55 protein-coding genes and 2 pseudogenes (1 of these 57 only partly in view) are annotated in these 55,289 nt (G+C 74.5%); 34 read left to right on the top strand and 23 right to left on the bottom strand.

What is annotated here, in order from left to right; genetic code table 11:
• The first annotated feature begins 224 nt into the window (after positions 1–224).
• From FHS34_RS11610 to FHS34_RS11635, 6 genes are all read left to right on the top strand, one after another.
• Positions 225–1,253, top strand: coding sequence for a 3-oxoacyl-ACP synthase III family protein (locus FHS34_RS11610; protein ID WP_184963895.1), 1,029 nt, complete (start codon positions 225–227; stop codon positions 1,251–1,253).
• Complete coding sequence (locus FHS34_RS11615) at positions 1,250–1,990, top strand: glycosyltransferase family A protein (protein WP_184963897.1); 741 nt, start codon at positions 1,250–1,252, stop codon at positions 1,988–1,990. Before FHS34_RS11610 ends, FHS34_RS11615 begins: the two co-directional genes overlap by 4 nt.
• Entirely contained in the window at positions 1,990–3,474 is a 1,485-nt protein-coding gene (locus FHS34_RS11620; RefSeq protein ID WP_184963899.1) for a class I adenylate-forming enzyme family protein, read from the top strand. Before FHS34_RS11615 ends, FHS34_RS11620 begins: the two co-directional genes overlap by 1 nt.
• 346 nt (positions 3,475–3,820) lie before the next feature.
• Complete coding sequence (locus tag FHS34_RS11625) at positions 3,821–4,942, top strand: cytochrome P450 (RefSeq protein WP_184963901.1); 1,122 nt, start codon at positions 3,821–3,823, stop codon at positions 4,940–4,942.
• Positions 4,939–5,382: a hypothetical protein gene (locus FHS34_RS43430; RefSeq protein ID WP_184963903.1), complete on the top strand. Its 444-nt coding sequence runs from the start codon at positions 4,939–4,941 to the stop codon at positions 5,380–5,382. The genes FHS34_RS11625 and FHS34_RS43430 overlap by 4 nt, the downstream gene beginning before the upstream one ends.
• A 131-nt stretch (positions 5,383–5,513) precedes the next feature.
• Entirely contained in the window at positions 5,514–5,870 is a 357-nt protein-coding gene (locus tag FHS34_RS11635; RefSeq protein WP_184963905.1) for a hypothetical protein, read from the top strand.
• Between the two features lie 146 nt (positions 5,871–6,016).
• On the opposite strand, the gene FHS34_RS11640 is transcribed toward FHS34_RS11635, so the two are convergent.
• The gene (locus FHS34_RS11640) at positions 6,017–6,550 is read right to left on the bottom strand and encodes a MarR family winged helix-turn-helix transcriptional regulator (protein WP_184963907.1); all 534 of its coding nucleotides are present in this window, start codon (positions 6,548–6,550) and stop codon (positions 6,017–6,019) included.
• Positions 6,551–6,800: 250 nt separating this feature from the next.
• On the opposite strand from FHS34_RS11640, the gene FHS34_RS11645 reads away from it, so the two are divergent.
• Together FHS34_RS11645 and FHS34_RS11650 are read left to right on the top strand one after the other, a co-directional pair.
• Positions 6,801–7,871 carry an alkene reductase gene (locus tag FHS34_RS11645; RefSeq protein ID WP_184963909.1) on the top strand — a complete coding sequence of 357 codons (1,071 nt, stop codon included), beginning with the start codon at positions 6,801–6,803 and terminating at the stop codon, positions 7,869–7,871.
• Positions 7,872–7,943: 72 nt separating this feature from the next.
• Positions 7,944–8,849, top strand: coding sequence for an NADP-dependent oxidoreductase (locus FHS34_RS11650; RefSeq protein ID WP_184963911.1), 906 nt, complete (start codon positions 7,944–7,946; stop codon positions 8,847–8,849).
• A gap of 80 nt (positions 8,850–8,929) precedes the next feature.
• Here FHS34_RS11650 and FHS34_RS11655 read toward each other — a convergent pair whose 3' ends face one another.
• Together FHS34_RS11655 and FHS34_RS11660 are read right to left on the bottom strand one after the other, a co-directional pair.
• Positions 8,930–9,808, bottom strand: coding sequence for a dioxygenase family protein (locus tag FHS34_RS11655; RefSeq protein WP_184963913.1), 879 nt, complete (start codon positions 9,806–9,808; stop codon positions 8,930–8,932).
• A 75-nt stretch (positions 9,809–9,883) separates the two neighbouring features.
• Entirely contained in the window at positions 9,884–10,822 is a 939-nt protein-coding gene (locus FHS34_RS11660) for a helix-turn-helix domain-containing protein (protein WP_184963915.1), read from the bottom strand.
• 114 nt (positions 10,823–10,936) lie between these two features.
• On the opposite strand from FHS34_RS11660, the gene FHS34_RS11665 reads away from it, so the two are divergent.
• The 4 genes and pseudogenes from FHS34_RS11665 to FHS34_RS11680 form a co-directional block, all read left to right on the top strand.
• Positions 10,937–11,920, top strand: a complete 984-nt coding sequence (locus FHS34_RS11665; RefSeq protein ID WP_184963916.1) for a LysR family transcriptional regulator — start codon at positions 10,937–10,939, stop codon at positions 11,918–11,920.
• 128 nt (positions 11,921–12,048) lie between these two features.
• Positions 12,049–13,443, top strand: coding sequence for a trypsin-like serine protease (locus FHS34_RS11670; RefSeq protein WP_184963918.1), 1,395 nt, complete (start codon positions 12,049–12,051; stop codon positions 13,441–13,443).
• A 238-nt stretch (positions 13,444–13,681) separates the two neighbouring features.
• The gene (locus tag FHS34_RS11675; RefSeq protein ID WP_184964314.1) at positions 13,682–14,626 is read left to right on the top strand and encodes an alpha/beta fold hydrolase; all 945 of its coding nucleotides are present in this window, start codon (positions 13,682–13,684) and stop codon (positions 14,624–14,626) included.
• 73 nt (positions 14,627–14,699) lie between these two features.
• Positions 14,700–15,189: pseudogene (locus FHS34_RS11680) on the top strand (GyrI-like domain-containing protein); the annotation flags it as partial.
• Between the two features lie 40 nt (positions 15,190–15,229).
• On the opposite strand, the gene FHS34_RS11685 reads toward FHS34_RS11680, so the two are convergent.
• A complete protein-coding gene (locus tag FHS34_RS11685; protein ID WP_184963920.1) occupies positions 15,230–15,733 on the bottom strand; it encodes a MarR family winged helix-turn-helix transcriptional regulator in 504 nt (167 codons plus the stop codon).
• 125 nt (positions 15,734–15,858) lie between these two features.
• Between FHS34_RS11685 and FHS34_RS11690 the strand changes: the two genes are divergently transcribed.
• A complete protein-coding gene (locus tag FHS34_RS11690) occupies positions 15,859–16,719 on the top strand; it encodes an alpha/beta fold hydrolase (RefSeq protein ID WP_225817354.1) in 861 nt (286 codons plus the stop codon).
• 436 nt (positions 16,720–17,155) lie between these two features.
• Positions 17,156–17,431 (top strand): alpha-amylase inhibitor, encoded by a 276-nt coding sequence (locus tag FHS34_RS11695; protein ID WP_184963924.1) that lies wholly within the window; start codon positions 17,156–17,158, stop codon positions 17,429–17,431.
• A 37-nt stretch (positions 17,432–17,468) separates the two neighbouring features.
• On the opposite strand, the gene FHS34_RS11700 is transcribed toward FHS34_RS11695, so the two are convergent.
• The 3 genes from FHS34_RS11700 to FHS34_RS11710 all read right to left on the bottom strand — a co-directional run bounded on the left by FHS34_RS11700 (position 17,469) and on the right by FHS34_RS11710 (position 22,823).
• A complete protein-coding gene (locus FHS34_RS11700) occupies positions 17,469–19,703 on the bottom strand; it encodes a S9 family peptidase (protein WP_184963926.1) in 2,235 nt (744 codons plus the stop codon).
• Complete coding sequence (locus tag FHS34_RS11705) at positions 19,679–21,460, bottom strand: N-acetylglutaminylglutamine amidotransferase (RefSeq protein WP_184963928.1); 1,782 nt, start codon at positions 21,458–21,460, stop codon at positions 19,679–19,681. Before FHS34_RS11705 ends, FHS34_RS11700 begins: the two co-directional genes overlap by 25 nt.
• Before the next feature lie 169 nt (positions 21,461–21,629).
• The gene (locus tag FHS34_RS11710; RefSeq protein ID WP_184963931.1) at positions 21,630–22,823 is read right to left on the bottom strand and encodes a carboxylate-amine ligase; all 1,194 of its coding nucleotides are present in this window, start codon (positions 22,821–22,823) and stop codon (positions 21,630–21,632) included.
• A 281-nt stretch (positions 22,824–23,104) separates the two neighbouring features.
• On the opposite strand from FHS34_RS11710, the gene FHS34_RS11715 reads away from it, so the two are divergent.
• From FHS34_RS11715 to FHS34_RS11750, 8 genes are all read left to right on the top strand, one after another.
• On the top strand, positions 23,105–23,341 hold the full coding sequence (locus tag FHS34_RS11715) for a hypervirulence associated TUDOR domain-containing protein (protein ID WP_184963933.1): 237 nt from the start codon (positions 23,105–23,107) through the stop codon (positions 23,339–23,341).
• A 6-nt stretch (positions 23,342–23,347) separates the two neighbouring features.
• A complete protein-coding gene (locus FHS34_RS11720) occupies positions 23,348–23,689 on the top strand; it encodes a DUF3140 domain-containing protein (protein WP_184963935.1) in 342 nt (113 codons plus the stop codon).
• A 101-nt stretch (positions 23,690–23,790) separates the two neighbouring features.
• A complete protein-coding gene (locus FHS34_RS11725; RefSeq protein ID WP_184963937.1) occupies positions 23,791–25,014 on the top strand; it encodes a spore photoproduct lyase family protein in 1,224 nt (407 codons plus the stop codon).
• A 66-nt stretch (positions 25,015–25,080) separates the two neighbouring features.
• On the top strand, positions 25,081–25,437 hold the full coding sequence (locus FHS34_RS11730; protein ID WP_184963939.1) for a PRC-barrel domain-containing protein: 357 nt from the start codon (positions 25,081–25,083) through the stop codon (positions 25,435–25,437).
• Positions 25,438–25,471: 34 nt separating this feature from the next.
• Positions 25,472–25,645: a hypothetical protein gene (locus FHS34_RS11735; RefSeq protein WP_184963941.1), complete on the top strand. Its 174-nt coding sequence runs from the start codon at positions 25,472–25,474 to the stop codon at positions 25,643–25,645.
• Positions 25,646–25,793: 148 nt separating this feature from the next.
• Positions 25,794–25,907: an FAD-dependent oxidoreductase gene (locus FHS34_RS11740; RefSeq protein WP_308288277.1), complete on the top strand. Its 114-nt coding sequence runs from the start codon at positions 25,794–25,796 to the stop codon at positions 25,905–25,907.
• A gap of 225 nt (positions 25,908–26,132) precedes the next feature.
• Complete coding sequence (locus FHS34_RS11745; RefSeq protein WP_184963943.1) at positions 26,133–27,389, top strand: FAD-dependent oxidoreductase; 1,257 nt, start codon at positions 26,133–26,135, stop codon at positions 27,387–27,389.
• A 206-nt stretch (positions 27,390–27,595) separates the two neighbouring features.
• Complete coding sequence (locus FHS34_RS11750; protein ID WP_184963945.1) at positions 27,596–28,291, top strand: hypothetical protein; 696 nt, start codon at positions 27,596–27,598, stop codon at positions 28,289–28,291.
• 10 nt (positions 28,292–28,301) lie between these two features.
• Here FHS34_RS11750 and FHS34_RS11755 read toward each other — a convergent pair whose 3' ends face one another.
• From FHS34_RS11755 to FHS34_RS11780, 6 genes and pseudogenes are all read right to left on the bottom strand, one after another.
• A complete protein-coding gene (locus FHS34_RS11755; protein WP_184963947.1) occupies positions 28,302–28,778 on the bottom strand; it encodes an MSMEG_6728 family protein in 477 nt (158 codons plus the stop codon).
• A gap of 57 nt (positions 28,779–28,835) precedes the next feature.
• Positions 28,836–29,717 carry an SDR family oxidoreductase gene (locus FHS34_RS11760; RefSeq protein ID WP_184963949.1) on the bottom strand — a complete coding sequence of 294 codons (882 nt, stop codon included), beginning with the start codon at positions 29,715–29,717 and terminating at the stop codon, positions 28,836–28,838.
• Positions 29,718–29,791: 74 nt separating this feature from the next.
• Positions 29,792–30,082: pseudogene (locus FHS34_RS11765) on the bottom strand (hypothetical protein); the annotation flags it as partial.
• Between the two features lie 145 nt (positions 30,083–30,227).
• On the bottom strand, positions 30,228–31,847 hold the full coding sequence (locus FHS34_RS11770; RefSeq protein WP_184963951.1) for a phytoene desaturase family protein: 1,620 nt from the start codon (positions 31,845–31,847) through the stop codon (positions 30,228–30,230).
• Positions 31,840–32,331 (bottom strand): SRPBCC family protein, encoded by a 492-nt coding sequence (locus FHS34_RS11775; protein ID WP_184963952.1) that lies wholly within the window; start codon positions 32,329–32,331, stop codon positions 31,840–31,842. Before FHS34_RS11775 ends, FHS34_RS11770 begins: the two co-directional genes overlap by 8 nt.
• A 119-nt stretch (positions 32,332–32,450) precedes the next feature.
• Positions 32,451–32,936 carry a MarR family winged helix-turn-helix transcriptional regulator gene (locus tag FHS34_RS11780; RefSeq protein WP_184963954.1) on the bottom strand — a complete coding sequence of 162 codons (486 nt, stop codon included), beginning with the start codon at positions 32,934–32,936 and terminating at the stop codon, positions 32,451–32,453.
• 112 nt (positions 32,937–33,048) lie between these two features.
• Between FHS34_RS11780 and FHS34_RS11785 the strand changes: the two genes are divergently transcribed.
• Positions 33,049–33,798 (top strand): dienelactone hydrolase family protein, encoded by a 750-nt coding sequence (locus tag FHS34_RS11785; RefSeq protein ID WP_184964316.1) that lies wholly within the window; start codon positions 33,049–33,051, stop codon positions 33,796–33,798.
• A gap of 230 nt (positions 33,799–34,028) precedes the next feature.
• On the opposite strand, the gene FHS34_RS11790 is transcribed toward FHS34_RS11785, so the two are convergent.
• From FHS34_RS11790 to FHS34_RS11800, 3 genes are read right to left on the bottom strand one after another with little or no spacing between them, the layout of a single operon-like run.
• Positions 34,029–35,621 (bottom strand): FAD-dependent oxidoreductase, encoded by a 1,593-nt coding sequence (locus FHS34_RS11790; RefSeq protein ID WP_184963957.1) that lies wholly within the window; start codon positions 35,619–35,621, stop codon positions 34,029–34,031.
• Positions 35,618–36,337 carry a class I SAM-dependent methyltransferase gene (locus FHS34_RS11795; RefSeq protein ID WP_184963959.1) on the bottom strand — a complete coding sequence of 240 codons (720 nt, stop codon included), beginning with the start codon at positions 36,335–36,337 and terminating at the stop codon, positions 35,618–35,620. Before FHS34_RS11795 ends, FHS34_RS11790 begins: the two co-directional genes overlap by 4 nt.
• Before the next feature lie 33 nt (positions 36,338–36,370).
• Positions 36,371–37,558, bottom strand: a complete 1,188-nt coding sequence (locus FHS34_RS11800) for a lycopene cyclase family protein (protein ID WP_225817356.1) — start codon at positions 37,556–37,558, stop codon at positions 36,371–36,373.
• Between the two features lie 379 nt (positions 37,559–37,937).
• Here FHS34_RS11800 and FHS34_RS11805 point away from each other — a divergent pair, with 379 nt between their 5' ends.
• From FHS34_RS11805 to FHS34_RS11825, 5 genes are all read left to right on the top strand, one after another.
• A complete protein-coding gene (locus tag FHS34_RS11805) occupies positions 37,938–39,116 on the top strand; it encodes a polyprenyl synthetase family protein (protein WP_308288278.1) in 1,179 nt (392 codons plus the stop codon).
• A complete protein-coding gene (gene crtI / locus FHS34_RS11810) occupies positions 39,113–40,648 on the top strand; it encodes a phytoene desaturase family protein (protein WP_184963965.1) in 1,536 nt (511 codons plus the stop codon). Before FHS34_RS11805 ends, crtI begins: the two co-directional genes overlap by 4 nt.
• A complete protein-coding gene (locus FHS34_RS11815; RefSeq protein WP_184963967.1) occupies positions 40,645–41,667 on the top strand; it encodes a phytoene/squalene synthase family protein in 1,023 nt (340 codons plus the stop codon). The genes crtI and FHS34_RS11815 overlap by 4 nt, the downstream gene beginning before the upstream one ends.
• Positions 41,664–42,680, top strand: a complete 1,017-nt coding sequence (locus FHS34_RS11820; protein ID WP_184963969.1) for a Rieske (2Fe-2S) protein — start codon at positions 41,664–41,666, stop codon at positions 42,678–42,680. Before FHS34_RS11815 ends, FHS34_RS11820 begins: the two co-directional genes overlap by 4 nt.
• Before the next feature lie 154 nt (positions 42,681–42,834).
• Positions 42,835–44,238: a hypothetical protein gene (locus tag FHS34_RS11825; protein WP_184963971.1), complete on the top strand. Its 1,404-nt coding sequence runs from the start codon at positions 42,835–42,837 to the stop codon at positions 44,236–44,238.
• On the opposite strand, the gene ykgO is transcribed toward FHS34_RS11825, so the two are convergent.
• The 3 genes from ykgO to rpmG are packed head-to-tail and all read right to left on the bottom strand — an operon-like array spanning position 44,219 to position 44,847.
• Entirely contained in the window at positions 44,219–44,341 is a 123-nt protein-coding gene (gene ykgO / locus FHS34_RS11830) for a type B 50S ribosomal protein L36 (protein ID WP_184963973.1), read from the bottom strand. The two genes, FHS34_RS11825 and ykgO, sit on opposite strands and share 20 nt — an antisense overlap.
• Positions 44,342–44,377: 36 nt before the next feature.
• Positions 44,378–44,638, bottom strand: coding sequence for a type B 50S ribosomal protein L31 (locus FHS34_RS11835; RefSeq protein ID WP_184963975.1), 261 nt, complete (start codon positions 44,636–44,638; stop codon positions 44,378–44,380).
• A gap of 44 nt (positions 44,639–44,682) precedes the next feature.
• Positions 44,683–44,847 carry a 50S ribosomal protein L33 gene (gene rpmG / locus FHS34_RS11840; protein ID WP_184963977.1) on the bottom strand — a complete coding sequence of 55 codons (165 nt, stop codon included), beginning with the start codon at positions 44,845–44,847 and terminating at the stop codon, positions 44,683–44,685.
• A gap of 329 nt (positions 44,848–45,176) precedes the next feature.
• Here rpmG and FHS34_RS11845 point away from each other — a divergent pair, with 329 nt between their 5' ends.
• The 4 genes from FHS34_RS11845 (at position 45,177) to FHS34_RS11860 (ending at position 48,752) form a co-directional block, all read left to right on the top strand.
• Positions 45,177–46,766, top strand: coding sequence for a PP2C family protein-serine/threonine phosphatase (locus tag FHS34_RS11845; protein ID WP_372478552.1), 1,590 nt, complete (start codon positions 45,177–45,179; stop codon positions 46,764–46,766).
• Complete coding sequence (locus tag FHS34_RS11850) at positions 46,763–47,857, top strand: cobalamin B12-binding domain-containing protein (RefSeq protein WP_184963981.1); 1,095 nt, start codon at positions 46,763–46,765, stop codon at positions 47,855–47,857. Before FHS34_RS11845 ends, FHS34_RS11850 begins: the two co-directional genes overlap by 4 nt.
• Positions 47,854–48,225 (top strand): STAS domain-containing protein, encoded by a 372-nt coding sequence (locus FHS34_RS11855; protein ID WP_184963983.1) that lies wholly within the window; start codon positions 47,854–47,856, stop codon positions 48,223–48,225. Before FHS34_RS11850 ends, FHS34_RS11855 begins: the two co-directional genes overlap by 4 nt.
• Before the next feature lie 134 nt (positions 48,226–48,359).
• Entirely contained in the window at positions 48,360–48,752 is a 393-nt protein-coding gene (locus FHS34_RS11860; RefSeq protein WP_225817357.1) for an STAS domain-containing protein, read from the top strand.
• A 165-nt stretch (positions 48,753–48,917) separates the two neighbouring features.
• Here FHS34_RS11860 and FHS34_RS11865 read toward each other — a convergent pair whose 3' ends face one another.
• Both FHS34_RS11865 and FHS34_RS11870 read right to left on the bottom strand, forming a co-directional pair.
• On the bottom strand, positions 48,918–49,412 hold the full coding sequence (locus tag FHS34_RS11865) for an ATP-binding protein (RefSeq protein WP_184964320.1): 495 nt from the start codon (positions 49,410–49,412) through the stop codon (positions 48,918–48,920).
• 411 nt (positions 49,413–49,823) lie between these two features.
• Positions 49,824–50,309 carry a MarR family transcriptional regulator gene (locus FHS34_RS11870; RefSeq protein WP_184963985.1) on the bottom strand — a complete coding sequence of 162 codons (486 nt, stop codon included), beginning with the start codon at positions 50,307–50,309 and terminating at the stop codon, positions 49,824–49,826.
• 136 nt (positions 50,310–50,445) lie between these two features.
• Here FHS34_RS11870 and FHS34_RS11875 point away from each other — a divergent pair, with 136 nt between their 5' ends.
• Positions 50,446–51,606 (top strand): PP2C family protein-serine/threonine phosphatase, encoded by a 1,161-nt coding sequence (locus tag FHS34_RS11875; RefSeq protein ID WP_184963987.1) that lies wholly within the window; start codon positions 50,446–50,448, stop codon positions 51,604–51,606.
• Positions 51,607–51,624: 18 nt separating this feature from the next.
• On the opposite strand, the gene FHS34_RS11880 is transcribed toward FHS34_RS11875, so the two are convergent.
• Positions 51,625–52,194 carry a MarR family winged helix-turn-helix transcriptional regulator gene (locus tag FHS34_RS11880; RefSeq protein WP_184963989.1) on the bottom strand — a complete coding sequence of 190 codons (570 nt, stop codon included), beginning with the start codon at positions 52,192–52,194 and terminating at the stop codon, positions 51,625–51,627.
• Positions 52,195–52,359: 165 nt separating this feature from the next.
• Here FHS34_RS11880 and FHS34_RS11885 point away from each other — a divergent pair, with 165 nt between their 5' ends.
• Positions 52,360–53,604 (top strand): LmeA family phospholipid-binding protein, encoded by a 1,245-nt coding sequence (locus tag FHS34_RS11885; protein ID WP_184963991.1) that lies wholly within the window; start codon positions 52,360–52,362, stop codon positions 53,602–53,604.
• 137 nt (positions 53,605–53,741) lie between these two features.
• Here FHS34_RS11885 and FHS34_RS11890 read toward each other — a convergent pair whose 3' ends face one another.
• Positions 53,742–55,289 carry the 3' portion of a CASTOR/POLLUX-related putative ion channel gene (locus FHS34_RS11890; RefSeq protein ID WP_225817358.1) on the bottom strand. Its footprint extends 444 nt past the window's final position, so only the last 1,548 of its 1,992 coding nucleotides appear in the window; its start codon lies beyond the right edge, outside the window; the stop codon is at positions 53,742–53,744.

Here is a 55,289-nt window from a genome sequence, read left to right on the forward strand (position 1 = left end):
GCCCCCCCCCCGCCCCCCCACCCGGGGGTGCGCCCGGCGGGGGGGGGGGGCCGGGCGGGGGGGGGGGGGGGGGGGGGGGGGTGGGGGCCGCCGCCCCCCCCCCCGCGACGCGAATCCGGCAGGGGAACCGGACAGCACCGTGATGTGACGGAGCACGACTACCGATGCCGACTAGGTACGCGTGCTCAGGCCGGTGGCCCGGTACCGGTCATAGCGTGCGGCCCATGCACATAGACCATGCTGCTCGCGCCTCGGTACCGCGGGCGGGGATCACGGCGGTGGCGTCCTGCCTGCCCGGGACCGAGCTGACCTCCCGGCACCTCCAGGAGCGGATCACCGAGGCATCCGGGCTGCGGCTGCCGGTACGGATGCTCGAGCGGGCCACCGGTATCTCCTCGCGCCGGGTCGTGGCGGACGGCGAGTACGCCTCCACGCTCGCCACGCGGGCGGCGCGCACCGCACTGGCCCGGGCCGGGCTGTCCCCGTACGACATCGACCTGCTGGTGTTCGCCTCCGCCACGCGGGACGTCGTGGAACCGGCGACCGCGCACATCGTTCAGGCCGAGCTGGGCTCCCGGGCCCACGCCTTGGACGTGACGAACGCGTGCAACAGCTTCGTCAACGGCATCGACACGGCACGGGCGATGATCCTGGCCGGCCGGGTCCGCCGGGCCCTCGTGGTCACCGGGGAGACCCCGAGCCGGGCGGTGCGCCACGCCCCGTCCGGCCCCGAGCAGCTCCGGGACGGCTTCGCGGGCTACACCTTCGGCGACGCGGGGGCCGCGGTCGTGCTGGAGACGGTGGACCGGGGCGGCATCGTCGACGTGGACACCGAGACGCACTCCGAGCACTGGCGGGTCGGCGGGATCTTCGGCGGGGGGTCGCGCCATCCCCGCGGGGACGAGCACACGTACTTCCGCGGCGACGGGGCCGAACTGCGGGAGGTCTTCGAGAAGGTCGGCACCTCGGTCCTCGACCGGATGCGGCGGCGCACCGGGCTCGGCTGGGACGACTTCCGGCACATCCTCGTGCACCAGGTCACCGTGCCGTACCTGGAGCGGTTCGTGGAGCTGACCGGCGTACCCCGGGACCGGCTCGTCGTCACCGTGCCGGAGCTGGGCAACATGGCCAGCGCCACGCTGGGGGTGCAGCTCGACCGCGTGCACGACGGACTGCGGCCCGGCGACCGGGTGCTGTTCGTGGGCCTGGGCGGCGGCGTGAGCATCATGACGATGGTCTGGGAGAAGGCATGAGCGCCCTGTGGGTGGTGGTGCCCGCCCACCAGGAGGCCGCGCGGCTCGGCGCGACACTGGACGCGCTGGCGGCCCAGCGGGACAAGGACTTCACACTCGTCGTCGTGGACAACGCCTCCACCGACACCACCGCCGAACAGGCGCGCCGCTTCGCCCGCCGGGCTCCCTTCCCGGTGCATGTGCTGCGCGAGGAGGAGAAGGGCGTGGGCTGCGCGGTGGACACCGGATTCCGTTACGCCATCGGAAACGGCGCGACGCTGCTGGCCCGGACCGACGCCGACTGTCTGCCGCACCCCGGCTGGACGGCCGCGGCACGCGACGCGCTGGCGCGGGGCGCCGGGCTGGTGTGCGGGCGGATCGAGGCACGGCGCGACGAGCACGGGTCCTGGGGCCGGGCGGTGTTCCGCGGGCTGGTGCGTCTCGCGGCCCTCTTCGGGCGCGTACGTCCGGCGCACCGGCGCCGGCACGGCTACCTCGCCCCGTACCGGATGCACGCCGGGAACAACATGGCCGTCACCGCCGCGCTGTACGAGGCCGTGGGCGGGATGCCCCGCCGCCCCTCCCCCACCGACCGGCTGTTCCTGAACCGGGTGCGCCGCCGGACCAGCGCCGTCGTGCACGCCCGCGACATGATCGTGGAGAACTCCACCCGACGGCTGCGCGCCTACGGCCTGCTCGGAACCGCCCGCTGGTACCTCGACAAGGGGCCGGGCCGGCACGGGGAGGACCCCCGCTGATGCTCGACATCCTCGCCCATGCCCTGCGCGCCCACGCCGGCCGGCCCGCCGTCCTCGGCGCCACCCGGACGGGTACCGCGCGCGTCCAGGCCACGTACGGCGACCTGGCCGACCTCGCCGACCGCTACGCCGCCGCCCTGCACGCGCGCGGCCTCGGTCCGGGCGGGACCGTCGGGGTCGCCGTGCGGCCCGGGCCCCGGGCGCTGGCCGTACTGCTCGCCGTGCACCGGCTCGGCGCGCGGGCGGCGGTGCTCGACCCCGGCGCCGGACCGGACGTGCTGCGTGCCCGGCTGGCCCTCGCCCGGCCCGGGCTCGTCCTCGCCGACGCGGCCGCGCAGGCGGTCGCCGGCTGGGCCCGGCCGCTCGCCCGAAGGGCCCAGCTCGCGCTGCCGGACCTGACGGAGCTGGGACCGGTGGTCACGGTCGGGCGGCGGCTGCCCGGCTGCGCGCCCGCCCTGGACGACGGCAGGCGGGCCATGGTCCCGCCGCGACCGGTGGACGAGGACGCGGACGCGGTCATCGTCTTCACCTCAGGCACCACGTCCCGGCCGCGCGCGGTGGTGCACACCCGCTCCTCGCTCGCAGCGGGCATGGCCACGGTGGCCGGCCTCGTCCAGCCGAGGGCGGGCCGGCCGGTGCTGGGCGGCACCTTCTTCGTCCTCGTGCCGTCCCTCGCGAGCGGCGCGCCGGTCGCGCTGCCCGCCCACTCACCGCGCGTCCTGGCCCGGCAGTTGCGCGAACTCGCCCCTCAGGCCACCTATCTGACACCGCCGCAGCTGCGGTCGGCGCTGGCGCACGGGGCCCGCTTCACGGGCCGGGTGTGGACGGGCTCGGCCCCGGCGAGCGCCGGGCTGCTCACCCGCGTCAAGGAGGCGGGCGCCGAGGAGGCGTGGGGCGTGTACGCGCTGACGGAGCTGTTTCCCGCCGCGGCGGTGGAGCAGCGTGCCAAGGCCGCCTACACGGGTGGCGGCGACCTGGTCGGCGCTCCGCTGCCGGGGGTGGCGGCGAAGGTGGACGCGGCCGGTGAGCTGCTGCTGTCCGGCCCGGCGGCCCGCGACCGCTGCCTGGGCGAGGAGCCGGACCCATGGGTCGCCACCGGTGACCGGGCCCGGCTGGAGGAAGGACGGATCGTGCTGGAGGGCCGCGCCAAGGACATGGTGCTCAGGCATGCGGAGAACATCTATCCGGGGTTGTACGAGCCCGCGCTGCACGTGCCGGGCGTGGAACTGGCGCTGCTGGTGGGCGTACCGGCCGGGGACGGGGACGAGCGGCTGGTCGCCGTCGTGCAGCCGGCGCGGGGAGCCGACCGTACGGCGCTGCGGGCGGCGTTGGCCGGACCGCTGCGGCGGATGGGGTCCGCCCGGCCGGACGCGGTGCTGCTCGCCGAGATCCCGCTGTCCGGTCGGTCCCGCAAGCCCGACCGCCCCGCCACCGCCCGGCTCGCCGCCCGCCGCCTCGCCCGGACGGAAGGGAACCGACGATGACCGCCCCGGACAGCGGGACGCCGCAGTTGGTCCTGCACAGCGGCCTGCGCCGACCGCGGGCGTGGACCGCCCGCGGGACACTGCCGTGGAGCCGGAACCGCCGCTGCCGGCCCGCCGACCCGCGGGAGACACACCATGCCCGCAGGTCCCCGCAGTGCCACCGGAACCGCCGCTGCCGGCCCGCCGGGTCGCGGAAGGCAGACCGTGCCGACAGGTCCCCGCAGTGCAACCAGGACCGCCGCTGGGGACCCGCCGGGTCGCGGGAGGCAGACCGTGCCCGCAGGTCCCCGCAGTGCCACCAGGACCGCCGCTGCCGGGCCGTCGGTGGGCGGGAGGTGGGGGTGCGATGACCACCGCATCCGGGCTCCGGGCGGCGCGCCGGCGTGACCGGCGCGTGTACACCCGCTCCCACCCGGCGCTGTTCGCGCTGCTCGCCGTCACGCGGCGGCGGGCGGTGGCCCGCCTGGGGGGTGTGGTGCTGGTGCATGACGGCGACGCGTACCGGAACGCTCTCACCCGGGTTCCGCTGGACCGCGCCGCGCCCGGCACCACCGGCGGCGCCGTCCGCGAACTGTCCGTCGGCGGGGCGCTGTTCGACCAGGAGGGAACGGGTCACCGCTCGGCCCGGCGCGCCGTCGCCGATGGCCTCGGCCCGGCCGGGCTGGAGCGGCTGCGCCCTGTGTGGCGGGAGGTCCTCGCCCGGCGCCTGGCCCCGCTCGGCGCGGGCCGCACCGTCGACCTCGTACCGGTGGCCCGCGAACTGGCCGGGGCCACGGTCCGCGCACTCCTGGACGCTCCCGGAACCCCGGAGCGCATCGCCGAGGCCGCCGCCCGCGCCGCGGCGGCCGCCGTGCGCGACCATCTGCCCGGACCCCGCCGGCCCGGCACCGCCCGGGCGGCCGCGGTGGCGACGGCCCGGCTGGAGGCCCTGCTCTCGTCGGCTGCGCCGGACGAGGGGCCGGCGCTGCGGGCGATGCTCGCGGTCGCGGCGGTCAACACCACCGTGGCGGCCCTCCCGCGCGCCGCCGCCTGGTGTGCGGACGCGGCGCTGTGGGACCAGGCCGCCGACGACCGGCTGCGGCCGTCGCTGGTGGGTGAACTGCTGCGCGTGACCGCGCCGTCCCCGCTGCTGCCGCGCGTGGCGGCGGCCGACGCGGAGCTCGACGGGTGTCCGGTGCGGGCCGGTGACCGGCTGATCCTGGTGGCCCGGCATGCCGCGCGGGCCCACGTCGATCCCCCGGACGCCCGCCGGCCCGCGCCGCCGGCCGTGTCCCGGCTCGTCTTCGGCGCCGGGCCCCACGCCTGCCCCGGCGCCCGGCTGGCCCGCGCCCAACTGGACGACGTCCTGGCCGCTCTGGCGCCGTACCGTCCCGTCGTCGTCCGGGCACGCGTGGACCGGCACGGCGCGCTGCCCGGCTGGCGGTCGCTGTCCGTCCGTGCCACGCGCGCCCCACAGGAGGGTCGATGAGCACGATCGCCGTCACCGGTGCGAGCGGCTTCTGCGGGTCCCATGTCGCCGTGGCCGCCGCGGCCAGTATCCGGCTCAGCCTGACGGCCGTGGAGAACCTCTCCGACGCCTGCCTGGACGCCGCCGGCTGGCCCCCGGGCGCCTACAACATCGCCGACCCGGCGCCGTACGACCGGGACCGGGCCGTGCGGGCGGTCCTGCGGGCCCACGGGGTACGGGCCCGGATCCGGCACGTTCCGCCGGCGGTCGCCCGTACCGCGGCACGGGCCGCCCAGGTGCTGGGCCGACTGCGCCCGGCAACGGAGCCGCCGCTCACCCTCTACGCGGTCGACCAGCTCGCCGGCCCGGTCGTCCTGGACGTGTCCAAGGCGGAGTCCCGAGGCTGGACAGCGCGCCGCGTCCTGGCCGACTACACGGCGGCCGTGCCGTCCGTGACGTAGGCCTCGCCGGGCCGCGCATCGCGGTGGCGGCGGGGGCCGACTGAGCCGACTGCCGACGGAGCACACCCCGGACGGCTGACTCGGCGTCCGGGGTGCGTCGCGTTGTCAGTGCCCCCTGCGACCGTGAGCACATGACGCCCACCACCGTGGAAGCCACACCCGACGCGCTGGTCGCGGCGCTGCGCATGCCGGTCTGGAACACCCTCGCCGCACGGGCCGAAGGCATCCGCCGCGCCCTGCCCCCGCGTCCCGGGACGGCCCGGGAACGCCTTGCCTGGCTGCGGTCCCTGGATCCCGAACAGGCGCGCCACGCCGCGCTGCTGGACCACTTGGACGCCCTCTGCGGGCACATCAGCGGACGACGTCCCGCGCTCGGATACGCCGCCGACGACTCGCTGCCGGACGCGGCCCTGCAGGAAGCCGAGGGATTCAACCGGCAGCTCACCGCACTCATCGCCGCCTACCGTGCCGTCCGGCAGAGCGCATGACTCACCCGCGCCGCCAACTCCCCTGAGCTACGCCCGGCCCGACCGGGACGGGACAACGCCGCGGCCCTGCCCTGCCGCGGGCACGCGATACGCGAGAAAAGCACCGAGCCGCCCGGCAACCGGCGCACGCTGCGGCGCGTCGGCCGTCACTGCTCCGCGGTCGTGTCCGGGGAACTCACGGCGGCCTGTACGAGGTTCTGTTCCAGGCGTTCCAGGGTGAGCAGGGCCTCCGTGCGCTCGTCGTCCGAGAGGCCCGCCGTCGAAATGTCCTCCAGGCGGCTCCAGACCCGCTCGACCTCGCGGCGCAGGGCGTGGCTCGCCGCCGTGGGTTCGATGAGCGAGGCGCGCTTGTCGGTGGGGTCGGGGCGGCGGCGGACGAACCCGGCCTGTTCCAGGCGCCGGACGGTACGGGTCATGGTGGCGGCGTCGGAGTCCATCAGGCGCACCAGTTCGGCCTGGCGCCGGGCACCGAGTTCCCACAGGTGCATCATGACCAGCTCCTGGCCCGGATGCAGGCCGATGCGGCGCAGCAGCTGTCCCGCGAGCATGCGGTGCAGCCGGGCCAGGCGGAAGATCGTATGGCTGATCGGGCCGCTGCCGGCGGCGGCCGGTACCGGGACGGTGGCCTCCTGCCCCGCTTCCCCTGCACCGCCTGCGGTCTCCGATGCGGACTGCACCATCTCATCCCTCGCTTTCCTGCCTGGGCAACTTAATACTACCTCGCGGTAGCCGGAGCGACAGCGATCCCCTCATAGCCGTGATAACGGGGCCAGTTATGCCCATGTGACGTGCTCCACATATCCCCCGAGGAATGCAAGCAGGGCTATTACCTGTTCGGACAGGTGATTTACTTACTCGGACAGGTAAACGTCCCGGTGGCGGTCCCGGCAGGACCGGGCCCCACAGCAGCACTCATCCCGAGGGAGAGACATGACCTCCGCATTCGATCCGATCGACCTGAGCGGCAAGCGCCTGACGAACCGCGTCGTCATGGCGCCGATGACCCGCAGTCGCGCCTACGGGCCCGGCGCGGAGCCGACCGAGATGATGGCGACGTACTACGCGCAGCGCGCGGGCGCCGGGCTGATCGTCACCGAGGGCATCCAGCCTTCCGCGGTCGGACAGGGCTACCCCGACACCCCCGGTCTGCACACGACCGGGCAGGTCCGGGCATGGCGGACGGTGACCGACGCCGTGCACCGCGAGGGTGGCGTGATCTTCGCTCAGCTGATGCACACCGGCCGGGTCGGCCACCCGAGCCTGCTCCCCGACGGCCTGGTGCCGGTGGCGCCGTCCGCGGTGGCCGCCAAGGGCCAGGTCTTCACCCACGAGGGGCCGAAGGACTTCGTGACCCCGAAGGAGCTGAGCGAGGCGGACATCCGCCGGACGATCGACGACTTCGCCGCTGCGGCCCGCAACGCGGTCGAGGCCGGGTTCGACGGTGTGGAGCTGCACGGCGCCAACGGCTATCTGATCCACCAGTTCCTCGCCCCCGACACCAATCGGCGCACCGACGCCTGGGGTGGCGGCACCGAGGGCCGGATCCGCTTCGCCGTCGAGGTCGTCACGGCCGTGGCCCAGGCGATCGGCGGCCACCGGGTCGGTCTGCGCATCTCGCCCGGAAACCCGTACAACGACATGGCCGAGGACAACCCGGGCGAGGTCTACTCCGCGCTGCTGGACCGGCTCGCCGGCCAGGAACTCGCCTATCTGCACCTGCTGGAAGGGCCGGACCGTGATCTGACCGCGTCGCTGCGCAAGGTGTGGCCCGGCACGTTCGTCCTCAACCCGTTCACCCACCCCGACGTCACCGGCCCCGACGCGCTGAAGCTGATCGAGGACGGCAGCGCGGACATGGTCGCCTACGGGGCGCTGTTCCTGGCCAACCCCGACCTGCCCCGGCGGCTCGCCGCCGGCGGTCCGTTCAACACCCCGGACCCGTCCACCTTCTACGGCGGCGACCACCGCGGCTACACCGACTACCCCGTCCTCACCGCCTGAGCGGCCAGGCCGCCGGCGGGGCCGCACCGTGGGTCAGAGCATGTGCGGCTCCCCTCCACCTGAGAGTTGACGATGTCCAAAGCAATCACTTTCTCCGAGTACGGCCCGCCCGAGGTGCTGCGTCTGTCGGAGGTCACCGCACCCGAGCCCGGTCCGGGCCAGGTCCGGATCCGGGTGCGGGCCGCCTCCGTGAACCCCCTCGACTTGAAGATCCGTTCCGGTCTGATGGCCGGCACCGTCCCGGTCCGCTTCCCGGTGATCCCGGGCCTGGACGCGGCTGGCGTCGTCGATGCGGTCGGCGAGGGGGCGGACGTGACCGTGGGGGCCGAGGTCCTCGGCTCCGCCGTCGGCGGCAGCTACGGCGAGTACGCCCTGCTCGACCGGCCCGTGGCCAAGCCCGAGGCGCTGTCCTGGGAGGTCGCCGCCTCCCTGGTCACGGTCGGCCGGACGGCGTTCCGGGTCCTGGAGCAGCTGGGTGTGCAGGCCGGCCGGACCCTGCTCGTCCACGGCGCCGCCGGCAGCGTCGGCTTCATCGCCGCCCAGCTGGCCGTCGCCCGCGGTATCACCGTCGTCGGAACGGTCGGCGAGCACGACATCGAGCGCGTCACCGCACTCGGCGCCACCGCGGTCCGCTACGGCGACGGCTGGGCGGAACGGGTGACGGCCGCCGCTCCGCGGGGAGTCGACTTCGTCTTCGACGCCTCCGGGGCGGGCGTGCTCGCCGACTCCGTCACCCTCGCCGGTGACAGCGCACGCGTCATCACCATCGCCGACATGTCCGCCGCGCGGCACGGCGTCCGCTTCAGCGCGGGGGACTCCGGCCAGGCGGGGGAATCCCTGCCGGAGCTGGTGGGGCCGGCCGCCGCCGGCCGGCTCACCGTGCCGGTCTGGCGCACGTATCCCCTGGCGGAAGCGGCACAGGCGCACACCGACCTGGAAGCCCGCCGCAACCACGGCAAGGCCGTCCTGACGCCCTGACCCGCGGCTGCCGCCACCGCGGCAGGCGCGCCCCAGGCGTCGGAGTCCCGGCACGGTCGCCCGGCCGCCCGACGACACCGTCAGGCCGGCTGCCACAGGGCCGGCACCGCCGGGGGCTCCCAGCCCGGCTGGGCCGTGTGCGGCTGGAGGCAGACGTAGGCGTGGTCCGCGTACGTGACCCAGTCTCCCGCCCGGTACCTGCCGCCCACGGTCCACGTGGTTCCGGGCGGGTGGGGACCGGGCCCGGGGCCCGGGTCCTGCGGGACGTCGAGGACGAAGTCGAACGCCGCCTCCCGGCCGCCGCCCGCGTCGCGCACGGTCATCAGCAGCCGTGGGTCGAAGATCGTGTCGGTGTTGTTGCGGGGCTCGTTCGGGAAGTACAGCTGCGTGGTCAGAATGGGGCGGCCGGGCGCCTGCACCTTGACGTGGAGGTGCCGCGTGCGGCCCGGGTAGAGGCCCGGCACGATCGCGGTGAGCGCGTAGGAGCCGCGGGAGTCGGTGTACTGGTGGCCCCGCAGCCGGAAACCGGTGTTGTCGTACGCGCCGTTGTCGTCGGCCTGCCAGAAGTCCAGCAGGACGCCCGTCAGGGGACGGCAGGCCCGGCCGAAGACGTAACCGGTGACCGTGAGCGGGGTGCCGGGCAGGCCGGGCTCCAGCAGGCTGGTGCGCTCCGGCGAGTGGGGCTTGAAGTACGGGCCTTCGATCTGCTCCGGGGTGGGATCGTCGCCGTCGTCGCACGGCGGGGTGAGCCGGGGCGCCGTACCGCTCGCGGCAAGGTCGCGGGCAAGGGCCGGACCGGCGGTCAGGGCGACGGGAACCGCGACGGTGGCCGCGAGCGCCGCGCGCAGTACCGTCTTGCGGCGCACGAGCCGGGAAGGACTCGCCTCGCCCGCCGCCCCCTCGCCGTCCGGGCCGGTGCCGTTCCGGCCCGCGCCGTGCGTACCTGCTCCGTCGTCCATGTCTCCTCCTAGGGGGGAAGGCCGGGGCGGATCCGGTCGGGGACGGATCCGTTCCGGGGCCGATCGGCACCGAACCTAGGCGGGCGCGGACGGCGCTTCGAGGGACTGGTGAGGGCGGCTGTGGTGTTTTCGGAAGTCCCCGGGGCTGCTGCCGGTCTCCCGCCGGAAGAACCGGCTGAAGTAGGCGGGGTCGGCGAATCCGGTGCGGGCGGCGACCTGCCGTACCGACAGCTGGGTGTGGGCGAGCAGCCGCTGTGCCTGGTAGGCGCGCGCCTCGATCAGCAGCCGTCCCGGTGGCCGGCCGGTGGCGGCCCGTACCGCCTGCGTGAGGTAGTGGGGCGTGACCCCCAGCCGGTCGGCGCACTCCCGTACGGACCGCCCCGCCGCCTCGGGACGGGCGATGAGCAGCGCGAAGGCCTCGGCCACGGCGGCGGGGCGCCCCTGGGCCCGCGAGTCACCGCCGGTGCCGCCGCGGTCCGGCAGCCGCGAGGCGCGCACGACGAGGACATGGAGCAGGGCGCGCAGGACACTCTCGTGCCCCGGGGCCCGCTGCCGGTGCTCGGCGACGAGTTCGGCCATCAGGTGCCGTACGGACCGGTCGTGGTCGGTGTCCAGCCCGAACCAGCACTGTTCGCCGAGCTTGCGCAGTGTCTCGCGGTCGCCGGGGTGGTCCACCAGGAAGTCGTCGGTGAACAGCACGAGCGTGCCCTCCGGTCCCCGGCCGCCCTCCCAGTGGTGCACCTGGCCGGGCAGGATCACGGCCAGGTGCGGGGGCCGCAACGGCCAGCGCGCGAGGTCGACGACGTGGGCGCCGGAACCGGCGCTGACGTGGACGATCTCGTAGAACGTGTGCCGGTGCGGGCGGTCCCAGCGGGACAGCGGCCCCACCGCCTCGAAGGAGCCGGCGGCGAACGGGACGGCACCGGGTCCGGCAACCTCCAGCCGGTGGAGGGGCACGTCCCCGGGCGGGGGTGGCAGGCTGGGGGTTCCCGGTAGGACGGTGGTGCTGCGCATCGGCCGCGCTCCCCTCTCGACGGTTCGTCGGGTCACTCATCGGTACCCCACCGGCACGGATCAGGTACAGACCAACCTCTTGCCCCGCGTCCGTAAGGACCGCAAGCTCCCCTCATGGAGCTGGAGTTGCGGCATCTCAAGACCATTCGGACCATCGCGGAGGCAGGCAGCCTGACCAAGGCGGCGACGGCGCTCGGACTCGCGCAGCCCGCGCTCAGCGCACAGCTCAGGCGTATCGAACGCGCCCTGGGCGGCCCGCTGTTCGAGCGGGGGCGGCACGGCGTGCGGGCCACCGCCCTCGGCGAGCTGGTCCTGGAACGCACCCGGATCGTGCTGCCCGCGGTGAGCGAACTCCAGCGGGAGGCGGCCCGGTTCGCGCGCACACGGCGGGCCGGGGAGCGGCTGCGGCTCGGCGGCACGCACGGGCCGCTGCTGGGCGCGCTGGTCGACCGGCTGGCGGACGCCGCCCCCTGCACCGCCGTGACCACCCGCGCCTCCTGGTCGGAGCGGGAGCTGGCCGGGCTGCTGGGCGAGGGACGCCTGGACTTCGCGCTCGCCGGCGTCTGCGGCTCCGCTCCCCTGCCCGACACCCCGCACCTCGTCTGGGAGGAGATCGCCGTCGACCCCGTCTTCGTCATGCTCGCCGACGGTCATCCGCTCACCCGCGGGCGGGAGATCGACCTGGCCGCGCTCGCGGACGAGGAGTGGGCGTGCGTCCCGGGCGACGGCTGTTTCGCGGACTGTTTCACCGCGGCCTGCGCCCGGGCCGCATTCACGCCCCGCCGCATGTACGAGACGGACACCTCCTCGTGCGTGCATCTGGTGCAGGTGGGCCGGGCGGTGGGGCTGTGCCGGGCCACGTTCCCGCCGACGCCCGGGCTCACCACCCGCCCGCTCGCCGGGACGCCGCTGGTGTGGCGGCATCTGCTGGGCTGGCATCCGGCCGGCCAGCAGCCGGACACCGCGGCCACGGTGCTGGCTCAGGCCCGCGCGGCGCACGCGGGGGCGGCGGCGCGCAGCGACAGCTACGCGCGCTGGCTCTCCCGGCGCGGGGAACCGGATGCCGCGACACACCGGCGCACCGGCCGAGCGTCCTGAGGAACCGGCCACCGTCCCGGGGAGGCGGGTGCATAACACGGGGGCAGGGGGTCGGCTGACGTCTTATCGGCCGCGGGGTGACCTCCCTACGGTTTCGGCACTCCCACCGAATCCGAGGAGATCTCCCCATGCTCCAACGACACCTCAGAGCCGCGTGCGCCGCCGCCGCGGCGGCGGGTGCCCTGCTCGTGGCCGGGCTCAGCGGCTCCGCGAGCGCCCAGCCGTCCGCCTCCCCCACCCTGCCCACCGCGGCCGAGACCCTCCGCGCCGCCGACGCACCCCCCGCCCTCCTCGGCGCGCTCCAGCGGGACCTCGGCCTGAACCGGCAGCAGGCGCTGCGCCGGCTGGCCAACGAAGCCGAGGCGGGCGCCACCGCGGGCCGGCTGCGGGCCGCGCTGGGCACGGACTTCGCGGGCGCCTGGGTGCGCGGCACGGAGTCGAGCACGCTGAACGTGGCCACCACGGACCCGGCCGACGTGCCGGCGATCCGGGCGCGGGGTGCCGACGCGGTCGTCGTGGACCACTCCCTGGCGGCGCTCGACGCGGCCAAGGCACGGGTGGACCGCGCCGCCGCGCACCGCGGCACCACCGGTTCCCCGGTCTGGTACGTCGACGTGCGCGCCAACACGCTGGTGGTGCGGGCGATACGGGCGGACGCCGCGCGCTCCCTGCTGACGGCCGCGCACGTCGACGCCTCCTTGGCCCGGATCGTGAAGTCGGCCGAACATCCCCGTCCGCTGTACGACCTGCGCGGCGGTGACGCGTACTACATCGACAACAGCAGCCGCTGCTCGATCGGGTTCCCGGTGACGCGGGGCAGCCAGCAGGGCTTCGCCACGGCCGGTCACTGCGGGCGCGCGGGCAGCTCCACCACCGGCTCCAACCGGGTCGCGCAGGGCACCTTCCAGGCGTCGGTCTTCCCCGGCAACGACATGGCGTGGGTGGCGGCCAACGCGAGCTGGACCGCGACGCCGGACGTCAACGGCTCCGCCGTCCAGGTCGCGGGGTCCGCCCAGGCGCCGGTGGGTTCCTCCGTGTGCCGCTCCGGCTCCACGACGGGCTGGCACTGCGGCACCGTGCAGCAGCTCAACGCCAGCGTGACGTACCAGGAGGGCACCGTCACCGGCGTCACCCGCACCTCGGTGTGCGCCGAACCGGGCGACTCGGGCGGCTCGTTCATCTCCGGGAGCCAGGCGCAGGGAGTCACCTCGGGCGGCTCGGGCAACTGTACGAGCGGCGGTACGACGTACTTCCAGCCGGTCAACCCGATCCTGCAGTCCTACGGTCTCACCCTGAAGACGGCCGGGACCGGCCCCGGCGACCCGGGCGACCCCGGTGACCCGGGTGACCCGGGCGATCCGGGCGATCCGGGCGATCCGGGCGGCACCTGGTCGGCCGGCACCGTCTACCGGGCGGGCGACACGGTGACGTACGGCGGTGCCGCCTACCGCTGCCTGCAGGGCCATCAGGCCCAGCCGGGCTGGGAACCGCCGAACACGCCGGCACTGTGGCAGCGGGTGTGAGTGGCTGATCTGCCGGCCGACCACGGGCCCGGGCGCTGACGACGGAGCGCCCGGGCCCCTTCCCGCCGCGTCCGGCCGGGGCGGAACACGCCGCGACGAGGCCACCGCCTACGTCAGGCGCCTGACGGCGGACAAGCGGTACTCCGCGACGTCTACTGAGAGCGGCCACCGCCCAGCCCGTGTCGCCACCGGGGCGATGATCAAGGCCACTACGCTCGTGCCCATGGTTGAGCATCGCATGGTTGACGTGAACGGCGTTCGACTGCACATCGCCGAGCAGGGTGACGGCCCTCTGGTGGTGCTCCTGCACGGCTTCCCCGAGTCGTGGCACTCCTGGCACCGCCAGTTCGGCCCGCTGGCCGAGGCGGGCTTCCGGGTCGTCGCGCCCGACCAGCGTGGATACGGGCGCAGCGACCGTCCCGACGCGGTCGAGGCGTACACGATCCTCCACCTGGTGGGCGATGTCGTCGGGCTGATCCGGGCCCTGGGCGAGGAGAAGGCGTACGTCGTCGGGCACGACTGGGGCGCGCCGGTGGCCTGGCACACCGCGCTGCTGCGTCCGGACCTGGTGCGCGGGGTGGCCGGGTTGAGCGTGCCGCCCCCGTTCCGGGGGACGCAGCCTCCGCTGGCCGCCATGGAGAAGATGTTCGACGGCCGCTTCTACTGGAACTACTTCAACCGGCCCGGTGTCGCCGATGCCGAGTTCGCCGAGAACCCCCGAACCACCTTGCGGAAGTTCTTCTACTGGGCTTCCGGGGACTCCCCCGACGCCGGCACGGGCAAGCAGCCGCTCGTCGACCCCGAGCGCGGCTGGCTGGCCACCATGCCGGACCCGCAGGCGCTGCCCGAGTGGTTCGGCGAGGAGGATCTCGACGCCCTCACCGAGAGCTTCGCCAAGGGCTTCACCGGGGCCCTCAACTGGTACCGCAACCTCGACCGCAACTGGGAACTGACCGCTCCCTGGCACGGTGCCGTCGTCTCCACGCCCGCCCTGTACATCTACGGCGACCGGGACGTCGTTCCCGCCTTTCCCGGCACACCCGAACTGATCGAGCGTCTCCCGGCCCTGATGCCCGATCTGCGGCGCGAACCCCTCAAGCTCGCGGGCTGCGGTCACTGGACCCAGCAGGAGCGGCCGGACGAGGTGAACGCGGCGCTGATCGACTTCCTCAGGGGCTGCTGATCCGGTTGCCTGAGTGCCGCGCCCACCCCGACCCGATCGGGCACGGCTTGCCGGGCCGGACGGGGTGCCCGCCGCCTGGCGTGGTGATCACGCGAGAGGAAGGGGGACCGGGAGTGCTGGAGCGTCTCAACCGGACCCTGGAACGCAGGGGAACAGCAGCATGCGGTATCGCATCGCGGACCGGCCCGACTTCAGCGTCGTCGGCCTGAAGGCCCGGGTGCCGTTGGTGCACGCGGGGCCGAACCAGGCGATCACCGACTTCGTGCGGGATCGACCCGGGGATACTGGGGCGTCTGGAGAAGCTGTCGGACCAGGAGCCGCGGGGCGTCGTCGCCGCCTGCGACGACCTGGACCCGAGCCGCGCCGCGGGCACCGAACTCGACTGCTACCAGGGCGTGATCCCGTCCGCGGCGGCCCCCGAGGGCACGGCCGTCCTGGCCGTGCCGGCCGGCGGCTGGGCGGTCTTCACGGTCTCCGGTCCGGCTCCGCGGGCCATCCAGGAGCTGTGGCGGGACGTGTTCACGCAGTGGTTCCCGTCCAACCCCTACCGCGGCCGCCCCGGCACCGGTCCATCCGGCTCGGCGCCGCCCGGCAGCCGGTCGGCTACGGCGTCGTCCCGGTGCGGGACGGGCGCCCGGTGTCGACGTCGCGGGCGCGGGCGGCGATCGACGGGGTCAGCCGTCGGGCCAGCAGACCGAGGGCCTGCGTGACCTCGTGGACGACGGCCGCGTCCGGGGCAGTGCCGTCCGGGCCGGCCAGGGCCGCCGTGAGGGCGTCGTCGACGGTCGCGGCGCGGACCTCGGCGACCCGGGCGGAGGGCTGCGCGGCGGGTCGGATCAGCCGGCGTCGCCGGTCGGCGGGATCGGGCTCCGTGTCGACCGAGCCCGCCTGTTCCAGCCGGGCGACGGCGGTGGAGACCTGACTCTGCGGCAGGCCCGTCCGCGTGGCGATCTCGCCGACCGTCGTCCCCGGGTGGGACACGAGATCGCCGAGGACGACCAGCAGCGAGCGGGTCGGCCCCGGCGTACCGGCTTCCACCTGTGGCATCGCCTGTTCGCCGATCTTCATCAAGGTGCGGCCCAGCAGGAACAGTTCGACTCCGTTCATCCCCCGATGATACATCGAAAGAGATGCATCTGCCTTTATGCATCTCTATTGATGCATCGAAAGCGATGCTTTACTGTCGTGTCGTCAGCTCCCGTCACCGACGCCGACCCGCAGGGGGAACCTCCGTGCTCACGACCGCCGCCACCAGCCACACGCTCTCCGTCCCGGGCGCCACCCTCCACTACCGGACGCAGGGCAGCGGCCCCGTCCTGCTGCTCTCCCAGAGCGGCGAGGGCGACGCGGACCGCACGGTCGACCTCGTCCCGCACCTGGCCGACGCCTTCACGGTCGTCACCTACGACCGTCGCGGCCTGTCGCGCAGCACGCTCGACACGCCCGCCCGTCCCGTCACCATGGCCGACCACGCCGACGACATCGCCCGGCTGCTCGCCGCGGTCACCGACGAGCCCGCGCTGATGGCCGGCTTCAGCATGGGAGCCGCCATCGGCCTCCAGACCGTGGCCCGCCACCCGGGCGTACTGAGCACGCTGATCGCCCACGAGCCCGTCATGCCGAACCTGCTGCCCGAGGCGGACCGGGCGGAGCACGTCGCGGAACTGAGGGCCATCCAGGAGGCGCACGCGACCGGGGGCCTGACGGCCGCGTTCCCGGCGATCGCCCGGCATCTCGGCATCGATCCGGCGCACGACGAGACCGAGGCCGGCCTCACCCCGCAGCCGCTGACGGCCCGCCGCGAGGCCAACTTCGCGTTCTTCATCGGAACGGAGTTCACCGCCGTCACCACGGACGGCCTGCGTCCGGCGGAGGTGGTGCGAGCCGCGACGCGTACGGACACGCGGATCGTCCCGGCGACCGGCCGGACCACCCGGCCGACGGTCCACACCTACCGCTGCGCGCTGGCGCTGGCCGCACGGCTCGGCACGGAGCCGGTCCGGTTCCCGGGCGGCCACAACGGCAACACCGCGTTCCCGCGGGCCACCGCCCGGCTCCTGAAGGACCTCCTCACGGACCCGCTCAAGGGGTGACCACCCGGGACGCTCCCGGTGGTCGCGTCCGCCCGGCGCACCGGCCTGTTCCGGCCGAGTCGGGGCCGTCGCGGGGCCGCGTCGCTTGCGGACGTCATGGAGCCCGGCTCGACGCCGGGCCCCGCCGCCTCGGCGAACGGGGCGAGTGCGCCGGACCGCGCTGAAACGGTTGAAGCGTCATATGAACCCAAGGTGCGGCCGGTGCCGCGTCTTCGCAGGGCAACGGCCGCCCTTCCCCGCAACCACCGGTCTGTCCGAAGTCCGGCCCAGAGGTGTTGCGTTCGCCCCGTCGCACTGATTCCTTCGGCTCTTGAACACACGAGGGGCCGGCGCCTGCCGGTTCTTCGGCCGACCCGAACGTCATCTGTCCAAGAGTCAGGAAGTCAAGTCAGTGCAGAACTGGATGAAATGGCCCGCGAAGACAGCAGGCTTCGTCATGTCTTTGATGCTTCCACTCGCCCTCGCGCAGCCGGCCCTCGCGGGTCCCCAGACCTCCGGGGCGGCCCCCTCCTGCGTCGCCCTGTACGAGAGCTGGCGCTACACCGATGCCGCCAACGACTGCGCCGACACGGTCACGGTGATGGTCGTCTACCAGGACGGCGCGACCGGCCTGTGCCAGACGCTCCCGCCGGGCGCCTCCCGCACCGTCGGCGAGGGGTACCTGGGTCAGCACGGTCACGCCGACCACCTCGCCGTCTGTGGGACCCCCTGACGGGACGGCGGCGCGGCGACGGCCGGAGCGTGCCGGGTCAGCCGGTCAGGTGCCGTTGCAGCCAGTCGGCGGCGGTGCGGCGGAAGAGCCGTCGGTTGTCGGCGCGGAGGAAGTCATGTCCCTCGTCGCGCAGCGTGAACAGTTCGGCGCTCAGGCCGCGTTCGCGGGCGGCCCGGACGAACTGCTCCGACTCCCCGGGCGGCACATTGGTGTCGTGCTCCCCGTGGACGGCGAGCACCGGCGCGCGCAGCGCGTCGATGCGGCTCATCGGCGACAGCGAGTGCAGCAGCTCGCGGTCCCGCTCGGGGTGGCCGTACTTGTGCGCGGCCGACTGCGCGATCCAGGGCTCGGTGCCCTCGAAGAACGTCGCGAAGTCCGACATGCCGCACACCGCCACGCCGGTACGGAAGAGTTCCGGGTGCCAGACCAGGGAGGCGAACGTGAGATAGCCGCCGTACGAGCGGCCCATGACCGCCAGCCGGGACGGATCGGCCGGGCCGGCCAGTACCGCGTGGGCGGCGCAGTCGGCCACGTCCTCGATCGCGGCGAACCGGCCGTCGGCCAGGTCCGCGTCGACGAACGAGCGGCCGTGCCCGCCGGACCCCCGTACGTCGGGCGCGAAGATGTCCAGCCCGCGCCCCAGGATCTCGTGGTAGAGCGGGTTGAGGACGGGGCGTTCCTGTTCCTCCGGGCCGCCGTGCAGATGGATCACGCAGGGCGCCGGTTCGGCGGGGCCGCGCCCCGGCGCACGGTAGTACCACCCGTTCAGCGGCAGCCCGTCCCGTGCCGTCAGCCCCAGCTGGACCGGTCGCACGGGCGGGCGGCCCGGGGGGACGGCGTCCTCGTCCCGGGACGACCACGGGGTGCGCAGCGGGGCCATGCTCTCGGGGATCCACCACACGCCGGGCCTGCGCTGGGACCCGGACAGGGCCAGCAGCAGCCGCGGGCCGGCGTCCACGATGCGGGTGGCGACCTCGTGGGGCAACGGCAGGGGCCGGGGCGGACCGGTGGCGGCTCCGGCCGTCCCGGACGGGCGGGTGTCCAGGACCTCCACCTCGCTGACGCCCCGGACGTTCCAGGCCAGCACGGCGGTGGCGCCGTCGTGGGCGCAGTGCAGCAGCTCCAGGTCGCTGCCCGCGCGCTCGGCCGCGACGTGCCAGCCGTGCGGCTGCCCGTCCGGGTCCAGTTCGGCGGCGAGCAGGACCGCGAACTCCCGGTAGGCGTCGCTGCGCAGCCAGATGGTGTCCGCGCGCGGCGAGAACCTGCCGATCCACGGGTCGCCGTCGGCCACCGGCACCACAGAGGTGGTGGTGCGGTCGGTGGTGCGCATCACCAGCGCCTCGCGCCGTCCTCGGGGTCCCCGGCGCAGCAGCGCGAGACCGCCGTCGCGGCTGAGATCGCAGACGCGGAGGGTCGCCGCGTCCTTCTCGGCGGCGAGCAGGACGGGGGCGTACACGCCGTCGGGGTCGATCAGATAGGCGGACAGTCCGTCGCCGAAGCCCGGCGTCGGGGCGGGGCGTCCCTCCCAGGAGGTGCCGGGGACCGTCGCGTCGGCGGCCGTCGCGGGTGCCGGCCGAGACAGGCCGCCGTCGTCGTGGGGTGCCGCGCCCAGGAGCACCGCGTCGCCGTCCCGGCGCGGCCCTCCGGACGGCAGGGGGGTCGGCAGTCCGGCTTCGGCCGGCCCGGGCTCCGTCGCGGCGGCCGGGAGCACGGGGACGGCGGTGGGCACCGCGACGGTGACCGCGACGGCCGAGCCGTCATGCGCCCAGCAGCCCAGATGGGCCGAGCTGCCCGGCTCCGCTCCGGCCAGGATGTGGCGGTCGCTCCCGTCGGGGCGTACGCAGAGCACCCGCAGGTGTTCGCCGCCGCCGGGAGCCGTGGTGTAGGCGATCCACCGGCCGTCGGGCGACCAGGACACCTCCTGGACGGGGTCAGGCTCGGTGTCGAGCAGACGCACCTCGTCGCCGTCGACGGACCCCACCCACAGCTGGGGCACGCCGGCGCGGTCGCAGATGTAGGCCACCTGCGCACCGGCGGGGTCGGCCGAGGGGTACCAGCAGCCGTGCGCGACGAGGCGTGTGGGCACGTCGCGCGGCCCGGCGGCGTCCGGCAGCGGGATGCGCGCCGGGGCGGCGAAGGCGGGGCCGCGCTCGTCCGGCGCGGGTGCTGTCTGGCTCGCACTCCACGCCGGACGCCCGTCGGCGACCGCACCGGGGACCGCCGTGTCCTCCGCTACGCGCTCTTCGGTCAGATTCCGTGCGTCTGTAGCCATATCTCCAGCAAAGCCACTTGCCACAGCGCGTTCGCTCCGCGCCTGGTGCGGTGTCGGTCCGGGGCCGCCAGGAGTCCGGCGACGTACGCGTCCTGGAAGAGTCCGCGCCGCCTGGCCTCGGGGGCGTTCAGCGCCTCGCGCACCCGCTCCAGGACGGGTCCCGCCATATGGGTGATCGCCGGGACCGGGAAGTAACCCTTGGGACGGTCGACCACCTCGCGGGGCAGCAGCTTGCGGCCGGCGTCCTTCAGGACGCCCTTGCCACCGTCGGCCAGCTTCAGCTCCGGAGGACAGGCGGCCGCCAGCTCCACCAGTTCATGGTCCAGGAAGGGCACGCGGGCCTCCAGACCCCAGTCCATGGTCATGTTGTCGACCCGTTTCACCGGATCGTCCACGAGCATGACGTGGGTGTCGAGCCGCAGGGCCGCGTCCAGGGCGGTCTCGGCCCCGGGCGCCGCCATGTGCTCCCGGACGAAGCGGTCGGAGACGTCGTCCGGCGCCAGCATGTGCGGCTGGAGCATGGCGGCGAGGTCGGCGTGCGACCGGTCGAAGAAGGTCTCGGCGTACCTGTCCGGCTCCTCCTCGCGGGCGGCGGAGGCGAGTCGTGGGTACCAGTGGTAGCCGGCGAACACCTCGTCCGCGCCCTGGCCGCTCTGCACGACCTTGACGTTCTGGGCCACCTGCTCGGACAGCAGGTGGAAGGCCACCACGTCGTGGCTCATCATCGGCTCGCTCATCGCCGCGACCGCCGCGTCCAGCGCCGTGGACACGCGCTCCGAAGGGACCAGCAGCTGGTGGTGATCGGTGGCGAACTCCCTGGCGATCAGGTCGGAGTACCGGAACTCGTCCCCCTCGTCACCGCCTTCCGACTCGAAGCCCACGCTGAACGTCGCCAGGTCCCGCTGCCCCTCGTCGGCCAGCAGTGCCACGATCAGGCTGGAGTCCAGGCCACCCGAGAGCAGGACGCCGACCGGGACGTCGGCGACCATCCGCCGGCTCACGGCGGTGCGCAGCGCGTCGAGCACCGCGTCCCGCCATTCGCTCGGGCTCATGCCCGCGTGCTCGGCGCGGCGGGTGTAGGACGGCTGCCAGTAGCGGCGGTCCCGGCAGGTGCCGTCCGGCTCGACGATCCGCACGGTGGCCGGGGGGAGCTTGCGCACCCCGGCGACGATGGTGTGGGGTGCGGCGACGGTCGCGTGCCAGGAGAGGTACTGGTGGACGGCGACGGGGTCCAGCGTGGTGTCGACGTCGCCGCCCGCGAGGAGGGCGGGGAGCGACGAGGCGAAGCGCAGCCGTCCGGCGGACCGCGTCAGGTACAGGGGCTTGATGCCGAGCCGGTCGCGACCGAGTATCAGGCGGCCGGTCCGGTGCTCGACGAGAGCGAACGCGAACATGCCGAGGAAGCGGTCGACGCAGGCGGTGCCCCACTGCCGGTAGGCGTTCAGGACGACCTCGGTGTCGGAGGTCGACAGGAACCGGTGGCCGAGGGCCTGGAGTTCCGCGCGCAGCTCCGCGTAGTTGTAGATGCAGCCGTTGAAGACGCCGGTGACCTCGTGCCGGGCGTCGGTCATCGGCTGGGCCCCGCGCTCGGAGAGGTCGATGATCTTCAGTCGGCGGTGGGCCAGTGCCACGGCGCCCCGCGACCAGATGCCCTGACCGTCGGGACCTCGGGGGGCGAGCCGGTCACTCATGCGTTCGACGGCCGCGAGGTCGGGCCGCTCGCCGTCGAAGCGTATCTCTCCGCTCAGGCCGCACATCAGGCAGCACCTCCGCGCTGAGGGTGCGGGGTGCGCGGCGATGCGGTGTGCGCGGACCCGGCCGTCGGTGTCTGGTCGCGGCTGGTGGACATGGTGTTCGCTTCTCCTTCGCAGGGAGCCCGTCGGGGGCTCGGTGAAGTGGCGGACGTCGTCGCGCGCGCTGGGCGCGTCAGTTGCCGGCGATCCTCGCGGAGCGGGAGCCGGGGGCGTCCTGTGCGGGCCGTCGCAGGGAGGTGACGCGACCGGTGAGGCCGGCGGCGGACCGGCGGGGCCGGCCGGCGTCGCCGCGGGTTTCCGCTATCGCCAGATCGGTGCAGGCCAGCAGGTCCTCGGCGGCCGCCGTGCGGCGCATGCGATCGGCGGCGCTGCCGTCCTCGATCGCCTCTTCCGCGAGGTCGCGGACCGTCTGCCAGTCCCCGGCGGCCTCCAGCGCCGGGCGCACCCGTTCCAGCAGCGCGCGGACGACCTGCGCCGCGGGCGCCTCATGGCCGGTGCACGGGTCGATCAGGGTTCCTTCGAGGCCGGATCGCGCGGCCCGCCAGGACGCGGCGCGCAGCCATTCGTGGCGGCCCTCGCAGGCGGGGGCCTGCGCCCGCTCCAGCCGGTCCCTGGCCTCGGTCGCGAGGGCCCGGAAGAGCCCCGCGAGGAGCACGACCGTCTCCGCGCGGGGGCAGGCGTCGCAGATGCGCAGTTCGAGCGTCTGCTGATGGGCGGAGGGCCGTATGTCGTAGTAGATCATTCCCGCGTCGCTGATGACGCCCGAGTCGATGAGCCCTTGCACGGCCGCGTCGTACTCGGCGGCGTCCGCGAAGCAGCCGACCGGCCCCGCGGTCGGCCAGCGCTGCCACAGCATCGTCCGCCAGCTGGCGTAACCGGTGTCGGCGCCCAGCCAGAACGGCGAACTCGCGGACAGGGCCAGCAGCACATGCAGCCAGGGCGACACCTCGCACATCATGCGTACGGCCAGATCGCGGTCCGGGGCGTCGACGTGGATGTGTGTTCCGCAGATCAGCTGCTCGTCGGCGACCATGCGGTACTCGTCGACCATCCGGCGGTAGCGGCGCCCGGCGGTGGGGTGGATGTCGGCGGTGCTGGCCAGCGGCACCGTCCCGGCGGCGACCGCGGCCAGCCCGTGAGCCGTCACCGCGGCATCGAGCCGGCGTCTGGTGCCGACGATGTCACCGTGGAGGCCGTCCAGGGATGTGTGCACACCGCTGTTGGACTCCACGGTCGCCTGTTGCAGCTCGGTCGTGAAGGTTGGTCCGGGGAGCATCTCCAGCACGGTGTCGGCTCGCGGCACGAGCAGGCCCGTCTCCAGCTCGACAAGGTGGAATTCCTCTTCCACTCCGATGCGCACAGTCACGACACTCCTAGGGGTGACGGACGAAAGGCCGACGGCCTCGCCCTCGGAACCGCCCCCGACGCAGCGGGCGGCGGGTGCCGCCTCTCCGACTTCCCATCTGGCTCATCACTAAGCAGTATCGCTCAATCGAGGTTTATACGTCACACATGAGCATCACGGTGGAGGTGGCCGACGCACGGACGGCACCGGGCGGCCCTCCGCGGATGCGGAGCGCGAATCCGGCCAGCAGGGTGGGTACTCGGCGGAGCGACCCCCACGGAAACGACACGGCAGGTGCACTCATGGCCAAGGCGAAGGACTCCTCCGGCGGGCAGCAGCCGTCCAAGGGCGACAAGGTCGCCTGGCGCAGTCACGGCAGCGAGACCACAGGCACCGTGGAGAAGAAGATCACCAAGCGCACCGAGGCATCCGGACGCACCGTGGACGCCTCCCCCGAGGACCCGCAGTACGAGGTGCGCAGCGACAAGTCCGGACGTACGGCCGTGCACAAGCCGTCCGCCCTGAAGAGGAAGAAGTAGGCCGGCGTGGCGGGCGACGACGGACACCGCGAGACCTGGGACGCCTTCCGCGAACTGGTCAACATGACACCGTCCGCGCTGGAGAAATGGCTGGCGACGGACGACTCACGGGCGGCCGGAGAGCACAAGAGCGGAAGCGAGTCCACCGGTCACGCCTCCGGCCGCGCCATCGTGGACATCCTCCGCAAGAAGAAGGCCGACCTCTCGGACGCGGACTACGCGCACATGCGCAAGGTGACCGGCTACATCCGCCGTCACCTCGCACAGCGGCCGTCCGGGGACGTGCGCGACAGCCGGTGGCGCCACTCGCTGATGAACTGGGGCCACGACCCTCTCGCCGACGGCTGAGACCCCCGCCCCGTACGCGGGCCGGGACGCGCTCCCGCGTGCACGGCGGATGCCTACAGTGGAATGAGGCCGCCGCCCCCGACATCCCGAGCGGAGCACGTATGAGGTACCCCGCCGCCGGACCGGACGACGGCCCCGGCACTCTGTTCGGTCTCGACGCGCTCGACGCCGCCGCGACGGCGCGGACGGGGAGAACGGCCGGGCACGTCGGCCGGGGCCCGGGACGCGCCCCGGACAGCCGCTTTCCCTTCCGGGACTCCCCCGCGGCCCGGCGCCTGCTGCCCGTGCGGACCGTCTACGCGGAACCGTCCGCCGCCCGCTCCCCGCGCGGCCGGGAGATCCTCGCCCGCTTCCCGGACGCCGAGGTGATCGAGGTGGACTCCCACTGGCGCATCCCGGGGCTGCACGGCAACGAGGGAAACGTCGAGCGCTGGGTGCGCGTGAAGGGGGAGACGCTGGTCCTGGGCGAGAGGAAGACGCTGACCACGCGCCCCAACGGCCGCTCCGCCGACTGGATCGCCCCCGGGCCCTCCAACGGCTGCGCCATGGCCTGCGCGTACTGCTACGTACCGCGCCGCAAGGGCTACGCCAACCCCATCACCGTCTTCACCAACATCGACGGCATCATCGCCCACCTGGCCCGCCACATCGCATGCCTCGGCCCCAAGCGGGAGCCCAACCAGTGCGACGAGACGGCCTGGGTCTACGACATCGGGGAGAACGGCGACTGTTCGGTGGACGCGCTGGTCTGCGACAACCCCGCGGACCTCGTGCGGGCCTTCCGCCGGTGGCCCTCGGCGAAGGCCTCGTTCGCCACCAAGTTCGTCAATCCCGACCTGCTGACCCTGGATCCCCGGGGCCGCACGCGTATCCGGTTCTCGCTGATGCCCGCCGCCGACTCGCGGCTGCTGGACCTGCGGACGTCGCCGGTGGACGACCGGATCGCCGCGGCGGCGGACTTCCTGGACGCGGGCTACGAGGTCCACTTCAACCTCTCCCCCGTCGTCCTGCGGCCCGGCTGGGAGGACGCCTGGACCGAACTGCTCCGGCAGCTCGACGACGTCCTGCCCGACCGGGTCAAACGGCAGGCGGCCGCCGAAGTGATCATGCTGACCCACAACCGGGAGCTGCACCAGGTCAACGCGGTCTGGCATCCCCGCGCCGAGGAGGTGCTGTGGCAGCCCGCCCTGCAGCAGGGCAAACGCTCGGAGAACGGGGCACTGAACGTGCGCTACGCCGACCGGGTCAAGGCGGAGGCACTGCACACGCTGCGCGGCCTCGTGGCGGCCCACGCGCCCTGGCTGCGCATCCGGTACGCCTTCTGAGGGCTTCGGCGCCACCGGCGAACATCTCCGGCCCGCCAGTGGGTACCCCGTCCACAGGAGGTTCCGATGTTCGAGGCATCCGACATCCGCGAATGGCGGAGTCATGACGTTGTCGACGCGAGCGGTCACAAGATCGGCTCGCTGGAGTCCGTCTACGTGGACACGGGCACCGACCAGCCCGTGTTCGCCACGGTGACCGTGGGTCTGCCCACCCGCCGCCGCCTGGCGTTCGTACCCCTCGCCGGTGCGACGGTCGGTCCGGGCTATGTGAAGGTCATCCACAGCAAGGACCAGGTCAAGAAGGCACCGTCGATCGACACCGACGGCGAACTGCCCGTCGCCGAGGAACCGGCCGTCTTCGCCCACTACGAGCTGCCCTACGCACCGGGCGCCGGCGGGGAGCGGCGCCTGGCCCGCCGCTGACCCACCGAAGCCGCCGGGAGAACTGGGAGAACCGATGAGCCTGTTCCTGCTGCTGATTCTCGTCGCCCTCGTCCTGGGCATCATCGGATTCGCCGTCCACGGCCTGTTCTATCTCCTGGTCATCGGCGCCGTCGTGCTCGTGGTCGACCTCGTCTACGGCGCGATGCGCTTCCGCCGGGGCGGGAAGAAGCACCGCATCGCCCGCTGACGAGGCCGGGACGCCACGCGCCGCGTCCCGGCGGCGGGCCCCCTGGGGGCAGTCGCGCGTTCCCGACGGCCCGGTCGCGTGATCCCGGCGGGCGACGGAAGGGCTGGACCGGGTGCTGGTCGCGGGCCGCTGCACCTTCGGAGACCACGTGGCCCACTCGTCCTACCGGCTCATGCCGATCTCCATGGCCACCGGACAGGCGGCGGGCGTCCGCGCGGCCCTCGCGGCGGTGCGGGGCCGGCGCCCCGGGACGTCCCGGTGAGCGCGGTGCGACGAGAACTCCGGGCCCAGGGCGCCAGTCTGCCCTGCCCTTCCCGCCACCGGGCGGGGTCCGGAGAAGGGGACGCGAGGCAGAGGCCGCCGCGGTGTCCCGGACAGCTGATTCCCGCCGCCGTACGGCTCTGTGCCGCATCCGGTGCCGGGCGCGGCCGGGAAGCGTTGCGGAAGCGTCCCCGTCGCGGGGCGCGAGGCCGTGAGGAGGCTTGACGTGGACAGCAGGCGGGGCACCGAGCGGTGCGACGTCGTCGTCGTGGGCGCCGGGGTGGCGGGGCTGGCCTGCGCCCGGGACCTGGGGGCGAGAGGCCTGCGGGTGAGGGTGCTGGAGGCCTCGGACGGGGTGGGCGGCCGGATGCGGACCGACCGGGTGGAAGGCTGTGTGGTGGACCGGGGGTTCCAGGTCCTCAACACCGCCTATCCGCAGCTGCGCGGCCGCCTGCCGCTCCGGGAACTGCGGCTGCGGCTGCGCCCCTTCATCCCGGGTTTCCTGGTGCACACCGGCTCGCGGCGGCTGCGGTTCGCCGATCCGACGCGGGCGCCCGGGCAGAGCTTGCGCGGGCTGGCCGGCGGGGTGGCCGGGCCGCGCGACCTCGCGGCGCTGGCCGCGCTCACCGGCTGGGACATGCTCGCCCCCGCCGCGCTGGTCCGGCGGGCGCGGGACACGTCCACGCGACGCGCCCTGTCCGGGGCGGGGTTCAGCGACGGCTTCGTGGAACGCTTCTTCCGCCCGTTCCTGTCCGGGGTGTTCCTGGAGGACGGACTGGCCACCTCCAGCCGGTTCTTCCACCTGGTCTGGCGGAGCATGGCACGCGGGACGATCTGTCTGCCCGCCGCGGGGGTGGCGGCGGTGCCGGAGCTGCTGGCGTCCGCGCTGCCGCCCGGCACGCTCGCCCTGGAGTCGTCCGTGACGGCCCTCACGGACGACGGGGTCGTCGTCGACGGAGGGCGTGAAGTGGCGGCACGGGCCGTGGTCGTGGCATCGAGCCCGGCGGCGGCGGCCCGGCTGCTGCCCGGCCTGACCGTCCCGCCGTACCGCACCGTCACCACCTACTACCACCTCGCGCCCCGCTCGCCCCTGCGGGAGCCGACCCTGCTGACGGACGTGCGGCGCCGGTTCGCGAACAGCTGTGTGCTCACCGAGGTGCACCCCGGGCACGCGCCCCGCGGGTACGCGCTGGTGGCCACCTCCGTACTGGGCGAAGACGCCGGGGGACGGCAGCAGGCGGTGCTCGACGCGCTCGCCGAGTGCTACGACGCCGACACCGGGGGCTGGGAGTCGCTGACCGTGCGCACGGTCAGCGAGGCGCTGCCCGCCATGGAGCCGGGGCTGCCGCTCAGCCGCCGCACCCGCCGGGGCGCGGGGCGGTATGTGTGCGGCGACCACCGGGCCACGGGATCGGTGCAGGGGGCCTTGGCCTCGGGGGCGCGGGCGGCCCGCGAGGTGGCGGCGGACCTGTCGGGAGCGTGACGGGCACCCGGAGGGGCCGCTCGCCGCCCCGGTCCCCGGTGGGGGCACGGTGCCCGGTGGGGGCGCGGTGCCCGGTGGGGCGCCGGGCCGCGGCCGAGTGTCACGAGCCGGCAACGACCTGTGCCGGGCGCAACCGCCGGTTGGCCGGAAATCGTTTGTGCCTGCGACAGTCACAGCCCATCACCACGCAGCAGACAGGATCCCCCATGGCCACGCCCAGGAAGTCCGACCGTCACAGACCCGGCACCCTTCTCCGCGCGACCGTGATCAGCGCGTCCGCCGCCGTGCTGGCGCTGACACTCGCGGCCTGCGACGGGGGCGGCTCCCCCAAGGCGTCGCCCACCGGTGGGCACACCGCCACCGCGCAGCCGGGCGGCACCGGCAAAGGGACGGGTGCCCCGAGCGCCGCGGCCGAGCCCGCCGACGCCCCCACGACAGGCACCGGAAGCGGCGGAGCGTCGGCTTCCGCGGCTCCTGCGGCCGGCTCCACGGCACCGGCCCCGGCCAAGCCGGCCAAGCCGGCCACCCCGGGCGCCACGGACGGCTCCGCCGGATGCGACCACAAGATGCCCATCTCGCCCGACGAGGTGGCGGTCTACCGCTACAGCCCCGAGGGCGGCTCGCTGAGCCTCATCGTGAAGCACGGCAACTGGGGCTGTGCTCCCGCGGACTCCGACGGCGCCCCGTTCGAGACCGTGGGCAAGGAGACGGCCATCCCCATGGACCAGGCGGCCTATGTGACCGTCACCAACCCGATCGTGGAAAGCACCGAGAACCAGCGCATCGGCGTGCAGGAGTTCCTCGACTGGCTCGACGCGCACCCGAACAGCGAGCTGGTGTTCAGGTACCACCGCGGGGCGGACGGGGCGATCGACAGCCTGGAGGAGGAGTTCACGCCCTGAGCGGGGGCGTTCACGCGGCGGCCCCCTCCCGGTCGGAGGACGGCCACACGTAGGGCAGATCGTCGGGGACGCCGGGGAACACGTCCGCGTAGGTCTCCCGGTCCTTACGGACGAGCGCGGACCTGTGGCTGCGATGGAAGGCCTCGTCGCCGAGCCACGGCGGCAGTTCACCGGCCGCGGCGAGGGCGGACTGGTCGCGCACGGCGGCACCCGGCCGGCCGGCGGCGTACCCGGCCACCAGGGACGCGGCACAGCTGTCCTGGTGGCCCTGCTCCCGCCACACCCGGCAGACTTCCAGTCCGTACCGGACCAGGGCCTCTTCGTAGCCGCTCCACATGCGCACGGCCGGATGCCGGCGCCAGCCGTATCCGGGGACGGTCAGGCCGCGCAGCACCTGGAGCGCCTCGACCCGCTGCTTGCCCAGCCGGCGACGGTCCAGCAGCAGGGCGGAACGCCGGAAGTCGGGGTCGGGCAGGAACGTCTGCATGGGCACCGTCCTGGTTTCGGGGGCGGGAATGGGCGAGGGCTCCTCGGCGGGTACCGCTCAGCGGGCGGGCCGGGTCGCCGCGCGGTCGGCGTCCCCTCCGGCGCCGAGCAGTCCGGTCGGTGTCAGTGAGGCCTCGGCCTCCAGCCGCGGCAGCCTGCGCCGGGCCAGCCGCAGCACCAGCGGCGGCAGAACGGCACGCACGGGCTGGACCAGCCGCAGCCAGGGCGGCGCGTACACGGCGGTGCGCCGGTGTTCCAGGCCGCGCACGATCCGGTCGGCGATCTCCTCGGCGTCGTAGACCCGGCGGGCCGGCGGCGGCATGTGGCCACGCAGTTCGCGCAGCACGACGTGGCGGTCGGCGTCGCGCACCATGTCGGTGTCGGTCCAGTTCAGGTAGGCGATGCCGACGGCGACCCCGTGCCCGGCCACCTCGGCGCGCAGCGCGTGCGCGAAGGCCTCCACGCCCGCCTTCGAGGCACAGTAGGCGCTCATCAGCGGCGCGGCGCCCAGCGAGGCGAGCGAGGCGATCTGCAGGTAGTAGCCGGCCGTGGCCAGCAGGTCCGGCAGGAAGGCCCGCGCGGTCTGGGCGCTGCCGGTGAGGTTGACGTCGATGACCCGGCGCCAGTCGGCCGGGTCCGTGGCGGCGAACGGGCCTCCCTCGGCGATCCCGGCGTTGGCGATCACGACGGACGGGGCGCCGAGCCGGTGCCGTACCTCGCGGGCCGCCTCCTCCAGGACCGGCAGATCGGTCACGTCCGCCTCGATGGCCACGGCCCGGGTGGGCAGCCGTGCGGCCAGCTCCTCCAGCCGCCGCCGCTCGTGCCCGAGGAGCGCCACCCGGGCTCCCCGCCGGGCGGCCTCGTGGGCGAGGGCGGCCCCCACACCGCGTGCGGCACCCGTCACCACGACCGTCCGGTTCGCCAGAGGACTGCTTCGCACGGGGTCCGCCTTTCTACGACGACACCTGCTACCGGCCCTTTTGGGAGCTGGAACGCGGCGCGGTGAGCGAACTAGGCCTCGACGCTCTGGAACGTCCAGTGACCCGGGATCACGTTGCGCCCGAGGATCTCCGCCTCGACCTTCTCCGCCCACTCCGGGTGCCCGGCTTCGCGCAGCAGCCGCACCGCCCGGTCGAGTTCGAGGTCGGCCCCGCCGGTGAGCTGGTGAAAGCTGTACAGGTGGCCGCGGGCGCGCTCGGTGGTCTCCAGTGCCTTCGACAGTGCTCCGAGGGCCTCGACCGTCCGGTCACCGACGCCTTCGGGGCGGCGGTGCCGGCGGTCGGGCCCCTCCGGGTACTCGTTCATGGGCACTCCCTGGATGCTGTGGCCGAAGCCCGTGTGTCCTTCGTTCCCGTACGGCGTGTCCCGCGGGGCGTTCTCGTTCTGCGTGTCCCGTTGTGCGTTTCCCGTTCTGCCGGGCGTCCGGATGCGCCGTGGGCCGGGTGTGTGGTCAGCGTTTCCGCCCGGTGCGGTCGCGGCGGGTGAGGAGGCGCTGGGCGCCGGCGAGGCCGGGCGGCCGGTGGGCGCGCAGCGCGGCCCGCGCGGCGTTGGCGCCGGGCGCGCCGTGCACCCCACCGCCGGGGTGGGCTCCCGCGGAGGCCAGGAAGAGACCGGCGACGGGGGTCTCCGGGCGTCCCGTGCCGGGGACGGGACGGAAGACGAGCTGCTGGTGGAGCGCGGCCGTGCCGCCGTTGATGGCGCCGGCCGCGAGGTTGGCGTCGAGTGCCTGGAGGGTGGGCGGCGCGAGCACGCGCCGGGCGCGGATGAGCGCGCGGAATCCCGGGGCGAAGCGCTCCACCTGACGTTCCACACGGTCCGCCATGCGCTCCTGGTCCGCCGGGCCCCAGCCGCCGCCGATCCCCTCGTCGCCGGCGTCCGCCCGGACGTCGCGCGGGACGTGGGTGTACGCCCAGGCGGACTCGGTGCCCGCGGGTGAACGCGAGGGGTCCGCCAGGGTCATCTGCCCGAACAGGGCGAAGGGCCGGTCGGGCACCTGGTGCATGGCGATCTGCGCCGCGAAGCGGGTGAGCTCGTCCATGCCGTCGGCCAGGTGCACGGTCCCGGCCCGGCGGGCCTGCTCGGCCTGCCACGGCACCGGTCCGTCGAGGGCCCAGTCCACCTTGAAGGTGGCGAAGTCCCACTGGAAGCGCCGCAGATCCTCCAGCAGCTGCGCGGGCAGGTGCTCGGGACCGACGAGGTCCCGGTACAGGACGGGTACGGCCACGTCGGCGAGTACGGCCCTTCGCGCGGGCACCGCCTCCCCGGCGCCGGTACGCACCCCCACGGCCCGGCTGCCGCTGATGGTGATCCGCTGCACCCGTTCGCCGCAGCGCACCTCTCCGCCGCGTCGGCGCAGCCGCCGGATCAGCGCCTCGGTCAGGGCACCGGAACCGCCGACCGGCACCGGGAAGCCGTAGGTCTGCCCCAGCATCGACATCAGCCAGCCGAAACCTCCGCTGCCCGCGGACTCGGGGGCGAGATCGGCGTGCAGGGCGTTGCCGGCCAGGAGCAGCCTGCCGCCCTCGCCGCGGAATTCCTCCTCCCCCATCCGGCGCACGGGCAGGGCGAGCGACCGGGCGACGCGCAGTCCGCCCGCCGCCCGCAGGGTCCACAGCAGCCGCGCCGAGGCCCTGACCGGTGGGAACGGGGTGAACAGCGCGTCCAGCAGATCCGGGCGCAGGATCTGCCACAGCTCGAACAGACGGCGCCAGGCCGCTCCGTCGCCGGGTGCGAACGCCTCGGCGGACGCGGCCGTGGTGTCGATCCGCCGGTCCAGGACGGCGCACCGGCCGTCGCTCAGCGGGTGCGCGAGCACCCGCGGCGCGTGGCTCCAGCGCAGCCCGTGGTCCTCCAGGCGGAGGCCGGAGAGTATCGGGGACGCCGCGGCCAGCGGGTAGAAGGAACTGAAGAGGTCGGTGACGAAGTCGGGATGAACTCCTCGGTCATGACGGACCGCACCGCCCGGTTCCGGCTGTTCCTCCAGCACCTGGACGCTCCATCCGGCGTCCGCGAGCAGGTTGGCGGCCACCAGGCCGTTGGGTCCGGCCCCGATCACCACGGCGTCAGGCATGGCCGGTTCCCTCGGCGGGTACCCGCCGGCCGGACGGCTCCCGGCGCCGGTCCGCACCGTCCTCGCAGCTCCGGGCGAGCCGGGCGAGCATGGAGCGGTGGCGTACCTGGATCAGCGCCTCGACGCCGGCGTTGTGCAGTGCGCCGCCGGCCCCCTGCAGCGGGTGCTCGTCCACGATGACCAGGCAGTGCTCCCCCCACTCCCGCAGTTCGATCGAGAAGCGCGCCGTGCCGAGGAAGCCCGCCATGATCTCCAGCTCCAGGAGGGATCCCTCCCGGCAGTGCCGGACGACGGTCTCGTTGCCGAGCCGGAACGGGCCCAGGTGGATCTCGTACGCGATGGACGCGTCCCGTCGCGGCCAGTGACCGTGCTTCGGCCGGGAGACACCGGTACCGACCACCCACTCGGCGTAGCGATGACCGTCCGCGAGGACGTCCCACACCGCGGCGGGGTCGGCCTCGATCACACGATGACGAACTGCCATCTCCGCCTCCGGATCACGCGCAGGCCACGGGCGTCACCGGGTGCCCAGGGGGGCGGCGTCCCAACCGTCCGGGCATTCCGGACGTGGGCCGTCGGCGTCGCGCGGGCCGCGTCGCGGGGTCAGGGGGTTCGGGTGTGGTGGTCCAGCAAGCGGGTGAGGAGCTGGACGAACTGGTCGCGTTCGGCCGGACTCAGGGGCGCGAGCAGTTCGTCGTGGAGGTCGTCCAGGACCTGGTCGAGGCGGATCAGGTGGTCCCGGCCCCGGGTGGAGATCGTGATGATGTTGCGGCGCTGGTCGTCGGGATCCGGCGTCCGCTCGACGAGGTGGCGCTCGGCCAGTTCGTTGAGCACGCCGACCATGTCGCTGCGGTGGATGCCGGTGCGCCCGCTCAGCGTCGCCTGGCTGCCGGACCCGTGATCCTGCAGGGAGGCGAGCACGGCGTAGTGCCACTTGCGGGCGTCGGCCCGGGACAGCCCGTCGTTGATCAGCCGGTCCGAGCGCGTGGTCAGCTGCGACAACAGCCGGCTGGCCCGTCGGCGCAGTCGGTCGGGCGTCGCGGGCGCCGTGCTGTCGCCGGGCTCGTCCGCGGCCTCGGCTCTGCTCATGGCGCCCGCCCCCTTCGTTGCGTTGGTCCGACTAACGATATACGTTCACTCGTGCCGACACCGTTAGTGGCACTAACGGTGTTCGGCGGACTCGAGGAAAGGAAGACCAGCCATTCCCACCACGACCCTGCAGATTCCCACTCCTGACGGCGAGGCCGACGCCTTCGCCGCCTTCCCCGACGGCGGCGAACGCCACCCCGGGGTGCTGCTGTACAGCGACGCCTTCGGTGTGCGGCCCGAGGTGACGGAGAAGGCCCGCGAACTGGCCGTGCACGGCTACTACGTGCTCGTCCCCAACCTGTACTACCGGCATGGTCCGGCACCGGTCGTCGAGCTTCCCGCGCACATCGGCGAGGAGATCCGGCCCGTGATCATCGACCGGCTGATGCCCCTGCTCGAGGCGCACACCACCGAACGGATCCTGCGCGACGCCGACGCCTACCTCGGGTTCCTCGGCACCCGGCCGGAGGTCCGCCCGGGTCCGGTCGCCACGGTCGGCTACTGCATAGGCGGCGCCCTGGCGATGCGCACCGCCACGGCCCATCCCGGCCGGGTGGCGGCCGTCGCCGGATTCCACCCCGGCTTCCTGGTCACCGACGCGCCCGACAGCCCGCACCGCCGCATTCCCGAACTCACCGCCGAGGTCCACCTCGGCCTCTCCGGGCACGACATGTCGTCCGAGGCCCTCGGCGAACTCGAACGGGCCTTGGACGCCGCTGGTGTCCGCTACACCGCCGAGACCTGTCCCGGCACCGTGCACGGGTTCACCATGTCCGACACCGACGCCTTCAGCCCCTTGGGGCTGCGGCGCCACTGGGACCGTCTGCTCGCCCTCCTGGACCGCACCCTGGGCGAGAACTGAGCCTCCGGCCCGGAGACGCGACCCCCACGCACCCGGCTCGGCGGCCTCCGCTCGCGCGCCGCGCGAAGCCGTGAGGGAGGCCGCCGGTGCCGCGGGAGACCGGGTGGGTGCCGTGGCCTGCTCGGGGTCGGACGCGGCACCCACCGACCGGAGCCCGGGAGGAGGGTCGGACTCCGGTACGACGGCGACTTCCCGGCGAACGCCCCCGCACTCGGAGCCGTCCGGGTGAATCACCCGGCCGCTGCCGGAGCCGCCGGGAGGCGGGAGGCGGCCCGGTCCCGTCGGGCCAGGGCCCGAAGGACGGCCGAGCGGCCTCGGCGTGGGACGGTCCAGAGGGTGACGCCGCGCAGTCCCCAGCGCTCCAGCAGGGCGTTGGCGGCCAGGAAACCGGTCGTCGCGGCACGTTCCATCAGCGCCACGGGCAGGCCGGTGCGGACCAGGTCGCCGGCGACCATGAGACACGGGTCGGGCGTCCGCACGGTCGGCCTGTCGCGGTAGCCGCCCACCGCGAACAGCGGGCAGTCGGCCCGCCATTCATGGCGGGCGTCCACGACGGTGGCCCCGCGTGTCTCGGGATAGACGCGGTGCATCTGTTCGATCAGGCGCTTCTCCTCGACGTCCCAGGACGCGCTCCCCGGTACGGCGTAGGCGTGCAGCTCCACCACGGAACCCCCGGTACGCCCGGCCCAGCGCGCGGCCTCGTCCTCCCAGCGCTCCAGCACGCTGATGTTGTCCAGGGTGGGGAAGCCGGCGGTGCCCAGGAAGCCCGGCCGGCCGGGTGCCACGGGCCGGTCCAGCCACAGCCTGGTCACCAGGAACGCGGGGGCGTTGCGCAGGCGTGCGATCCGCTCGCGCCAGGGCGCGTCGCCCAGGTGGTCGGAGCCGGCGACGACGCGTCGCAGACCGGCGGTGTCCAGGGCGAGGACGACGCCGTCGTGGCGCCGCTCGTCCGCGTCGGTGACGACCCGGTGGCCGCCGTCCCGCGTCGGCGTGATGTGTTCCACGGCCGTGGACGTGCGCAGCTCGGCGCCGTGCCGCAGCAGATAGTCGGCCAGCGGGTGCCACAGGGCGGTGGAGAAGGGCGCGCGGGGCACGTCGAACAGCAGGCCCTCGGCGGAGCCGAGGAAGTAGATGTGGAACATCAGCGCCATCTCGGCCGCCGAGAGCTGCCTCGGGTCGGCGAAGAAGCTGCGTGAGAACACCTCGAACGCGAGGTGGCGGGCCTTGTCCGGGAAGCGGACGGCGTCCAGGAAGTCGTGGGCGCTGGTGTGGTCGAGCCGGTCGTAGATCTCGGGGACGCGGACGTCGAGCAGCGGCAGTGCGGCGACCGGGTCCATGGCGCACAGGTCCCGCAGGGTGAAGGAGGGGCTGAGCGCGGCGAAGCCGAGCGCGCTCCACGGCGGGGTGCGCGGGACGTGGCGGAAGCTGTCGCGCAGGCCGTTCGCGTGCTGCAGCGGGTAGTCGGGCAGGCCGGTCAGCCGGCGCAGCCCGGGGTCGGTACGGCGGAGCAGTCCGCGCAGGTTGTAGTACTGCCGGAAGAAGGCGTGGAAGCCGCGGCTCATGGTGACCGGGGTGCCGTCCCGGAGGGTGGTGGGCCGGCCTCCGGCGCGCCCGCCGAGGTGCGCCTGCCGCTCGTACAGGGTCACGCGCACCCCGCGTTCGGCGAGGGCGGTGGCGGCGGCGAGTCCGGCGATGCCGCCGCCGACGACGGCGGCCGTGGGGCGGAGGCCGTCGGCCCGCGGTTTCCCGGGCGGTGCCGGGAGCGGCAGGGCCCGCCGGTCCCGGCCGCGACGGGCAGCGTCCGGGCGCTCGGCCCGGGTCATCGCGCGGTCTCCGGGCGCCGGGCGACGAACGTGTGGGTGATGCCCGTCTGCCAGCCAGGCAGAGGCAAAGTCCGCACGTGGGCGAAGCCGGCCGCGCGGACGCGGGCGGCGAAGCGGGCGGCGGTGTCGAAGTCCACCACGCTGCGCCACAGATGGCGGTAGAGCCTGCCGTCCCCGAGCGCGGACGCGGCCGGCTGTACCAGGCCGCGGCAGACCAGGGTCCACACCGCGCGGTCGGCGCGGCGGCCGCTGAGGGTGAACTCGTGCACGCCGAGCCGGCCGCCGGCCACGAGCAGATCGCGAACGGCCGTGAGGACGCCGTCCGGATCGGAGACGTTGCGCAGCAGATAGGCGGCGAAGACCGCGTCGAACGGTCCGGTCACCCCCGCGTCGGCCAGCCGCTCCGCCGGGGCCCGCACGAAGGTCACCCCGTCCGCCCAGGGCTTGGCGGCGGCCCGCCGCAGCATGCCGGCGGAGGCGTCGACGGCCGTGATGTGCGCGGCCGGCAGGACGGAGCGGAGCGCGGCCGTCGAGGCGCCGGTGCCGCAGCCGAGATCCAGCAGGCGCAGGCCCGCTCCGTGCCCGGGCAGGCCGAGACGGCGTACCGAGCGCCTCAGCTGCGCGTGGTAGCCGGGGTTGACGGCGGCCAGCGCGTCGTAGCCGCGGGCTGCGTGGTCGAACGCGGCGGTGAGTTCCTCGTCGCGCAACAGGGTCATGCGGTCTCCAGGGGGCGGCGGGGCCGGGCGGCCTCAGTCGAAGGGGCGGCGGGGCAGGCCCGGCAGTTCGAGTGCCGAGCGGAGCATCGGGCCGATGGGGGTGCGCAGGCCGATGGCGAGGTCCTCGCGCAGCCGGGTGCGTCCGTCCAGGAAGCGCAGCAGCCGTGCCATCGGTACCTGGCCGAACAGCCCGCAGAACAGGGCGGGACCGTCGATCCGGCCGCTGGCGAGGGCGCGCAGCAGCACGGCGTCCATGGCTCGGGAGCGGGCGGAGTGGGCGGGGGGCGGCACCGGCTCGTGTCCCCGGCGCAGGGCGGCGGCGACGGCCCGGGTCTGGCGTTGCAGCCCGGCGAAGGTGTAGCCGGTGGAGGGGCGGGTGGCGCCGCCGGCGGCGCCGATGCGGAAGACCGAGGCCCCGGTCCGCCGTGGCATCGGGGCGTCCGTCATCGGGATGACGCCGGTCTCGGTGGCGAGGACGCGGGCCTCGCCGAGGCCCAGCACCTCGTGGGCGTAGTGCCGTACCGCCGCCCGGTAGCCGCTGTCGGTGAGAACGCCGGAGGAGAACTCCGTGTACTCGACGAGCGCTTCGCGCGGTCCGGTGGGCAGGACGTAGCCGAACGACAGCCCGTCGGCCGGCTGTGGGGTGCGGAAGTCCATGAGGTCCACGGTGGCGGGGTCGAAGACCGGTCGCGCGGTGCGGACGAACCAGCCGTGGAAGTGCTGCAGCAGTGTCGTGCGGGCGGCGGGGAGGCTGCCGAGCGGCCGGGAGTCGAACACCCAGCGGGCGCTCAGCACCTGTGCCGTGCCGTCGGTGCCCCGCAGCCGGAGACGGGCTCCGCCGCGGACCTCCTCCACGGTCTCCACGGTGGCCTCCAGCCGCCGCACGTTGGGGCTGTGCGCCAGGTCCCGCCCGACCAGTGCCTCGAAGTCGGCCGACCGGATCATCTTGTACCGCAGCGGCGCGAGGTCCCCTTCGATCGGCTCGCCTTCGGGCGGCCGTACGCGCAGGTGCTGCCAGGAGGCCGTCAGCGCCGCGTCGAAGCGTCCGCGCCCCGCCTCCCAGAAGCACCAGGTACGGCGAGGTGGCCGCAGGGGGCCGGGGGGCGCGTCGACCAGGACGACGGACGGCGTCCGCAGCCCCGGAACGTGCCCGGTCAGGCGATGGGCCAGGGACAGGCCGGCGGCTCCACCGCCCACGACGGCCACCTCCGTCTCGAACACGACGGCTCCTTCCGTCTCGCTCGGCCGGTGCGTCTCACGCACCCTGCGCCTATTCCCGCCCGTGTGCCCGATCGGATGCGGGTCACCCGGATGCGCCACGCGTCTGTCACGTCGGGCCGCGGACGCGGGAGGCATGGGTACAGACGGTCCGTCATGTTTCGGCACGCACCGCATCCGTGCCCGGCGCACGCGCCGAAGACGTGGGTGGAACCGCTTGGTGACCACGAGGAGAGGAACCGGGATGCCCCCCACACAGGCGAAGGAACACCCCGCGTCCGCGCCGCCACCCGCTCCGCGCCCGGTCCCGCCGCCGGGTTCCTCCGTCCGGGTGCGCCCGGCCGGAGGGGCCGGCGCCCCCTGTGCCGGGATCCCGTCGGGCATGGGTGACCCGGGCGCGGTCGACGCGGACGTGCCGGGCGCCGTCGGCCAGGTGCTCGACCACGTCCTCGCCGACCGTGTGGCCCGCGCCCGCGCCGCGGACGCCCTGTTCGCCGAGGAACTGGCCGGGCGCGTCGTACGGTTCACCAGGGCGGGCGGCAAACGCTCCCGCTCCCGGCTGCTGTGGTGGACGCTGCGTGCCTGCGGCGGCGCCGGGGAGGCCCCGGTCGCGGCGGCCCTGCGGATCGGCGCCGCGCTGGAACTGCTGCAGACCTGTGCCCTGGTGCACGACGACGTGATGGACGGTTCGGAGGTACGGCGCGGCCGCCCCGCGCTCCACGCCGACCTGCGGGCCCGGTTCGCCGGTTCGGCCCCCGCCGAGCGTGTCGCCCGGTTCGCGGAGGCGGTCGGGGTCCTGGCCGGTGACCTGGCGCTCGCCTGGTCGGACGACCTCGTGGCGGAGACCCCGCTCGCTCCCCCGACGGCGTCCGTCGTGCGTCGGCTGTGGAGCGACATGCGTACGGAGATGGTGGCCGGTCAGTATCTGGACCTGCGCGGGCAGATCACGGGCTCGCACGCGCCGTCCCGGGCGCTGCGCACGGCCTGCCTCAAGAGCGGCCGGTACTCCGTCGAGCGGCCCCTCGCGCTGGGCGCGGCCCTGGCCGGAGCGGACGACGCCACGATGCGCGCACTGGGCTCGGCCGGCCGGCGCCTCGGCGTGGCCTTCCAGCTGCGGGACGATCTGGACGATGTCTTCGCCGCTCCCCGCTGGACCGGCAAGCCGTGCGGCGGCGACATCCGGGAGGGGAAGCGGACCTGTCTCGTCGCCCTCGCCGGCCATCGGGCCGAGGCGGCGGGCGACCGGCGGGCCCTGGCCGTCCTGCGCCGCTCGCTCGGCGACACCGGTCTCACGGAGGCGGGTCTCGACCGGGTCAGGGAGGTCCTGGAGCGGACGGGCGCCCGGGCCTCGGTCGAGGAGCGGATCGGCCGGCTGGTGGCACAGGGGCTGCGTCATCTCGACGGTGCCCTTCCCGAGAACGAGGCCGGGGCCCGGCTGCGGCGGCTGCTCGCCTCGGCGGCGGACGGGGCGGCGGCCGGCGCCGGCCGCCCGCGTCCGGGGCCGGGCGGGGCCGTGCCCGGTTCCCCGGTGTCCCCCGGCGCGCGGGAGACCGGCCGGTGAGGCGCGCACTGCCCGGACGCACCGACCACGTCGTGGTCGTGGGGGCCGGCCTCGCCGGGCTGTCGGCCGCCCTGCACCTGCTGGGCGCCGGACGCCGCGTCACCGTCGTCGAGCGAGGCGCGCTGCCCGGCGGCCGGGCCGGGCGCCTCGACCTGGGTGGTTACCGGGCCGACACCGGGCCCACGGTGCTGACCATGCCCGAGTTCGCCGAGGAGGCCTTCGCGGCGGTCGGTGACAGCCTGCGCCGGAGAGTCGAACTGATCCCGCTGCACCCTGCCTACCGGGCCTGTTTCGCGGACGGCAGCAGTCTGGACGTGCACACCGACGCCGACGCGATGGCGGCGGAGGTGGAACGGTTCGCCGGCCCCGGTGAAGCGGCCGGTTACCTGCGTCTGCGCGACTGGCTGACAGAGCTCCACCGGGCGCAGATGCGCCGCTTCATCGACGCCAACTTCGACTCCCCGCTGAACCTGCTCAACACCGACCTGGCCCGGCTGGCCGCGCTCGGCGGCTTCGGCCGGCTGGACGCCCGGATCGGGCGCTTCCTCGGGGACGAACGGCTGCGCCGGATCTTCTCCTTCCAGGCCCTCTACGCCGGCGTGCCGCCCGCGCGCGCCCTGGCCGCGTACGCCGTCATCGCCTACATGGACACGGTCGCCGGTGTGTTCTTCCCCCGGGGCGGAATGCACGCCCTGCCCCGGGCGATGGCGGACGCCGCCGCCGAGGCGGGTGCCGAGCTGCGGTACGGGCAGGAGGTGACGGGTCTGGAACGGGCGGGCGAACGCGTCACCGCCGTCGTCACGGGCCGGGACCGCGTCCCCTGCGACGCCGTCGTCCTCACCCCGGACCTGCCCGTCGTCTACCGGCTGCTCGGCCGTCGGCCCCGGCGTCCGCTGCGCCTGCGGCACTCACCGTCCGCCGTCGTGCTGCACGCCGGAACGGACCGCACCTGGCCGCAGCTCGCGCACCACACCCTCTCCTTCGGGGCGGCCTGGCACACCACGTTCGCCGAACTCACGCGCACCGGACGGCTGATGAGCGACCCGTCGCTGCTCATCACCCGGCCCACCGCCACCGACCCCTCACTCGCGCCGCCGGGCCGCCATCTGCACTACATCCTGGCGCCCTGCCCCAACACCGACATCGGGCCGGACGCCACCGCGTGGAGCGAGCTGGGCCCCGGCTACCGGGAGTCCCTGCTGCGGGAGCTGGAACGGCGCGGTCTGGACGGCATCGGGGCGGCCGTCGAGGAGGAGTGCCTCGTCACGCCCGCCGGCTGGCAGGCCGAGGGCCACGCGGCGGGGACGCCGTTCTCGGCCGCCCACACCTTCGCCCAGACCGGGCCGTTCCGGCCGCGCAACCTGGTGCGGGGCACCGAGAACGCCGTCCTGGCCGGCTGCGGCACCACACCAGGCGTGGGCGTGCCGACCGTGCTGCTGTCCGGCAAGCTCGCCGCGGCCCGGATCACCGGCCTGCCGGGCTCCGCCTCCGCCCGGCGGACGCCGGCGCGACGGAAGGGGACCACCGTATGACGGACCGTGAGCTGGACGCGGCGGGGATCGGCGACCCGGCCCTGCGCGCGGCGTACCGGCACTGCCGCGCCCTCAACGCCCGGCACGGCAAGACGTACTTCCTCGCCACCCGGCTGCTCCCGGTCGAGCGCCGGCCCGCCGTGCACGCCCTGTACGGCTTCGCCCGCTGGGCCGACGACATCGTGGACTCCTTCGGGACCGGAGCGGACCCCGAGCGCCGCGCGGCGGCCCTGACCGAACTGGGGCGGAGCCTGGAGGAGGGGCTGCGGGACGGACGCAGCCGCGAGCCGGTGGTGCTGGCACTCGCCGACACCGCCGGCCGCCACGGCATCGACCACGCGCTGTTCCGTGACTTCATGTCCGCGATGCGGGCCGACCTGACCGTGACCGGCTACGACACCTACCGCGATCTGCGCGGTTACATGCACGGCTCGGCCGCGGTGATCGGGCTCCAGATGCTGCCGGTCCTGGGCACGGTCGTGCCGCGCGAGGAGGCGGCACCGTACGCGGCGGCGCTGGGCGTGGCGTTCCAGCTCAGCAACTTCCTGCGGGACGTGGGCGAGGACCTGGACCGCGGGCGCGTCTACCTGCCCGCCGATCTGCTGGCGGGGCACGGAGTCGACCGGCAGCTGCTGCGATGGAGCCGGGACACCGGCCGGCAGGAGCCGCGCGTCATCGCGGCGCTGCGCGAGTTCGAGGCCCTGACCCGCGCTGTCTACCGGTCGGCCAGGCCCGGCCTCGGCATGCTGGACCCGGTGTCGCGCCCCTGCATCCGCACCGCCTTCGTCCTGTACGGCGGCATTCTGGAGGCGGTCGCCCGGGACGGCTACGCGGTACTGCACCGCCGTGCGGTGGTCCCGCGCCGGCGCCGCGCGGCGGTCGCCGTGGACGGGCTCGTGCGAGCGGTCGCCGCGCGGCTGGGCGCCGGGCCCCGCTCCGGCCGGCCCGGGGCGCCGTCCGGTCCGTCCGCCCCGGCGCACGGCTCGTCGTGCGCACCGGTTCCGCAGGAGGTCGTGTGAACGCCGTCCCGCCCGAGCGGCGCGGCCGTCTGCCGCTCTCGCTGCGCCGGCGGCCGGTCGCGTGGGAGCGTCAGCGGCCCACCTGGCGCGAGGCCTCGCCGGGGGTGATCGCCGGGGCGCTGAAGCGGGCCCGGGCACGGCCGTCCGGCAACTGGTACGTCGTCGGTGCCTCCGGCGACCTGCGCGACGACCGCCCGCTGGCCCTGACCGTGGCCGCGCGGGAGGTGGTGGTGTGGCGCGGCTCCGACGGGCGTCCCGTGGGCGGCCCGGGCATCTGCCCCCACCTCGGCGCACCGCTGCGGGACAGTCCCGTACGCTGCGGCGCCCTGGTGTGCCACTGGCACGGACTCGCCCTGCACGGCACGCCGCAGGCGGGCTGGGCTCCCCTGCCGGTGCACGACGACGGGGTCCTGCTGTGGGTGCGGCTGGACGAGGTGGGCGGTGAGGCGCCGCTGGACGCGCCGGTCCTCGCCCGGCGGCCCGAGCGGGCGCGGGCGCTGACGGCCGTCCACACCTGCACGGGGGTGTGCGACGTGGAGGACGTCGTGGCCAATCGGCTGGACCCGTGGCACGGTGCCTGGTTCCACCCGTACTCGTTCGTCGACCTCACGGTGGTCGGTGCGCCCGGCGGCCCGGAGGACGGCACGGACGACGCCTTCACCGTCGACGTCTCCTTCAAGGTGGCGGGGCGGGTGGTCGTACCGGTCCGCGCCGTGTTCACCGCCCCCGGACCCCGTACGGTCGTGATGCGCATCGTGGAGGGGGAGGGAGCGGGGTCCGTCGTCGAGACCCACGCCACGCCTCTGGGGCCGGACGAGCTGGGGCGCCCGCGGACCGCGGTGACCGAGGCCGTGCTGGCCGCCTCGGACCGGGCGGGCTTCGCCGTCGCCCGCCGGGCGGCGCCGCTGCTGCGGCCGCTGGTACGGAGGGCCGCGGGACGCCTGTGGCGGGACGACCTCGCCTACGCCGAACGGCGGTGGCTGCTGCGCTCCACGGGACGTTTCCCCGGCTGACGGGGCCGCCGTCCCGGCCGTTGCCCGGCCGGCGGGATGGTGACCGGCGGCACCGGCGCTCCGGGTGACGGGCGCTGCGGGTGACGGGCGCCGGGATCAGTCGTTTGCCCTACGGAACGACCATCCTTCTTGTCCCGTCACCCGTAAGAGTCACATGATCATGCTGAAGCGCCGGGCACCGCTCGCCGCCCACGACCCCCGCCCGCCGGACGTCCGCCCCACGGAGCCGCCGCGCCGACGGCTTCGGCCGCGCGCCGTGCCGACGGCCCTGGCCCTGGCCGTCACCGCGGTGGTGGCCGTAGGGGCCCTTCCGCCCGACGCCGGCCGCCGGACCGAGGCCCCGGGCCCGGCGGCCCGGGCCGACGCGGAGCGCGTGCGCCGGACCCCCGCCGACGCATGGCCGCACTCCGCGCGGCTCGATCTGGCCGCCTGGCCGGCGCGCGGGCGGCGCACCGGCGACACGGCCCTGCTGGCCCGCGCCCTGCGCGCCTGGACCGATCCGGCGTGGCGGGGCCGCCGGTCGGTGGAGCCGGGGGTGCGGGCGGGGGGTCCCCGGTCCTCGGCGCGGTTGCTGTTCGCGGACGACGTCGACGGCCGCGCGGTGGTCCTGCTGCAGGACGGCGATCGCACCGTGCGGTACGGCGAGCCCCTGCACGGCGGTGCGCCGGAGCTGGCCGCGGCCCTCACCGAAGGCGCGGACGTGACGACGGCGGCCGTGGTCGTGGCCCGTTCCCCGCGTTCCGTACGGCTGTTGCTGGCACCGTGGATCACCTCGGCGGCCGTCCGGGACCTGCGGGCGCCGGCCACGACGCCCCGGGCCGTCACGCGCGACGGCAACGGCGTCACCGAGCCGGTCGCCGTGGCACCGGCCCACGGGCCGTGCCGCCGCGTCCCGGCCGTTCAGCTGAGTTCCTCGCCCCGGACGGCCGCACAGCCGCCCTCGTCGCCCCGGTTCACCGGCGACCGTGCCTTTCTGCTCGCCGATCTCGGCGGACTGGTGCCGGCTCGTCTGACGTACCTGCCCGCCGTGCGGCCGGGGTCCCGACCGCGGCCGGCGCGGGAGGCGGCGAACGAACAGGGTCTGGGCGGGTGGGTGGCCTCCGCCTGCCGTCTGGCCGGGCTGCGCGGACAGGGGGTGCGCAGCGTCGGTCACTGGGCGTTCGCCACGCAAGAGCTGCCCGAGCGGGCCGGGACCGCCACCTGGGTGTGTACCCGCGCCGACACGTGGCGCGGCACGGACAGCGTGGAGTACCTCTTCCTCGCCGGGCGCGGCGCACCCGCGCGCGTGGTGGGCCGGGACCGGGACACGGCACAGTGCGGCGGCCTCGGCCGGATCGTGCTGGCGCACACCGAGTGGCGTGCCCCGTCGGGCACCGTGTACCTCCTCGCCGCGGGAAGCCGGGCCGTGACGCGTCTGGAGCCGGCCGCACCGGTACGGGGCACCGGTGGCGGCCGGCTCCTGGCGGTGCCGGTTCCGGGCGGCCGGCCCGTGGGGGTCACGGGCCGGCTGCCCGACGGCACGAGGGTCGGCCCTCCGCTCAGCCCTGCCGGGCCTTGAAGCGGGGTTCCGTCTTGTTGATCACGTAGGTCACGCCCCTTCGGCGCACCACCTGGGCGCCGGGGCGGGACTTCAGTGCGCGCAGGGACTTGCGCACCTTCATGTCCGTCTCCTCTCCGTCGTGCGGTCGCCGGCCTCTTCAGCCGCGGGCGGGCGCGGTCCGGCCGTAGCGCCGTTCGAAGCGCTCGACGCGGCCCTCGGTGTCCAGGACGCGGGAGGTGCCGGTGTAGAACGGGTGGCTCGCCGAGGAGATCTCGACGTCGATCACCGGGTAGGTGGCGCCGTCCTGCCACTCGACCGTCCGGTCCGAGACGGCGGTGGAGCGGGTCAGGAACGCGACGCCGGCGGCGCGGTCGCGGAACACGACCGGGCGGGACGCGGGATGGATGCCGGGCCTCATGGGGTTGTCCTTCCTGTCGGCTGTCCGGAAACGTTCGGTCGGGGTCAGCGCTCCTCGCGGAAGAGGACGTGCTGCCCGGCCACCGGGTCGTACTTGCGCAAGGCGAGCCGGTCGGGGTCGTTGAGCCGGTTCTTGCGCGTCACGTAGGTGACGCCGGTCCCGGCCGTCGACTTCAGCCGGACGACGGGACGCGCGGTGCTGCGTGCCATGGGGCCCTCCTTTTCAGGACCGACACCACCGAATTGATCAGTGCATGTCAGTCACACGGGCTACAACGGTTCCGGCCCCCCGGGGCATTCCCGGCCACACGGCTTCCCTCGGCATGGACCGCCCGGCTTCCCCGCGCCCCCCGGAGCGGCTTGCGTCGTGCGGCTCGATGCGGGACTGTTGCCGGAAGACATCTGTTGTCCGTCGCAGAGAGGTGGTGGGGCGCGTCCGAGGCGCGTCCCCGTGTGTGTTCGGTTCCAGCGGCTCGCCCGTAGACCCTCGCAGCGCCGCGGTCAGCATCGGCGCGGCCTGGGCTCATGCCCCGTACCCGGTGATCGTCGCGGACCGGGACGGTGCTCTCGTCGAACTCAACGATGCCGCACAGCTGCTGTGGTCGGACGCCGTCCGGGGCGACCAGCTGCTCGACACCGTGCCGTCCTGGCTGGCCGAGGCCCACGGGAGGTTCGCCGACGGCGCGCCCGAGGGCTCGGGACAGGCCGCGGGCACCGTCTACGACCGCTTCTTCGAGGCCCATCCCACCCCGGCGGACGACGGGGACGTGGTGTGGTGGCTCGTCGACGACACCGACCGGCGGCTCGCGGAGGCGGCCCTGGCCGGTGCCCGGCAGCGGTCCGCTCTCCTGGCCGACGTCTCCAGCCAGTTGCTGTCGACGCTGAACGTGACCCGGTGCATGGAAGCCACGGCGCGCATGGCCACCGATCACCTCGCCGAGGCCGCCCTGCTCGTCGCCCCGCCGCAGGGCCGCCGCCACCAGCTGACGTACGCCTACCGGGGCGGCCCGGTGACCCGGGCGACCGCGCCGGTCGACGTGCACGCGGTGCCCGGACTGGCCGAGGCCCTGCAGGGGTTCCCGCCGGTACCGGCGCGCTGGATCAACCCCGCCGACCTGCCGGGCTGGGTGCAGCCCGCAGGCTTCGCCGGACCGGTCGGCTCGGTGATCGTCGCCCCGCTGCCCGGTCACGGTGTGCCCGCCGGTGCCCTGATCCTCCTCCGTTCCAGCGGCGAACAGGCGTTCAGCGGCGACGAGGAGCTCTTCGCCCGGCTCTTCGCCGCCCGCGCCGGGGCCGCCCTCTCGGCCGCCCGCCTGTACACCGAACAGGCCTCCATCACCGCCACGCTGATGCGGGAGCTGCTGCCGCCGCGGCTGGAGAGCGTGCACGGGGTGGAGTACGCGGGGGCCTACCGCCCGGCGCGGGACAACGAACGGATCGGCGGGGACTTCTACGACGTCCACCCCGGCACCGGACCCGCCGAGGAGACGCTGGTGGTCCTCGGGGACGTGGCCGGCAAGGGCCTGGACGCGGCGGTCCTGACGGGCAAGATCCGCAACACGCTGCACGCGCTGCTGCCGCTGGCCACCGACCACGAACGCACACTGACTCTGCTCAACAGCGCCTTGCTGTCCTCCCACCACACCCGGTTCGCCACCCTCGTACTGGCCTCCGTGCGCCGCCGCGGCAGCAAGGTGGAGCTGCGGCTGACCAGCGCGGGGCACCTCGCCCCGCTGATCGTCCGCGGCGACGGCACGGTCGAGGAGACCGCGACGCGCGGATCCCTCATCGGCGCCCTGCCGAAGGTCACCTCCGCCACCGCCCATGTGACGCTGCGGCCCGGGGAGACCTGTCTGCTGTACACCGACGGCGTCACCGAGGCCCGCGGCGGCCCGCTCGGTGACGAACTCTTCGGCGACCACCGGCTCAAGCGGGTCCTGGCCGAGTGCGCCGGCATGCCGGCCGAGGCGATCGTCGAGCGGATCCAGATGCTGGCCGCCCAGTGGGTGGGGCCGGGCAGTCACGACGACGTCGCCACCGTGGCCATCAGCGCGCCCCGGGCCGCGGATCTGACGGTGGTGGGCGGCCAGAGAAGCGCCGGCGGCACGACGTACAGGAGGAATGGGTGAGCGCTCCCCCGGCGATCGGGACCGAGGCCCTGGTGGACGAGTTGTGGTGGGCCGTGACCGACTGCGACGAGTTCACGGCCGTCGACGTCGTCCGCCGCGCCCGGGCCGACGGGACGGACGAGGAGACGCTGCTCCTCGACGTGATCGCCGCCGTACAGGACAGGGTCGGCACGGAGTGGGCCGCCGACCGCCTGACCGTGGCCCAGGAACACGCCGCGACCGCCATCAACGAACGCGTGATCACCGCCCTCGTGCACGACCGGCCGCCCGTCGGCGCCCCGGACCGCGCGCCCAGGGGCCGCGTCACCGTCAGCTGCGTCGACGGGGAGTGGCACGCCCTGCCCGCTCGCCTGGTCGCCGAGGTGCTGCGGCTGCGAGGCTGGCGCGTGGACTTCCTCGGCGCCCGGACCCCCACCCCGCACCTGGTCTCCCACCTGCACAGCACCAGTTCCGAGGCGGTGCTGCTGTCCGGCTCGCTGCCCACGCACCTGCCCCCCGCGCACGCCGCCATCACCGCGTGCCAGGCCGTCGGCGTCCCCGTCGTCGCGGGCGGTCGCGCCTTCGGACCGGACGGCCGCTACGCCCGCGCACTGGGCGCCGACCACTGGGCGCCCGACGCGCGTGCCGCGGCGGCCGTGCTGGAGGAGGAGCTGTCGGCGCCTCATCGGGCGGTGACCCGGCAGGTCATGGACGACCTGCCGCATCTGACCGACCAGGAGTACACGTTCGTCGCCCAGTCCCGCGGCCGCCTCGTCCGACAGACGCTGACGGGCCTGGAGAATCGATTCCCCGCACTGCGCGCGTACAGCGACGCGCAGCGCGAGCGGACCGCGGAAGACGTGGCCCACATCGTCGACTTCCTGGCCACCGCCCTGTACGTCGACGACCCGGCCCTCTTCACCACGTTCCTGTGCTGGACCGCCGACGTCCTGGAGGCGCGGCGGGTGCCGGCACGCTCGGTGAGCGCCGCGCTCGCCGTGCTCGGCGAGAATCTGCACGACTTTCCCCGTGCCCTCGGCCTGCTCGCGGACGGCACCGCCGCCCTGGCCGCCCGTCCCCTCCCTGCCCCCGGCCCCGGCAGAGAAGCATGACCGCCCTGCCACCACCCGCCCTGCGCCTCACCGTCACCCACGGAGCCCACGAGCTCACCGTCGACGTCGCCGGTGACCTCGACCTCGACACCGGCGACCACCTGGTCGAGACGGTCACCGAGCACCTGGCCCGCCGTCCCGAAGTGCGGGGCGTCCGCCTGGACTTCGCCGAGCTGGCCTGGATCGACTCCGCGGGCCTCTCGGCGCTGCTGATGGTCCACCGCCGCGCCTGCGCGGCCGGCCGCGCCCTGCACCTGGACCGCCGTCCCGACCTTCTCGAACGCCTGCTGCGCCAGACCGGCACCCTCGACCACCTCACCGCCCGGCCGGGCCAGGACGAGGACGCCACCGGCACGAACACCACCTGACCTGCGGCCGGGGCCGCCGGACACGCGGTGGGCACCACCTCCAGGTCGCCCCGCGTCAGGAATACTTGTCCAGAGGCAACTTATGGTCCGGACGGGGTAGGAGAACCGCGCAGGGCCACACGGCGGAGTGCCGTATGGCCACGGACCGAGGGCACGAGGACGACGGAATGCAGTGGGAAAGCAGGGCTACCGTGAAGGTGACCTGCCACGGCCGAGTCTTCGAGATCGCCGTGCGCGGCGAGGTCGACTACGAGGAGAACGACCTGCTGCAGGCCGCCTGGGCCGAGGCGGACGAGGCGGCGCTCCCCGTGACCGTGGTCGACCTCACCCAGGTGACGTTCGCCGACAGCGGGCTGCTCAACGCGCTCCTCGACTCCTGGCGCCGCCACCGCGACGCCGGCCGCGAGCTGATCCTGCTCGGCCCCTTCCATCCGACGGTCGAGCGGCTCTTCTCCCTCACCGGCACCTTGGAGCACTTCACCATCACCGACTCCCGCGCCCGGGCCATGCGCACGGACGACGCCTGAGGCGCACGACGGGCTGGCGAGGGCATTCACGACCCGCACGGATGTCCGGTGAAAGGAAACCGGTAAGGAGGCTCGCCGGCGCCCTCGGCGTGCCGGACACCGGGGGTGTCGACTGGATCCGCCGCGTCCTTGAGATCGGTGTGGCGGCCGTCCCGATCGCCCTCGTCAGCCCGCCGTGGGCCCGACGGCACGCCTGACCCCCGCCCCTCCGGCCCCGTCGGCCAGGGCGATACGGGCTGTGACACGCTTGCCCACCGGTTCCCGCCGCGCCTCGAAATTCTGGACGACCGCCATCACGATCTCCAGACCGTGCTGCCCGACCCGGCCCGGGTCGGCGGCCCGTGCCACCGGCAGTGCCGGATCGCTGTCCCACACGGCCACCTCGACCAGGCCCCCGACGATCCGCAGTTCCATCAGCACCGGACCCGGCGCGTACTTGCGGGCGTTGGTGACCAGCTCACTGACGACCAGCCGGGTCAGCTCCATCGCCCGGTCCGACACCGGCAGCCCGTACTCCCGCTGGACCCGGGCGAGGAAGTCGGCCGCGTGATGCCGGGCCTCGGCGATGCACGGCCCCTGTCCGTCGAGTGGAACGATCTCGTGGATCGGCTCCGAGCCGGTCACACCCTCACCGCCAGACCCTGACGTCACCGGCTCCATTCGTGTGCCCCCGTTCATGAGCCCACGCTTACCCGCCGATGAACGGGACATGCCCGGGCCCGCCCGGGCGTTTGCCGGGGCGGCCAGGGGGCGGCGGGCGGCCTCCGGACGCGGAACGGGTGAGGGCCGCCCGGCTGGACACCGTACGCACGACTCGGTCACCGAACGGCCGTCGCCGTCCCGGGGGTACCCGGACGCCCGGGGTACGCGGACACTCGGGGTGTCCGGCGCCCCAGGAGTGAGGAACCGGCAGGCAGTTGCCGTTTGACAACTATAGTTGCGAGACAACAAAGTAACCGTGTCGGACGGACATGGGGAAGGATCTGTGATGTTCCGGTGGACGCAGGCCCCCGCGTGTTCCGGCCGCTCGCGCCGAGAGGCGGCGACGGGCCCGGCACCGCGCTGCGCGCGTCAGGCTGTTCGGCTGCCGGAACTCTCGGCGTCGTCGTGTATCTGTGCCGCCGCCGCGGCGCAGAACGCCTCCAGTCCCTCCAGCAGGGCGGCCCGTTTGGCGGCCGGCATCAGCGTCAGGACCTCCTGCAGTTCCCGCTCCCTGCGGGCCCGCAGGTCGTCGAGGAAGGCACGTCCCCGGCTGCTCAGGTACAGCCTCACCTCGCGCCGGTCGGTGGGACTGACCGCGCGGTCGACGAAGCCGGCGGCCTGGAGCCGGTCGCACAGCCGGCTGGTGGACGGCGGGGTGGAGGCGAGGGAGACGGCGAGCGTCCGCAGGTTGATGCCCTCGTGGTGCTCGAGGATGAGCAGCACGCGCAGCTGGGACGCGGAGGCGGGCGCGGTGGACGCACGCCCCCAGAGCACTTCCAGTAGCTCACCGGCCGTGGAGGTCACGCGGGCGACCTCGTCGGGCTGTGGCAGGTGTCGGAAGGCAGTCACAGTCACACTCTCGCAGGCTCCGGGACGGTTGCCAGCCTACTAGGGACGCGAGCCGACGACAGATGTCCCGTACGTCCGGCGCGGACGAATCGAGCGCCGCCATGCGACCGGAATCCGACAAAGGATTGGTGTTTTTTCCATCGTGAACAGATTCGTGACCGCCGAACGCGCCCTGCGCACGGCGGCACCGTACGAGTTGATCGACGCCGTACGGCGCGTGCTCGTCGAACAGTACGCGGCCCGGTCCGCCGAGCTGTTCATGGTCGACTACGGCCTGACCGTGCTGCAGCCGGTCTCGGCGCTGCCCCACTCACCCGAGCCGCTGCCGGTCCACGGCAGCACGGCCGGCCGCGCCTTCGCGGCGCAGGAGCCGCTCGTCGAGCCGGACCGGGACGGGCTGGTCCGCGCGCATCTGCCCGTCACCGTGCGCGGCGACCGGCTCGGCGTGCTGTCGGTGACGCTGCCTGAGGGGGAACTCGCCCGGAACGGACGGGCTGAGCTGTGCGAGATCGCCGAAGTGCTCGGCCACGAGATCGTCGTCGCCGACCGGGACACCGACCTGTATCTCCAGGCGCGCCGCAAGGACCGGCTCACCCTGGCCGCCGAGATGCAGTGGCAGCTGCTGCCCGGCTGCTCCTGCAGCAGCCCGGAGTACGAACTGGGCGCACAGCTCGAACCCGCCTACGCGATCTTCGGTGACAACTTCGACTGGGCCGCGACCGCGGACCGCCTCATGCTGTACGTCACCAACGGGATGGGCGAGGGGATAGAGGCGTCCCTGCTGACGAATCTGGCCATCAACGCCCTGCGCAACGCACGCCGGGCCGGTCTCTCCCTCGCGGACCAGGCGGCCCTGGCCGACCAGGCGGTGTACGCCCACTACCAGGGCCGCTCCTACCTCTCCGTGCTGATGTTCGACTTCGATCTCGCCACCGGACGCGTGCGGGTGGTGGACGCCGGTTCCCCGCAGATGCTGCGGCTGCGCGGCGGGACGGTGGAGCGGGTCACCTTCGACGCCCAGCTGCCGCTCGGCATGTTCGAGGAGACCGACTACGTGACGCAGGAGTTCCAGGTGGAGCCCGGCGACCGGCTGGTCTTCGTCAGCGACGGCGTGTACGCGGTCGCCGACCCCAAGGGGGAGGCGTACGGGGACGCCGCACTGGCGCGGGCGATCCAGTCAACCCGTCTGCTGCCCGCCGCCGAGGTTCCGCGCGCCCTCCTGCGGGAGCTGTCCGGTCACCGCGGCCGGCCCCTCCCGGACGACGACGCCCTGGTGGTGTGCCTGGACTGGCACGGACGCTGACGAGACCCCCGCCCGGCGTCACATCCCCGGCCGGCCGGAGCCGGGCACCTCGTCGCTCCGGCCCCGGTCGCTCGCGGCGGGCCCCGGGTCCCGCCGCTCCGCGTCGGGGCCCGGCAGACCCTCGTGCAGCGCCGCCAGAAACGCCCGCAGGCCCTGGCTCAGCGCGGCCCGGTCCGCCGGTCCCATGTCCCGCAGTACCGCCGCGAGCGTCCGCGCCCTGCGCCGGGCCACGTCACCGAGGACGCGCCGCGCCTGCGTCGTCAGGGTCAGCCGCACCTCGCGCCGCTTGTGCGGGTGCAGCACACGCTCCAGCAGGCCGGCCGCCTCCAGCCGGTCGCACAGCCGGCTCGCCGTGGGGAGCCCGATGTCCAGCCGCTCCGCCAGGGCGGTGAGATTCAGCCCCGGCGCCGTCTCCAGCGTCCGCAACGCCCGCAGTTGATGCAGCGACAGCCGCAGCGTGGGCGCCTGTGCCGCCAGCGACCAGACCCTCGTCAGGCTCTCCACGGCATCGGCGACCTCCAGCGCGGCGGCCTCCGCGCCCTCACCCACACTCGTACGGTCGTCACCGGGACCACCGAGACGGGTCACGAAAACATCACTTTCAGTAATCCCCGGGCTCAATGACGCCCCTCTCACTGCGGCTGGTACCCGGTCGGGCCGACCGCAAGCAAGACAGGCGGTCCCAACTGCCGTACATCGCCCGTGGAATGCGGGGCTTGCGCATCCGGTAGGAGTATGTGATCAAATCTACCGATGCGTACCCCCCACACATCGACGCATCAAGCCTTCCAGTCCGACGGGCCTGCCCCGGAACCGGTTCCATCCGCTCCCAGCCCCTACGACGAACTGGCCTCGCTGGCCGACGATCCACTGGAAGACCTCCTCACCGAGGACCCGGCCCCGAGCCCGCGCGAGGACGACGCCGAGGAACCCTGGTCACCCCCCGACCACCGGCGTCGCAGTCGCCGCCGCAACCGCGCCACCGGACTGCCCACCCTGGCCAAGCTCGTCGTCTGGGTGCTCACCCTCGCCTGCCTCGTGACCCTCGCCGACCGCTGGGCGCTGCTCTACGCCGAACGCCAGGCCTCCGAACGGCTCAAGGACCAGCTGCACCTGACGGCCGCCCCCGAGGTACGGATAGGCGGCTTCCCGTTCCTGACGCAACTGGCCGCACAGCGCCTGGACTCGGTCCGGGTCACCGTCCCCGGCGTACCGGCCGAGCGGGTCACCCTGACCCGGGTGACGGCCAGCGCGGACGGGATACGCCTGCACGGCGACGGTCCGACGGAGCTCAGCGGCGCGCTCGTCCGGCGGATACACGGGCATGTCCTGCTGTCCTTCGCCGACATGAACCGCGAGCTGGGCGCCTCTGAGGTGTCCTTCTCGGCCCACGGACGGGGCGGGATCCGGGCCCGCGGCGCGCTGCGTGTCGCGGGACACGACCTGCGGGTGCGCGCCGACGCCGGCATCCGGCGCGACGGGCAGCGCGGCATCGCCGCCTCCGTGAACGGCATACGGCTGGACATCGGCGACCTCGCGACGTACCGGCCCGGCACCGGGCCCGACGAGGGGCTGCACCTGACCCCGGCCTCCGCTCGCGCGGTCACGCGGGAGACGGAGAAGATCAAGGCGCTGCTGAGCGTCCCGGAGATCGTGCGCCGTCTGGGTGTGCCCGACAGGGCCGTACGCGCCGCCCTGCGCAGCGAGGACGAGCTGCACCGGCTCACCGGCGCGCCGCGCTTCCTCCACGACCTGACCCGGGTGAACCTCCTGGACGCGGCGCTCGCCCATCCGGAACTCCTCGAGCGGCTGGGCCTCGACCTGTCCCTCCTGACCGCGCTCACCAAGCTCACCCGGCCCCAGATCGCCGACCGTTTCTCCTTTTCCTTCCGGCTTCCGAAGCCGCCCTCGGGGGACCTCCGTCTGCAGCGTGTGACGGTGGGGAAGGACGGCATCCACGCCGACGTCGGAGGCACGGGGCTGCTCCTGGGACGCTGAGGCCGCCGTACCGCCGGTTTTCCCGGGCGAGGGGAAGGCTCCGGTCGCCGGGCTCGCGGAACGCCTCGGCCCGCGCCTCGGGCGACGGACGGTGGCGACGACGCGCACGTGCCTCGCTCCGGCGCCGGACCCGCGTGTCACCCTTCCGGTGAGCCGCCCGCGGGCGCGTCGCTCCCCTCCGTCTCCCGTCTCGTCCGGGGCACCCCGCCCCGTGTGTCGCCGCCGGGGCCGGGCGGGGCGGGAGTCGCCGAGACCACCACGATCTCGTCCCCGGCCGCCCACAGGCGCCGCTCGGACTTGCCGGGGCACAGTCGGATGCCGTCGTCGCGACACGCGGCGTACGGAACGTGCGCGCGGTAGCCGATCGCGTAGTCACCGCGGCGGAGCGCGGCGGCCACCACCGTCGCGAAGGTCGCCTCACGGCCGGGCCGTACGTAGCGGCCGACCGGACGCAGCCGGAGAGCGCCGCCCCGGGTGGCGAACAGCTCCTCGAACACCGGCGCGAGTGCGGGGTTCTGGGAGATCTGGGCCATCAGCAGGGCGGTGAGTTCCCCGCGGACCACGGCGTCGAAGGCCCTGCCCAGCGGGGCCGCCGTCCGGCTGCGGTGGTCGCACAGCTCGGCCACCACCGGCAGCGCGCGCCCCGCCTCCTCCTCCCGTGATCGCAGCATCAGCAGGGTGAGCAGGGCCCGGTCGTCCGGTCGCCGGAGACCGGCCCCGGCGTCCGGTCCCAGCACGATGACGCTGTCGTAGCCGAGCACGTCGAAGGTGCGCAGGGTCTCGGGGCCGGCGAGATCCCCGACATGGAAGGCGATGCCGAGTGGTCCTGAGTCGTCCGGGGCGTCGGCAGGTGTCCGCGCGGTGACGTCGTCCGGATCGGTGACCACGTCGAGGACGGAACCGGGGCGGGCGGTCCGCCGCAGCAGGTCCACGACCAGCGGCGCCCGGCGGTTCCAGCCCAGCAGCAGCACGCGCGTGGGACCCGCGGGGCCCGGGGCCGACGGGGCCATGGCGGCCGGGTCGACGAGCGCGCGGCAGTCCGTGGGGAGTACGGGAGTGTCGTCGTGGGCGACGACGACCAGTCGGTCCCCGGCCCCGAGGACGGTCTCCGGGCCGGGGGTGAGAACGGGACGGCCGTTCGCTCGCAGCAGCCCGACCACGCAGGCCGACTCGAAGCGCAGGGCGGCCTCGGCGAAGGACAGCCCCACCGCTTCCGGGGCCGCCGCGAGGAGATGGAACTCCGCCCCCGCGAAGTCAAGGAGGTCACGCAACACGGCCGAGAGCCCCGGGCGGCGAGCCGACTGCACCAGCAGCCGCGCCGTGGTGAGATCCGTCTCCAGCACCACGCCCCGCGAGCCGGCCGCCAGGCGCGCGGCGTGCAGATAGCGGCGGCCCCGCACGGCGGCCACCACCGGTGGCCCGGTCTCGCCACCGAGGAGGGGCCGCAGCGCCAGCAGGGTCCGTACCACCTGCAGGTCCGCGTCGGTGTCCTCGGCGGGCAGCACGAGTACCGAGCCCGCCGAGCCCGGGGCCACCAGGGCCAGGGCAGCGGGGTCCGTCAGCGGTCCGGTACGGCAGACCAGCCGGGTTCCGCGTGCGCCCGGCGTGGCGGCGAAGGCCTCCTCCATCGCGGCCTTGTCGTGGTCGGCGAGCACGGCCACCACCCCGCCCCGGCCGCCGCGCGC

The organism is Streptomyces echinatus, assembly GCF_014203595.1.
Taxonomy (GTDB): domain Bacteria; phylum Actinomycetota; class Actinomycetes; order Streptomycetales; family Streptomycetaceae; genus Streptomyces; species Streptomyces echinatus.

Bases quoted from the DNA above. Each gene is read 5' to 3' on its own strand.
- FHS34_RS11635 (WP_184963905.1), top strand. From the start codon at position 5,514: ATGACGCCCACCACCGTGGAAGCCACACCCGACGCGCTGGTCGCGGCG.
- FHS34_RS11750 (WP_184963945.1), top strand. From the start codon at position 27,596: ATGGCCACGCCCAGGAAGTCCGACCGTCACAGACCCGGCACCCTTCTC.
- FHS34_RS11790 (WP_184963957.1), bottom strand. From the start codon at position 35,621: ATGACCCGGGCCGAGCGCCCGGACGCTGCCCGTCGCGGCCGGGACCGG.
- FHS34_RS11625 (WP_184963901.1), top strand. From the start codon at position 3,821: ATGACCACCGCATCCGGGCTCCGGGCGGCGCGCCGGCGTGACCGGCGC.
- FHS34_RS11665 (WP_184963916.1), top strand. From the start codon at position 10,937: ATGGAGCTGGAGTTGCGGCATCTCAAGACCATTCGGACCATCGCGGAG.
- rpmG (WP_184963977.1), bottom strand. From the start codon at position 44,847: ATGGCACGCAGCACCGCGCGTCCCGTCGTCCGGCTGAAGTCGACGGCC.
- FHS34_RS11885 (WP_184963991.1), top strand. From the start codon at position 52,360: ATGCGTACCCCCCACACATCGACGCATCAAGCCTTCCAGTCCGACGGG.
- FHS34_RS43430 (WP_184963903.1), top strand. From the start codon at position 4,939: ATGAGCACGATCGCCGTCACCGGTGCGAGCGGCTTCTGCGGGTCCCAT.
- FHS34_RS11670 (WP_184963918.1), top strand. From the start codon at position 12,049: ATGCTCCAACGACACCTCAGAGCCGCGTGCGCCGCCGCCGCGGCGGCG.
- FHS34_RS11675 (WP_184964314.1), top strand. From the start codon at position 13,682: ATGGTTGACGTGAACGGCGTTCGACTGCACATCGCCGAGCAGGGTGAC.
- FHS34_RS11645 (WP_184963909.1), top strand. From the start codon at position 6,801: ATGACCTCCGCATTCGATCCGATCGACCTGAGCGGCAAGCGCCTGACG.
- FHS34_RS11655 (WP_184963913.1), bottom strand. From the start codon at position 9,808: ATGGACGACGGAGCAGGTACGCACGGCGCGGGCCGGAACGGCACCGGC.
- FHS34_RS11835 (WP_184963975.1), bottom strand. From the start codon at position 44,638: ATGAGGCCCGGCATCCATCCCGCGTCCCGCCCGGTCGTGTTCCGCGAC.
- FHS34_RS11825 (WP_184963971.1), top strand. From the start codon at position 42,835: ATGATCATGCTGAAGCGCCGGGCACCGCTCGCCGCCCACGACCCCCGC.
- FHS34_RS11815 (WP_184963967.1), top strand. From the start codon at position 40,645: ATGACGGACCGTGAGCTGGACGCGGCGGGGATCGGCGACCCGGCCCTG.
- FHS34_RS11730 (WP_184963939.1), top strand. From the start codon at position 25,081: ATGTTCGAGGCATCCGACATCCGCGAATGGCGGAGTCATGACGTTGTC.
- FHS34_RS11795 (WP_184963959.1), bottom strand. From the start codon at position 36,337: ATGACCCTGTTGCGCGACGAGGAACTCACCGCCGCGTTCGACCACGCA.
- FHS34_RS11660 (WP_184963915.1), bottom strand. From the start codon at position 10,822: ATGCGCAGCACCACCGTCCTACCGGGAACCCCCAGCCTGCCACCCCCG.
- FHS34_RS11775 (WP_184963952.1), bottom strand. From the start codon at position 32,331: ATGGCAGTTCGTCATCGTGTGATCGAGGCCGACCCCGCCGCGGTGTGG.
- FHS34_RS11620 (WP_184963899.1), top strand. From the start codon at position 1,990: ATGCTCGACATCCTCGCCCATGCCCTGCGCGCCCACGCCGGCCGGCCC.
- FHS34_RS11650 (WP_184963911.1), top strand. From the start codon at position 7,944: ATGTCCAAAGCAATCACTTTCTCCGAGTACGGCCCGCCCGAGGTGCTG.
- FHS34_RS11780 (WP_184963954.1), bottom strand. From the start codon at position 32,936: ATGAGCAGAGCCGAGGCCGCGGACGAGCCCGGCGACAGCACGGCGCCC.
- FHS34_RS11725 (WP_184963937.1), top strand. From the start codon at position 23,791: ATGAGGTACCCCGCCGCCGGACCGGACGACGGCCCCGGCACTCTGTTC.
- FHS34_RS11755 (WP_184963947.1), bottom strand. From the start codon at position 28,778: ATGCAGACGTTCCTGCCCGACCCCGACTTCCGGCGTTCCGCCCTGCTG.
- FHS34_RS11685 (WP_184963920.1), bottom strand. From the start codon at position 15,733: ATGAACGGAGTCGAACTGTTCCTGCTGGGCCGCACCTTGATGAAGATC.
- FHS34_RS11705 (WP_184963928.1), bottom strand. From the start codon at position 21,460: ATGTGCGGCCTGAGCGGAGAGATACGCTTCGACGGCGAGCGGCCCGAC.
- FHS34_RS11805 (WP_308288278.1), top strand. From the start codon at position 37,938: ATGGGTGACCCGGGCGCGGTCGACGCGGACGTGCCGGGCGCCGTCGGC.
- FHS34_RS11615 (WP_184963897.1), top strand. From the start codon at position 1,250: ATGAGCGCCCTGTGGGTGGTGGTGCCCGCCCACCAGGAGGCCGCGCGG.
- FHS34_RS11715 (WP_184963933.1), top strand. From the start codon at position 23,105: ATGGCCAAGGCGAAGGACTCCTCCGGCGGGCAGCAGCCGTCCAAGGGC.
- FHS34_RS11610 (WP_184963895.1), top strand. From the start codon at position 225: ATGCACATAGACCATGCTGCTCGCGCCTCGGTACCGCGGGCGGGGATC.
- FHS34_RS11860 (WP_225817357.1), top strand. From the start codon at position 48,360: ATGGCCACGGACCGAGGGCACGAGGACGACGGAATGCAGTGGGAAAGC.
- FHS34_RS11770 (WP_184963951.1), bottom strand. From the start codon at position 31,847: ATGCCTGACGCCGTGGTGATCGGGGCCGGACCCAACGGCCTGGTGGCC.
- FHS34_RS11695 (WP_184963924.1), top strand. From the start codon at position 17,156: ATGTCTTTGATGCTTCCACTCGCCCTCGCGCAGCCGGCCCTCGCGGGT.
- FHS34_RS11855 (WP_184963983.1), top strand. From the start codon at position 47,854: ATGACCGCCCTGCCACCACCCGCCCTGCGCCTCACCGTCACCCACGGA.
- FHS34_RS11700 (WP_184963926.1), bottom strand. From the start codon at position 19,703: ATGGCTACAGACGCACGGAATCTGACCGAAGAGCGCGTAGCGGAGGAC.
- FHS34_RS11865 (WP_184964320.1), bottom strand. From the start codon at position 49,412: ATGGAGCCGGTGACGTCAGGGTCTGGCGGTGAGGGTGTGACCGGCTCG.
- ykgO (WP_184963973.1), bottom strand. From the start codon at position 44,341: ATGAAGGTGCGCAAGTCCCTGCGCGCACTGAAGTCCCGCCCCGGCGCC.
- FHS34_RS11640 (WP_184963907.1), bottom strand. From the start codon at position 6,550: ATGGTGCAGTCCGCATCGGAGACCGCAGGCGGTGCAGGGGAAGCGGGG.
- FHS34_RS11735 (WP_184963941.1), top strand. From the start codon at position 25,472: ATGAGCCTGTTCCTGCTGCTGATTCTCGTCGCCCTCGTCCTGGGCATC.